The organism is Klebsiella sp. 141153 (assembly GCF_032601995.1).
Lineage (GTDB): Bacteria > Pseudomonadota > Gammaproteobacteria > Enterobacterales > Enterobacteriaceae > Klebsiella > Klebsiella aerogenes.
In genome coordinates this window covers 459,742-515,707 of the sequence record NZ_JAQIRJ010000002.1, presented here as the reverse complement: position 1 = coordinate 515,707, position 55,966 = coordinate 459,742, and the positions used below count along the sequence as shown (strand labels likewise).

The following is a 55,966-nucleotide window of genomic DNA, read 5'->3' as shown; positions in this document are numbered from 1 at the left end:
TGGTCGCTGCCGGTGCAGACGCTGGTGCTGTTGACCTCGCTGACCTTCCTGCCGGCGATGCTGCTGATGATGACCAGTTTTACCCGCATTATCATCGTACTGGGTCTGCTGCGTAACGCGCTGGGCACGCCTTCCGCGCCGCCGAACCAGGTGATGCTCGGGCTGGCGCTGTTCCTGACCTTCTTTATCATGTCGCCGGTGTTCGACAAGGTCTATCAGGAGGCGTACCTGCCCTTTAGTCAGGACAAGATCGGCCTTGATGCGGCGCTGGATAAAGGCGCGCAGCCGCTGCGCGAATTTATGCTGCGCCAGACCCGCGAAAGCGACCTGGCGCTGTACGCTCGTCTGGCCAACCAGCCGCCGCTGGCCGGGCCGGAGGCGGTACCGATGCGTATTCTGCTGCCCGCCTACGTCACCAGCGAACTGAAAACCGCTTTCCAGATTGGTTTTACGGTGTTTATTCCGTTCCTGATTATCGATCTAGTGGTCGCCAGCGTGCTGATGGCGCTAGGGATGATGATGGTGCCGCCGGCGACGATCTCGCTGCCGTTTAAGCTAATGCTGTTTGTGCTGGTGGATGGCTGGCAGCTGCTGCTCGGCTCGCTGGCGCAGAGCTTCTATTCCTGAACCGCCGGAGAACAATCATGACGCCAGAATCCGTGATGGCCATTGGCACCGAAGCGATGAAGGTCGCCCTGGCGCTGGCCGCCCCGCTGCTGCTGGCGGCGCTAATCAGCGGGCTGGTGGTCAGCCTGCTGCAGGCCGCCACCCAGATTAACGAGATGACCCTGTCGTTCATCCCCAAAATTCTCGCGGTCGTGGCGACGATTATTATCGCCGGGCCGTGGATGCTGAACCTGCTGCTGGACTATATGCGCACGTTATTCAGCAACCTGCCTAATATTATCGGCTAGCCGTGATCCCCTTTGACAGCGCCCAGCTTAGCGAATGGCTCAGCCAGTATTTCTGGCCGCTGCTGCGTATTCTGGCTCTCATCAGCACCGCGCCGGTACTGAGTGAAAAGCAGATCAGCAAAAAGGTGAAAATCGGCCTCGGCGGCCTGATTGCGATACTGATCGCCCCAACGCTGCCCGCCAACGCGATCCCCATTATCTCTGCTGCCGGTTTATGGCTGGCGATTCAGCAGATCCTGATCGGCGCGGCGCTGGGGCTGACGATGCAGCTGGCTTTCGCCGCGGTACGCCTCGCCGGCGAAGTCATCGGCATGCAGATGGGGCTATCGTTCGCCACCTTCTTCGACCCCAGCGGCGGCCCCAATATGCCGGTGCTGGCACGGCTGCTGAACCTGCTGGCAATGCTGCTGTTTTTAAGCTTTGACGGCCACCTGTGGCTTATCTCGCTGCTGGCCGACAGCTTCCATACCCTGCCGATCCAGAGCCAGCCGCTAAACGGCAACGGTTTCCTGGCGCTCGCCCAACTGGGTTCGTTAATCTTTATCAACGGCATGATGCTGGCGTTACCGCTGATTTGTCTGTTGCTCACGCTCAATATCGCTTTGGGTCTGCTCAACCGCATGACGCCGCAGCTGTCGGTATTCGTGATCGGTTTCCCGGTGACCATGACCTTTGGCATTATGACCCTCGGCATGATGATGCCGATGCTGGCCCCCTTCTGCGAACACCTGTTTGGCGAGATGTTCGATCGCCTGGCGGCCGTTATCGGCGGTATGACGTTTTAACCCTGCCGTTATTTCCCTCTTTTTCGCCGGACAAAATGGCAATAAAAAACGTTTACTGGGATAAAAGCCTGGAAAAACGTTTTTATTGCTACTAAGGTCCGAATGTTCATAGCGGCTTGAATTAAAAAATAGCCACCCTACAATAAAACCTGAATTTGATTGTTAGTGAATTTTATTTTTTAGAAAAATTAAAACCTCGGGAAACGCAGAATATTTTTATGCGTGGGTTTAGTGCATCTTTAATAAAATAAGGAGCGACATCATGATTAAGGCGAAAGGTAACCGTATAGCGCGGCGTGTATTAGGCCTGCCCCACTGGGAAAGTAACCGATTTAAAATCGTGCTGGCCGACACTGCCGCTGGCGGAAAATGGAAAGTGGTGAAGAAAAAGAAATAATCCTGACTGGCAATTGTTCTTTGCGCAACATAATTCCAAATTGCACAGTATCGTAGCCCCGGTAAGCGCTCGCGCCGCCGGGGATTTTGAGGCCACCAACACCGGCAGTTTCAGTTCGCAATGGTACGAGTCGTAGACCGTAGGCCGGATTAGGCGCAGCCGCCATCCGGCGCGAAAGTAGCTCTTTACCCGCGGTTATTGCCCGGCGGCGCTACGCTTGCGCGGGCCTACAGATCACATGCCGTGGTAGATACTGTTATCGGTTTGCAACTTTTTTAATGGTTTTTCCCGGACGCGGCGCGTTGCGCCTTCTCCGGGCTACCAAATCGCAAAGCGCAGTAGCCACCCACCGGGGGATTTTGATGCCACTAACACCGGCAGTTTCAGTTCGCAATGGTACGTTCCGTAGGTCGGGTAAGGCGTTAGCCGCCACCCGACAAAAATATTCCTGTCGGTTTCCATTCTACATTTGACCATAGAAGATATAGATATTGCCTGGTTCGGAAAAACAAAAGAATTAATAAAACAGTCAAGGAGAAATAACTCCTCTTTACTCTATGATTACTTTCTTTAAACGAATACGCTCACACAGCATGACGCAGCGCCCGTATTCCCTTTCCAGTCTGACGGCGCAGCAACGCCCGCAGCGTTGACACTTCTGAATAACCCACGTCAGCGGTAATCGTCTCAATATCTTTCCCCTCGGCAAGCAGCTGCTTTACTCGTTCGACCCGCAATTGCTGGAAAAAAGCCAACGGTGATTTCCCCAGCGCGGCCTCCATTCTGCGCTGTAAGGTGCGTGGATGCACGTTAAGCGCGCCGGCAGCCGCCTGCAGGGAAAATCCCTGCGCCAGATGCGCTCGCGACCAGTGCGCAAAGCGGTTGATCAGGTCATCGGCATGCTGAGGATAACCTGCCGGCAGGCGTGAAACCTGAGGATGGCGGATATCAGCCGCCATCGCTTTTGCCAGCAAATCGGCAAGCGGCGGGCTGCTCTGGCGAATCAGCCACAGCGCCAGCTCCACATGGCCCATCATTGCGCCGGGAAGGATCGGCGCAGCCGCATTGAGCCATGACGCAGCGGCGGTCTGCTCATTGAGCAAACGGCTATCCGCCAGGATGAAGGTATTTAAACAGGCGGCGGCAATTTTAACGCCGCGCTTCGCCATGTTTTGCAAAAACCGCTTAGCGTCAGCAATATCGTGCCAGCCATCCGGTGGCGATTGTCGTGCGTGAACGTTGATCGCCGGCACCACAATCCAGTCGGGATAATCCAAACCCGATGCCTGATGAGCAGGAATACTCAACCCATGGGCTGATTTAACCTGCCCGGTCACGGCAATCATTTGCACCTCAAAGCGAGAAATATTCATGCTCTGGCGTCGCGCCATATCATTGGCCGCGGCGAACGTATCCAGCAACGTCGCTAAGCCGGTGTCGAAAACGCCATCCAGAGTCAGAATATTTATCTTCATGTCGTTAATGGTATTGAAATTGTCATTTTTGCATATGGTTCTATTTTAACCTTAGCCATAGACTTTCCTCTATCGTTATTAATTACCAGACTCAATTGCCATGAAAAATAATCCTGAACTGATTATCCTTGCGTTAATTTGTCTGCTAACGGTTATGATGTGGATCCCCTATATTATTGCCAGAGCCACGCGCGTTAACGTCGCGCCCGCGGCGGGAAACGGCCATTCGCCATCAACCGGGCTGGCGCCCTGGGCGCAGCGTGCGCAAAAGGCGCATGCCAACGCGGTAGAAAACCTCGTTATTTTTGCCCCACTGGTTGTGGTCGCCGCGTTACTTAACGTCAATAACGCCATAACGTTAATTGCGGCTAAAGTTTATTTGCTCGCGCGCATTGTCCATTATATTGCGCATACCGCCGGGATCCCCGTTATCCGAACGCTCGCCTTTCAGGCCGGTTTTGTCGCGACGGTTACCATAGCGATAGTTATTTTAAGTTCGGTTTTTTGAGGTTAAAAACTCCCGGCATTCTCTGCCAACGCCAGGCTTTGTAGCGCCGTCTTAAGCCATTTGGTTGCTCCTCGCTGCCCGCCGCGTTTATGGGAATAGATCTTCACGGTGAACGGGCTTATGGCGAACGGCAAAGGAAAAATCGCGATCGGGGCGGCATGAAGGAACTTCTCTGCGGCATAACGAGGAATCGCCATTAACAGATCGCTTTGCGCCACAATAAACGGCGCGCTGAGCATCGAGGGGGTTCTGAGCGCTATCTGCCGCGTATAGCCTAATTCCTGCAGGCGTAAATCCAACACTCCCTGCTTTTCATTCCACGGCGTGACCACCAGATGCCGCGCGGCGAGATAATCCGCCAGCGTCAGCGCCGTGCGACGGGTATTGCTGATAACCACGTACTCATCCTCAAACCAGTCAATTTCCTCCAGTTCATGATGACGGATATCTTCAGCGGTGCTGAAGCCCAGCGCCAGATCCACCTCTCCCGCCAGCAGCTCCGTCAGCGCCGGGCTATGCGGCAAATAACGGAGTTCAAAACGCAGTCCCGGCGCTTCACTCTGCAGCTTTTGCATCAGCGCAGGGAAAATGCATAACGCGGTGAAATCGGTAATAGCTATCTGGATCCGCTCGGTGCTGTCGGCGGCAATAAACTCTGGCTGTCGCGTGAGTTCCTGATTAAGCAATTTCAATACTGAAGCGATGGAGGGCGCGAGCTGAGTGGCATAGACGCTCGGGCACATCCGATGTCCTTCGCGAAAAAACAACGGATCGTTCAGCCCCACGCGCAGCCGCGACAGCGCGTGGCTCAACGCGGAGGTACTCATCGCCAGCTCATCTGCGGCAAGACGAACGGAACAGTGGCGATAGATGGCATCAAAAACGAGCAGCAGATTGAGATCGAGGCGTCTGAGCGCCGGATGCATAATATTCATCATTGGGTGATTTCATTGCACTTAATTCTTCTGACAATACCCCCTATGCTTAGCGTCATCAATATCGTTAACGTGTGAAAACGACAGGAAAAATTATGGGTATTACGATTAGACAGGCCCGTGCGGATGACGCTTCCGCCATCTACAACATGATTTATGAACTGGCGGTGTACGAAAAAGCCCCGCAGGAAGTGGTCACCACCCCCGAAGAGATCCGCGAAACCCTGTTTGGCGACGACAGTAAAACCGAAGCGCTGATCTGCGAAATTGACGGTAAAACGGCGGGCTATGCCGTGTTCTTCACCAGCTATTCAACCTGGCTCGGACGCAACGGTATTTATATGGAAGATTTGTATATCTCACCGGACTATCGCGGCCAGGGCGCGGGTCGAGCGCTGCTAAAAACCATTGCCCGGTATGCGGTTGCGCGCCGCTGCGGACGCCTTGAGTGGAGCGTGCTGGACTGGAACCAGCCGGCCATTGATTTTTACCTCAGTATTGGCGCCGCGGCGCAAAGCGAATGGGTCCGCTATCGCCTCGATGGCGAAGCGCTGGTTAATTTTGCGGAGCAATAACATTGCTCACAGCATCACTCATCTTGCTCTTTGCAAAAAGCACAGCAGCCCCGAAAGAGCGGAGCTGCTGAAAGACAAGTTAGTACGCTGTTTCAGTCTGCGATGAATCCTGCACTACCTGTAGAATATTGGCCGCGGCGGCGGTACCCATTTTGACGTAAGAGGCGTCGCTTACGCCGCCAACGTGCGGAGATAGAATGACATTTTCGACCCGCTCCCAGATGTGCGGCGCGGTGAGTGGTTCGCTGTTAAAGCTATCGAGCGCCGCCCAGCGCAACGCCCCTCCTTTTAGTGCCGCTGCCAGCGCTGCATCGTCGATTAATCCGCCCCGCGCGGTATTGACCAGGATGGCGCCGGGTTTACACTGTGCCAGGGTAACGGCATTTATCATTCCCCGATTTTGCTGCGTTAAGGGACAATGAAGGGAGACAACATCAGCCTGCGTGAGAAGGTCTTTGAGTACATCAACACGTTCGCATCCGGGAGGAACCGTGGCGGCATACGGATCGTAAGCCAGCACCTTCATACCGAAGGCGCCGGCAATTTTCGCCACGCGGCTGCCAATCGCGCCCAGACCAATCAGCCCCAGCGTTTTGCCCTCCAGTTCGAGCGATCTATGCGTCGATTTATCCCAGTGCCCTTCGCGCAGGCGGCGGTCAAGCGGAATGATTGACTTGGCGCAGGCCAGAATTAATGCCCAGGCGTGTTCTGAAACCGCCGCGGCGTTAGCGCCTGTCGCCGCGCGAACCATAATGCCGCGCGCCGCCGCCGCTTCGACGTCAATGACATCAATGCCGCTGCCATGCTTGGAAATGACCTTCAACGCCGGAGCGGCATCCATCACAGATGCCGTAATCTTGCCATAGCGCACTAATATGGCGACCGGATTATGCTGCTGACATAATGCTATCAATTGGTTTTCTGTTGGTTGGCGGCCAGCAAATACGAGTTCATAATCTTCCAGCATGCCGAACGCGGCTTCAGCCAAATCGCTGCCGGTTACCAGTACGACTTTTTTATCGCTCATGGCAATGCCTCCCCTTCGCTCAGCATACCCGCCTGACGCAACGCGTTCTCCAGCCAGTGCGGGCGAAGATCGCCGTCGTGGATGGCCGACAGACGTTTGACTTCCCCTTCCAGTTTACCTTTCGCCAACTCAATGATGGCGCGTACTTCATCGCGGGGGATAACCACCACGCCGTCAATATCCCCTACCACCAGGTCACCCGCCTGCACCGCGGCGCCCGCGACCGAGATAGCATGATTGACCCGGCCGGGAATGAACTTGGTGGGACCACACGGATTAAGACCGGCAGCGAAAACAGGAAAGTTTTGTTTACTTAAGGTTTCAGCATCGCGAACTGCGCCGTCAATGATGATACCTGCGATGCCGCTGGCCTGCGCCTGTGTGGCCATGATCTCACCGAGTAAAGCGCAGGAGAGATCGCCTTTGCCGTCTATCACCAGCACATCGCCAGGTTTAGCGACGGCCATCGCAGCGTGAATCGCCAGGTTATCTCCCGGGCGGACCTCTACGGTAATCGCCGGGCCGGCCACAGCCATATGTGGCGCCAGTGGCTTGATACGGCCATGTAATGTGCCGCGGCGTCCGGCCACGTCAGCGAGAATCGCCGCCTGATATTCAGCGGCCTGACGGACCTCCTCCGCGCTAACGCGCTCAATATCCACATTTATTAATTTCTGTTGTGATGCAGGCATGGTTAGTCTCCATTTGTTTTACTATATACAACACAGATGTACTATATAAAACAACTATACGAGCATTGCTTCTCTTTTCGCCAGCGCTGAGAGCGTGTTTGTGATGTAAACACGATGTTAATCACAAAATTCAGGTACAATTTTGTTCGGCCAAAAGGAGAAAATGATGGGGAATGAAGGCGTAATTGCCGTTGAAAAGGCGCTCGCTTTACTGGATTGCTTCCGTCCGGGTAATGACAGCCTGACGTTAACTGAGCTGGCCCAGCTTTCGGGATACCACAAAACCACCGTTTATCGCTTAATGAATTCGCTTGAGCGTATGAGCTACATTATCCGGCATGACGATGGCACCTATACGCTCGGCCACCGTCTGCTCTATCTCGGCAAGCTTTATGAGCAATCATTTCAGCTTGCGAGAATTGTACAGCCGGAATTGCAGGCGCTGTCTCAGGCCTCCAGTGAGAGCGCGAGCTGGTATGTGATAGAGGGCGGCCAACGACTGTGTCTGTTCCGCGCCGAAGCTTCAGAGGGATTACGCCATAGCAACCTGCCCGGCAGCCAGTTCCCACTGGATGGTTCCGCGATCAGCAAAGTTTTACGTCATTGGGGACTGGGTGAGGCGCTGCCGGAAGACGAAGAAACGCTGCCGTTCTATACCTCTGGCGCGCGCGATCCGCACACCTCCGCCTTCGCGATGCCGGTTTTTGGCGTCCACGATAACCCCATCGCGGCACTGGCGCTGACAGGACCGTCATCGCGTCTGACTGCGGACCGTAAAGAGAGCGGTCTCAGCCAGCTAATGCGCGAGACGGCCAACCGCCTGTCGATCAAGTTAGGGGCCAGTAAATCCTTCTGCGAAACGTTTTACGGTATACAAGAATAACGTATGTTGAAAAGGCGGGAAAAATCCCGCCTGTGCTTATTAATGGGTGACCGGTTTTTCCTGACCGGCAGGCTGCGAGTAACGGCGTCCCATGATCAGCACCGCGATGCCGCCTGCCAGGCACAATCCAGCCAGTGGTAGCATCGCCAGCGTATGGCTTCCTGTCTGTTCGCTAATCACACCATAGGCATTCACCATCACCACTCCGCCAATCAGGTTGGCTATCGCGCCGATTGCCGCCAGCCCCGCAGCGGCTGACGTGCTGCTCATCCAGCCTGAGGCCAGCGCCCAGAATGGCCCCTTCGCCGAATAAGCGCCAATTAATATGGTACTGAGAATAACAATGGTAATCGGCAGCGACAGATTGATGAACGCCGCGAACACGCCAGCCGCAATCATAAAGAGGGTGAGAGCCGTGTGCCAGCGGCGTTCATTGGTGCGATCCGAACTCCGCCCCCAGACAATCATCAGCACCGAGGCCAGACCATAGGGGATGGCATTGAGCAGCCCGGTAGTCAGGTTATCAAGATGGAAAGACTTCAGTAGCTGTGGAGACCAGACGCTAAGCGTGGTGCCAGCAGACGACGCGCCCGCGTATATCAGCGCCATCAGCCAGATTTGGCGATGCTTTAACAGTTGCCATGTGCTGATGTGACCGATCTGTTTCTGCTGTTGGCGCTCTGCCTGAAGCGTGTTTTCCAGCCACGCTTTCTGCCGCTCGTTCAACCAGCCAGCCTGATGTGGGCGGTCACGCAGGAGAAAAAATGCGGCTATCCCCAGCAGCACCGCAGGCAGCCCCTCAATGATGAATAACAGATGCCAGCCGCGTAACCCGAACCAGCCATCCAGCGTCAGGATCAACCCTGAAAGCGGTGAACCGATAAAGTTAGCCAGCGGAATGGCCACCATAAAAGAGGCAATAATGCGCGCACGGTAACGCGAAGGGATCCACCAGGTAAGATAGAGCACCACGCCCGGGAAAAAGCCCGCTTCCGCCGCTCCCAGCAGAAAACGCACGATATAAAGGGAGGTTGTATTTTGCACCAGCGCCATGCACATCGATACCACGCCCCAACTGATCATTATCCGCGGGAGCCACAATCGCGCGCCCACCTTCTGCATCGCCAGGTTGCTGGGAACTTCAAATATAAAGTAGGCGACAAAATACAAGCTGCTGGCGAAGCCAAAAGCCGCCTTGCTCAAGCCCAGATCCTCATTCATCTGTAGCGCCGCCATACCAATATTGCCCCGGTCAATAATCGAGACCAGGTAGCTGACAATCAAAAAGGGCAGGATGCGCCAGATAACCCGCCGCATGGTCTCTTTTTCCAGCGCGTCGTTGTCGATAGCGCTATTCGGTAATTGATCGGTCATTGTTTCCTCGCAGGGTTTCATTATGTTTATCAGGAAAACGATGTAGAGATGAAATACGTTACTTCAGCTTGATGCCCCTGGTTTCCGGCGCTCGCCACACCACCAGCATCGCCGCAAGGAAGGCGACCACGGTCGTCGCCAGTCCCGCGGTGAAACCGCCGGCGTTGGCGACGGCGCCAATCAGTAGCGGCGCGATAAATCCGCCCAGCCGGCCGCCATTGTAGGCAAGCCCCATCAGGAAACCGCGCGATGACGTGTCTCCAATGATTTCTGCAAGGAAGGGTCCCGAGCCCGCAAAAATACCATTAACACCAAAACCGGCCATGAAAATCGCCACCATCAGAATGAAGGGTTGAGTGGTCACAAGGTAAAGCGCGACGGCAATGGCGCCCGTTAACAGATAAATCAGGAACATCGGACGGCGTCCCCATTTATCTGCCAGCACCGAAAACACCAGAAAACCCGCGATGGCCCCAGCCTGCAGCGCAAGTACAAATTTCAGACTGTGCAGAAAATCCAGGTGTTTTACTTCTCGCAGATAGGTGGGTGTCCAGGTAAATACGCCCCAGAACAGATACTGAATAAAAAAGATAAAGACAAAGGCCAGCAGCAGACCTTTCAGATTGTGTTTACCCAGCTTCGCGACAGGTTGACTACTCGTCGCCTTCGCCTGTTGACGAGCAAGCCAAACCTGCGATTCCGGCGTGAACCGGGCCACCACGCTCATAATGAACACCGGCAGCGCGCCGATCATAAACAGATAGCGCCATGCGCCCTGCTCCAGGCCGCCATTAACCGAGCTCACGATTGCCGTCAGGCTGATGGCCAGAATCGCGCCAACGGGCAACCCCATTTGCATCAGCGCCCCGCCGCGCGCGCGCCGCTCTGGCCGCCAGGTTTCCGCAATCAGCGCCGCGCCCGATGTCCACATTCCGCCCATACCCAGCGCGCCGCAAAAACGTAAAAGCGCGAAATGTTGTTGATCGTGCGTAAAGGCTAACAGGCCGGAAAAGAGTGAATAGATGGCGATACAGGTCAGCGCCGTTTTTACACGGCCAATTTTGTCGGCGATAAAACCAAACAGGATCCCGCCAATAATCTGCCCCCCGGCCGTGACGCTGATAAACAGCCCAAGCTCGGTTTTATTAATACCGAACACCACGCCCAGTACCGGCAATAGCAGCGAAAGCAGGAAGGAGTCGTAGCTTTCAAATGTCCAGCCAAGGCCGCCCAACGCCAGCGTCCGCCTCTCAGCAACGCGTTGTGGCAATGTGTCAGGCGTCGATTTAGTCGCAGTAAATTGATTCAGCTCGCTTTTACTGGTCATTGATATTCTCCACAGAGGTTAACCGATAACAGGTTGCGGCAGTGCGCCAGAACAACTGCGCCTGTTCGCCAGGGGACATCTGTTGCGCCAAGCGTTTGCAGGCGTTCCAGAAAACGCCGTAGCTGAACATGCCTTTATCGACCGGAAAGTTGCTGGCGAACATGCAGCGTTCCGCACCGAAAAGCGAAACAATGGTCTCAAACCACGGTTGCCAGGCCTGTGCCAGCATTTGCGAATCCGGCGGTGTTTCTGCCGCTGCGAAGGGAAATCCCCTGACCGTCATACCAAATCCGCTAATTTTTACGCATACGTTCGGTAGTTCCGCCAGATGTCGCATACTGTTTCGCCACTGCTGAAACATGTCTGGATCCCTTTCTGAATAGGGTCCAACGCCGACTGGCCCGCCACAGTGATCGAGCACAATCTGAAGCGTTGGTATGTGCCGCGCCAGCTCGGCAATTTCATCCAGTTGCGTGTGGTAAACCCACACATCAAGCGACAATCCATTTTTCGCAAGGCAGAGAGCGCCCCGACGGAACGGGTCGCTCAGCGCCAGTCCTGCTGGTGGCGTAACCGGGCTGGACGTGACCCGCGGATCCGGATGCCAGGCCAGTGGATTACGCATTCCGCGCAACCGCCCGCCTGATAAAGCCAGCGCGCTCTCGATGGCAGGCTGCATCGCATCGCCCGCCAGCAAGCTAAGGCCGCCGATGATGGCTTCACATCCGAGAGCGTTTGCATAATGTCCGCTGGCGAACATCGCGGCTATCCCGCTGGCAAACTCGATTTCACCAAGCGGTTTCAACGTTTCCGGCCCGTGGCGGCGCAGCATAGAGCGGCACTGCACGTAGACCGATGAGTAAACGCGATGCCCTGAGGTCTGGATATCGTCGCTGAACTCATGGGTGAGATAGCGTCCGGTTTGCCTATCCCAGAGATGATGATGCGCATCAATGATGGGCAGCTCGGGTTGTAGTGGCGCCTCACGATGTAACGCAAGCCACTCGTTTCTGACCGCAAGATGCGGTGCGGTAACGATCTCCATGAACACCTCGCCTTTGTTGTACTATGTACAACCGTGTTTTATTTTACAAAACTACTATAACGAGGCTGTCGCGTTTTTATCCAGTTAACGATTGGTTTAAATGATGTAAATAAGAGGTGAATCACAGATGTTTAAAGTCGGTAAAGAAGGAGAACGTTGAGAAAAAACAAAAATAAATTAAATTTCAATAATTTATAAAATAACGCCACCCGTCGCAGCCAGATATCTGGCAAACCTTACGTCTGCCAGACCCGCTCACGTTGTCCATTTACCGATGACTATTCGATGAGTAAAGCGTTATATCGCTCTTGGGCTTTTCAGCTTCCAGACCAGCGCCATGCCGCAGATCATCGCCACCGCCGCCAGTAATGCCAGTGACGAAAGACCAAACCTTGCCGATACCAGGCCGCCGACAAGCGCGCCAGTGCCGATGGCAGCATTGAAAATAGCGACATATAAGGCGGATGCGGGCTGCGTCGCCTCCCCTGCGCTTTGTAGCAGCCAGGTTTGCAAGCCAACGAACACGATAGCCATGCCCGCGCCCCATATGCCGAGCAATACCGCGGTGAACCAAAGAGGAAGCGAGGACAGGCTCTTCATCCCCAGCATCCCCAGCGCGCCTGCGCTGAGCAGCAGTGATGTCATAATCAGCAACCTGATATGTCGATCGATGAGTTTGCCGGCGATGATATTTCCCAGCAGCCCGGAAAGTCCTGACATCAGCAGCAGCGCGGAAATCGCCGATGTCGGTATACCTCGGGTTTGCGTGAGCAACGGCTCAAGATAGGTGAAGGCTGCAAAATGCGCGGAAATAACGCAGGCTGTAGCGCCGAACAATGAAAGCAGTAGCGGATTCTTAACTATCCCAACGTAAACCTTCAGCCTCAACGGCTGCGGAGCCGCCAGCGTGGGAAGCGTCCAGAGCAAAGCCACGGCGGTGGCTAGTGAGAGCAGTGAAATCGCGCTGAATGCCTGTCGCCAGCCGACCATGTCGGCAATAAAGCTCGATAGCGGCACGCCCAACACGCTGGCCGCCGAAACACCGGCGAAAATCACCGAGGTGGCCAGCCCCAGTTTATCAACCGGTACCAGTTGTACCGCCACGGTGCCTATTAGCGCCCAGAATGCGCCATGCGCCAGCGCCCCTGTCATCCGCGCCGTCATAAATGTCTGCATAGTGTGCGACTGGGTCGCCGCCAGACAAGAAAATGCGAGGATTAACATCAACACAATCAACAACGCCTTACGTGAAATCCTGGCGGGGATCGCGCCGGCCAGTAAAGCGGCCAGCGCGGCTACCCAGCCATAAGCGGTGACGGCAAGACCCGCTCCCGCCTGCGACTGATGCAAATCGTTCGCCAGCGCGCTGAGCATACCGACCGGCGCCAGCTCGCTGGTCACAATCGAAAATGCGCTGACGCCCAGCGCAGCTACGGCGAACCATGCGCGCATTGGCGTTGGGTTAGCCTGTAAAACAAGGTCGTTCATGTCTTCTGTATCCCGGTGAAAATGGCTGAAAAGGAGTTGGCTTGCCTGATACGCTAGAGTTTCCGCGTCGTTGCTTATTGCCTTCTCTTGAGGTGCAGTGCAGTATCATTCCAGGAGAAGTGATAAAATAGCCATGAAAACGGAGAGCCGTTTTCCAAAAATGGAAAATAATGAAAGCAGATTTTAACTGGGACGATACGCGGATTTTTCTGGCTGTGGCCCGCTCAGGTACGCTAAGCGGCGCGGCAGAAACTATGGATATGGGCATCGCAACCCTGTCAAGAAGACTCGACCGGCTGGAAAAATCATTGGCCGTCCCCCTTTTCAGCCGGCATCAAAGCGGCTACCGGCTAACGGATGATGGCGAGGCGCTGCTGGCGCGAGCAGAGGCGCTCGAGCATGCAGGGCTCGCTTTTGGCGAGACGGCGAGGCTGCAGGGGAATGTTGCCGGGCTGGTCCGGCTGGCTACCTCGGACAATCTGGCGGCGCATTTTATTCTGCCTTCACTCAACGGCTTGATGGAAAAATATCCCGACCTGCGGGTCGAGGTGCTCAGCGGCGTGCAATCCGTCAACCTGCATCGACGGGATGCCGATTTAGCCATTCGAATGGTCAAACCGGAAAGCGGCAACCTGACGCTGAAGCGTCTCGGGAAGGTGGGGTTTGGTCTGTACAGCGCCGATACCGGACAAGCAGGCTCTACCGACGTCGCGTTCAATCACGCTCACTACATAGGCTGGCCAGAATCACACCAGCATCTGCCCGCCGCGCGCTGGATAACTCGGACGCTTCGCGGCAGGCCGTGCCGGGTGGAAGCCAACACGCTGCTGGCGCAGCTGTCGGCGGTTTCAGCCGGCCTGGGGTTGGGCGTGTTGCCACACTTTATGGCGCGGAAAAATGGCCTGCAGTGCGTGAATGCGGATATCGGCGTCGACCAAACCCTATGGCTGGTGATGCATTCCGATTTAGCCCACTCGCGGCGCGTCAGAGTGGTGGCCGATCATTTAATTGCCCTGTTTGATGAGATTAAAGATCAGCTGACATCGCCATAACTCTGTAAGCGCTCGCCGCCAGATACAGCCCGATGCCGTAGGCCAGGTGCGCCACCAGGCTCAGCGAACGCGCCAGCCACGGTCGGGGAGTCCGTGAGGCCGCGACGCCAAAACCAAATGCGGGCTGCAGGATCAAGAACGGCGCGAATAAGGTTACGACCCCTGACAACAGCGCTGTCGCCAGAGTGGGGGCATAAAACCAATCGGCGCCGCTCAACACAAGCGGCACCGCCGCAAAAGCGATACCGATCAGATAATGGCATAACCAGCCGATAAAACGCTCACCCTCTAGCGGAGGGGTTGCGGCGATGGTGTTATGCCGCACTTTCCCCCGCGAAAGCCATAACGCCCAGCGACCGACCAGCGCATAGTTCAGCGGCGCAATCTTGAGTATATGCTTCTGAAAGAGCGACCATAAATCCATGACTAACGTGGCGCCGAGGCCCGTCAGCAAAATTTGCACAGCAACAATCATCTTCAATTTATTCTTCCTTTTTATGAGCCAATGCTACTCTGTTGACCAGTGTGCAACTTAAAGTGAGGTTTAAGTCAATCATGAAAGAACTGGATATCCGCGAGGTCGCGACGCTGTCCGGCATTACGCCTTCAGCGCTGCGTTTTTATGAAAAGAAAGGTTTGATCAAACCGATTGGTCGTCATGGTCTGCGAAGGCAGTACCATGAAAATGTGCTGAACAAGCTGGAACTGATCGTGCTGGGACAGGCCGCCGGCTTTTCGCTTTCTGAAATAGCCGGGATATTTAACGCTGACGGCAAGATAGCCATTGATAACCAACGGCTTGAGCAGCGCGCGCAGGAAATTGATAACACCATTCGTCGGTTACAGCTGTTAAGCCAGGGGCTAAAACACGCTGCCCGCTGTACTGCGCCGGAACATATGCAATGCCCTGAATTTAAAAAAATTATGGCGAAGGGCATTAGACTGTTTAAATGAACATCCCTGTATTGGGGCTTGCTGAGGAAGAATTAGCGCATTGAGGCGCGAGTCTTTATCCCCACGCTTTATTCTGGAGCACCACCCTGTAGCCATCTGGATCAACGAACGTTTGGCCATTGACATCCCAGTAAGGGTTAAAAGAATTCGTCAAGGTAAAGCCCGCTTCGCGCATTCTGGCGCAAGCATCCGACCACTCCTTCTTATCCGGGTAATACAGCACGAGTAAATCTTCCTCCGTCTGCAAGGGTTGCACGGGATGATACTGGCACCAGGTAAATTCTATATGCCAGCCGAGCCCCTGTCGCCCTAACATTATTCCATTAAAACCATCGTGATCGTTGAATTCAGCAATTTTGTGTAAGCCCAGTCCCTGGCAGTACATCAAACAGGACCGTGCAAGATCGGTGACGGGTTTGGCGATACGCATATGAGTAAACATCCTGGATTCTCCTGAAGAGGATACGGTGTGAAGGTTGGGATCCGGTTTGAGTTTACACGCTACGATGTGGTGAGTTTGTCGCTGAGAGCCCACCCGCTCTCTTCTCTAATCAGGCCCCCGAAAAAAAGGGCACCTCACCCCGCGTACACAGAGAGAACGGGATGTGGTGCCAAGGTGCTAAATGAAAAAGTGGTTATTCGTGATTAGCGATTCATCTGAAACAGCGACATGCCCTGCATATCGCTGAAGGTTTTATAAGATGCCTGCAGCGCCGCCTGCTGCATAAAATAAGAAGAGATAGATTCCGCCAGGTCAGCATCGGTCAGGGCGCTCATCTGCAGCTGGTTGGTCATATCACGCTCTTTGCCGATGCTATCGAGCTGATCCATCTCCTGTAGCTGATTGCCCAGCTCAGCGCGCACGCTTAATACCTTGTTGTAGGAGTTATCGAGGCCGCGGTTGGCCTTCGCCAGCGCATCGTTCACCTGCTGTTTGGTGGCGTCATCGGCCCCCTGCAGCGGCGTTTTCAACGCCTCCAGCGCAATATCGATACTGGCGAACACATCGGCGACCGGCGCACTGCCGTCCGGCTCCGGCTTCGGATTGCTGGTCAGCGCCATAAATACTGAATTACCGGTATGGCCGATGGTCATCGTACGGTTGGCGTCAACCTTCTGTTCCACGGTTTTATTGCCGCCCTGATAGCTAATCTTGCCGTTAGTATCGACAAACGGCGGCTTATCATTCTCATAGCCGCCAAACAGGTAGCGTCCGTTGCCATCGGTACTGTTGGCCTGGTTGAGCAGTTGATCCTTCAGCCCCTGTAGCTGGGTCGCCAGCGAATCGCGGTCGTTATCGCTCTCGGTGCCGCCGGCGTTAACGATCAGCGCCTTGATATCAGATATCGTCGAGGTGGCTCCGGAAAGCACGGTCTCTTCCATTGATACGCTCTGGCGGGCGAATGTGCGCGCCAGAGTGTACTGATTGTTCTCGGCCTGCGATTGCGACAGCATCACCGCCCGCGATGCCGCCAGCGGATCGTCGGAGGGATTAATCACCTTCTTGCCGGTTGAAAGCTGCTCGGCGGCCTTCATAAACAGCGACTGATTGCCGGTGATGCCGGTCATGTTCTGTTGGTACATCATGCTGGTGCTCATGCGCATGCTGTCAGTTCCTCAATACAATCAACGAATATTCAGCAGCGCGTCGAACAGCGAGCTGGCGGTCTGGATCACCTGGGCGTTCGCCATGTAGTACTGCTGGAAACGCAGGAGCTCGCCATACTCTTCGTCGAGGTTTACCCCGGAGAGCGACTGCTGTTGACGGGCCAGTTGGGTGACGATACTGGACTGCGATTCGCTGCTCACCTTCGCGGCGGCGGTCTGGTTGCCCACGCCGCTGACGATCCCGGCGTAGGCGCCGCTGAGCGTCGCTTTGCCATCCACCAGGTTTTTGGTCTGCAGGTCGAGCAGTTTTTTAGCGTTATCGTTATCGCCGCGGCCGCTGTCATCTTTACCGGCGGCGGCGATTTTCGCTGAATCGGTAATCGCCACTTTCAGGTTGCCCGCCACGTCGCTGACCGGCTTCACCGTAAAGCTATCTTTCTGCTGCGGGTTGCCATCAATGCTGACTTCGAGACCATCAAAGCTCAGCGTCGGGTTACCGTCTGCATCTTTACCGGCGGTGGCGTTGACTTTGACGTTGTCCGGCAGACGGCTGACCTGCCAGTTGGCGCCGTCATACTCCACGCGGTAGTCGTTGGCTTTTACCTTGCTGGTATCGGTATAGGAGACCGACAGCGAGGCATCGCCGGTATTGCGCGTGTTATCAACCACCCGCGCGCCGCTGAAGCTGAAGAAATCGCCCCCCTGCTCACCGTTGAGATCGAAGCCCTCGCGGTGCTGCTGGTTAAAGCTATCGGCCATCGCCAGCGCCAGTTGCCCGAGCTGATTGCGCACGCCGTCCAGCGTCTCGCTGCGAAAACGCAGCACGCCGCTCAGGCTGCCGCTGGTGATCTGCCCTTCCGGCACTTCGCTGGCGCCGCTGCCGCGGTTATAGCCGAGAGTCAGGCGCGAAGGGTCGCTGCTGGAAGGGATCGCTTCCACCTGATAGCTGTTGTTGCCCTGCACCAGGGTCAGGCCGTTGGCGAAGGAGACGGTATAAGCGTCGCCGTCCTGCTGGGTTACCTGAACGCCCACCAGTTGGTTGAGTTCGCTAACCAGCTGATCGCGCTGATCGAGCAGCGCGTTCGGTTCGCCGCTGGCGCTGCCGCGCAGGCGGGTAATCTCATCGTTAAGACGGGCAATCTGCTGGCTATAGCTGTTAATCTGCTGGGCGGTGTCGTTAATTTGCTGATTAACGCCGCTGTCCATGTCGCGCAGATATTTATCGGTATTATTAAACTGGTTGACCAGGCCGTTAGCCTTACCCAGCACCGTCTGGCGCGCCGCGTCGTCGCCGGCGTTGCTCACCAGGTTCTGCAAATTGGTGAAAAAATCCTGCAGGCTCCCCGACAGGGTATTAGTTTTGCTGGCCAGCAGATTATCGATCTGCGAAATCTTTTCGTAGTAGGCGTTCTGCGAACCGGCCGCGCTCTGCGCGCCGCGCAGCTGATTAGTGATGAACTGGTTATATTCGCGGTTGACGCTGGTCACGGTCACGCCGTTACCGATAAAACCGTTCATAGTGGCCAGGCCGCCGTTTTGGGCCAGAATCGCCGTCTGCCGGTTATAACCCGCCACGTTGTAGTTAGAGATATTGTTGCTGACGGTACTGAGCGCCACCTGCGCCGCATTCAGTCCGCTCATCGCCGTATTGATTAAGCTATTGGACATCAGGGTTCCTTATGCTGCCAAGTCAATTCGCTCAGCTTGCCCTTGTTATCGGTCAGAGAAGTAAAAACTTGAGTAAATCTGCCTGCAAAATTCCGCAGCCGCTTTTATGCCGGATGGCGCTACCGCTTACCGGGCTACAGCACTGTGCGATGTGGTAGCCCGGACAAGGCGCAATGCGCCGCCTCCGGGAAAACATATCGCAGCAGAATTAACCGGGAGCGCGAGCCGGGAGAAGGCGCGACCTTCGAACCTAGAACAGATCGTTAATATCCGCGGCATAGGCTTTCACCGCCTGCGCCCCGGCGTGCTTCATCTGCTGAATCACGCTGACCAGCTTGCTGGCGTACTGCGGGTCGGTGGCGTAGCCCGCGCGCTGCAGCTCGTGCGCCGCCTGCTCCGGAGTGGACGCTTCGGCAACCGAGGCATAACGCGGGTTGTTGGTCAGCAGCTTGACGTAATCAGCGATCGCCGAGAAATACGAATCGTAGACGCGGAATTTGGCCTTCACCTTCTTCGCCACCCCCTGTTCAAATTCGGTGGTGGTGATCTCGGTAACCGGCCCCTTCCAGTTGCCCCCGGCCTTAATACCAAACAGGTTGTAGCTCGGGGTACCGTCAGCGGTCGGGATTTCGCGCTGCCCCCAGCCGGATTCCAGCGCCGCCTGGGCGACTATCAGCTGATGCGGGATCCCGCTGCGCTCACTGGCGGCACGCGCCGGCATTGACAGACGGGCAACGAAGTTGCCGTTGTTGAGCGATAGCGGCGCGGCGGCTGGCGGCGCTTTCGGCAGCGCCCGGCGGATCATCTGCTCCAGCGCCTGATTCGGCAGCGTCTGCAGCACCTCATTATCCAGCGCCATCGGCGCGGTGCCCGCCGTTTCGCTGGGGACCGCGTTGGCATTGCTCATCTGCTTGACCATCATGTCGGCCAGCCCTAATCCCTTTTGCGACATCTGCTGGGCAATCTGCTGATCGTACATCGAGGTATAGAGCCGGGTCTGGTCGCTGCTGAGTACGCCATCCTGCGGTAGCGCGGCGCGCATGCTCTTTAGCATCATCTGTACAAACATGCCTTCGACCTGCTGCGCCACCTGCTTGAGGTTGCCCTGCGGATCGGCGGCGGCATCGCGCTTCAGGCCGTTCAGCGCCTGGGCGTCATAGGCGGCGCCCGACATCGCCATAACATCGCTGGCCATTAGATAATTTCCAGTTTGGCGCGCAGGCAGCCGGCGCTTTGCATGGCTTGCAGAATCGACATCAGGTCGATTGGCGTCGCCCCCAGCGCGTTCAGCGCGCGCACCACGTTGTTGAGGTTGGCGCTGGCGTTGATTTTCTGCAGCGAACCGCCCTGCTGCTGCATTGAAATCTGGGTATTCGGCGTGACCACCGTCTGGCCGCCGCCGAACGGCGTCGTCGGCTGGCTGACGCTGGTTTGTCGGTCGACCACCACCGACAGGTTACCCTGAGCCACCGCGCAGGAATCAAGAATCACCTCGCGATTCATCACCACCGAACCGGTACGCGAGTTGATAATCACTTTGGCATCCATGGCGCCAACGTTAACGTTGATATTCTGGATCTCGGCGAGGAATCGCACCTGCGAGCTATTGCCCTGCGGCACCAGTACCTGAATGGTACGCGCATCGAGCGGCGATGCGGTGCCGCCGCCGCGCTGGCGGTTAATCGCATCGCTAATCTGCTGCGCGAGGGTGAAATCTTCATCATTGAGCTGCAGGTTGAGCACCCCGCCGCTGCCGAAAGTAGTCGGCAGTTCGCGCTCGATGGTGGCGCCGTTGCTGATGCGTCCGCCAGCCAACTGATTGACCTGTACGCTGCTGCCGCCCGCCGCCGCGCCGGCGCCGCCCACCAGCACGTTGCCCTGGGCCAGCGCATAAACCTGGTTATCCACCCCTTTGAGCGGCGTCATCAGCAAGGTCCCGCCGCGCAGGCTTTTAGCGTTGCCCATTGATGAGACCACCACATCGATATTCTGCCCCGCGCGCGCGAAGGGCGGCAGCTTCGCCGTGACCATCACCGCGGCGACGTTTTTTAGCTGCATGTTGGTGCCGGGCGGCACGGTAATGCCGAGCTGCGATAGCATGTTGCTCAGGCTTTGGGTGGTAAACGGCGTTTGCATGGTCTGGTCGCCGGAGCCGTCGAGCCCCACCACCAGGCCGTAGCCGATTAAGGCGTTATCGCGCACGCCCTGTACCGTCACCAGATCGCGAATACGCTCCGCCGTCGCCGGTAAGCTGGCCGCGCCGATTAATAGCGCAATGATGAGTTTTTTAACCATGTGAATCTCTTTTCAGTAACACCGCAAATGGCCCGCCCATTAGTACGGGGAGACGTTGAGGAAGAACCGCTGCAGCCAGCCCATCGTCTGCGCTTCATTGATGTAGCCGTTGCCGACATACTCGATGCGCGCGTCCGCCACCTGCGTTGAGGTGACCGAGTTGCTACCGCTGATGGTGCGCGGGTTAACCACCCCGGAGAAGCGAATGAATTCGGTGCCCTGGTTAATGGCGATCTGTTTTTCCCCCACCACGTGCAGGTTGCCGTTGCTCAGTACCTGATTAACGGTGACGGTAATGGTGCCGTTGAAGGTGTTATTGGCATTCGCCCCACCTTTGCCGCCGAAACTGTTATCGCCGGAAATATCCATATCGGCGCGGGCGTTGCCCAGCAGGCCGTCTAAGTAGCGCGGCGCGGTGGCGACGCCAAACTTGCTGGAACCGTTACGGCTGGCATTGGCGGAAGAACTTTTGCTGGCGCTGACGTTTTCCTGCAGCACGATGGTTAGCGTGTCGCCAACGTTGCGCGGGCGGCGGTCTTCAAACAGCGGCTGATAGCCGTAGTTCATCGGCTGCGCGGCCTGAAAAATAGAGCCGTTCGGTACCGGCGCGGTCGGCGGCGCGGGCTGCGCCGAGGTCGAGCCATCGACCAACGGTTTATGCGGAATGTACGCGCAGCCGCTCAGCGTCAGCATCACCATGCCCGCCAGCAAGCGTTGTCCCTGGCGCGGCAGGGTGGCCATCGAATGTGTGGTTACCACGGGGTATCGCCTTTGTTACACCAAAAAAGCGACGGGCGCGGCAGGCGACGCCCGTCATCAAAGATTACAGCTGGGTCAGCTTCTGCAGCATCTGATCCGACGTCGAAACCGCTTTGCTGTTGATTTCATAGGCGCGCTGGGTCTGGATCATGTTGACCAACTCTTCCGCCACGTTGACGTTAGAGGTCTCGACATAACCCTGGTAGAGCATGCCGGCGCCGTTCAGGCCCGGCGTGCTCTCATTCGGCGCGCCGGAGCTCTCCGTTTCCTGGTACAGGTTCTCGCCCACGCTTTCGAGGCCGCTGTCGTTAATAAAGGTGGTTAACGTCAGTTGCCCGACCTGCTGGGCGGCGGTCTGACCTTGCTGGGTGACGCTCACGATGCCATCGCGGGCGATGGTAATGGTCAACGCGTTGGCCGGAATAGTGATCGCCGGCTGCACCTGGAAACCGCTGGCGGTCACCAGTTGGCCGTTCTGATCGATCTGGAACGAGCCGTCGCGGGTGTAGGCCTGGCTGCCGTCCGGCAGCAGCACCTGGAAGAAGCCCTGGCCTTTAATCGCCACGTCTTTGCTGTTGTTGGTCTGCGACAGGTTACCCTGGCTATGCAGACGTTCGGTGGCGACCGGGCGCACGCCGGTACCGATCTGCAGGCCGGAAGGCAGCGTGGTCTGTTCGGAGGACTGCGCCCCCGGCTGACGCATGGTCTGATACAGCAGGTCTTCAAACACCGCGCGCTGGCGTTTAAAACCGTTGGTGCTGACGTTCGCCAGGTTGTTGGCGATCACGTCCATATTGGTCTGCTGCGCATCAAGACCGGTTTTCGCAATCCATAAAGAGGGAATCATTGGTTATTTCCTTTGGCCGCGGGCCGACTGGCTATCAGCTTACTGACAGCAGAGAATTCGCCCGCTGTTCGTTCTCATCCACGCTGTGGATGACCTTCATTTGCATTTCAAAGCGACGGGCGTTGGCGATCATATCGACCATGGTCTCCATCGGCTTGACGTTACTGCCCTCCAGCACGCCCGGCATGACCCGCACCTGCGGGTCGTTGGCCAACTGGTTGCCGCGGCGCTGCTGGGTTTCCGGGGTCAGGCGGAACAGGCCGTCATCGCCGCGCATCACTTCGCGCGCATCGGCTTTCACCAGCTTCAGGCGGCCAATCTGCGCGATGGTGTTCGGCGGATCGCCGGGATTCAGCGCCGAAATGGTGCCGTCGGCGGCGATAGTGATTTCCGCCGACGGCGGCACCTCAATCGGCCCGCCGTCGCCCTGCAGCGGCATCCCCTGCACCGTTAGTTGACCGTTGGCCGAAACCTGAATGCTACCGTTGCGGGTATAGGCTTCGCCGCCGCCCGGCAGGCTGAGCGCCAGAAAACCGTCCTGCTGCAGCGCCACGTCCAGCGGGCGCCCGGTGTAGTTCAGCGCCCCCTGGCTCATATCGGCGCCCGGCGTCGAGGCCGCCACCAGCGTGCGGGTGGCGAGGCTCGGCCCGTCTACCGGCACCGCGCGCAGCGCGGCGAGCTGGGCGCGAAAGCCCGGCGTCGAGGCGTTGGCGAGATTGTTGGCGGTAATCGACTGCTGCTCCAGCGTCTGGCGCGCGGCGCCCATCGCGGTATAAATCGCGTGATCCATAACTCAGTTCCGTTAGCGCAGGCTGACCAGCGTCTGCAGGATCGAATCCTGCGTCTTGATGGTCTGGGCGTTGGACTGATAGTTACGCTGGGCGACGATCATGTTCACCAGCTCCTGGCTCAGGTCGACGTTGGACGACTCCAGCGCGCCGCTGGTCAGCTTGCCAAAACCGCCGCCGCCGGAGAGTCCTACGCGTGGCTGGCCGGACGCGCCGGTCTCCTGCCAGACGTTATCGCCCTGCGACGCCAGCCCTTCCGGGTTGGAGAAGTTGGCCATCACAATCTGCCCCAGGACCTGGGTCTGCTGGTTGGAGTAGATACCGACGACGGTACCGTCATCGTTAATCTGGAAGTTGGTGTATTCGCCGGCGGCATAACCATCCTGCGCCACTTTACTCACCGAATCGCTACCGACGTTCTGCTGCATACTACCGGCGAAGCTGAGCGTGAAGTTCTGCGCCGGTGCGCCGTCTTTGGCGCTCATCGGAATGGTCATGCTGAACTCGCCCGCCTGACCGTTAACGCTCACCAGGTTGCCGCTGGTATTGAACTCCATGGTGCCCGCGCTGACCGCAGCCGCGCTGCCGTCCTGGGTATAGACCTGCCATTTGTTATCGTCGGTTTTCACGAAATAGGCGTTGATGTTGTGGGCGTTACCCAGCGAATCGTAGGCGGTGATGGTGTTGACGTAGTTGTAGCTGTCCTGCTTCGCCGGGTCGAAGGTCTTGTTCTCCGGCACTTTATGCGTCGACTTGAGGTTGGCGACCATTTCGCCGGAAGTCGATGCTTTGGCGTTCATCATCCCTTCGGGAATGCTCAGCGGTACCGGGTTGGCGCCCTGCTGAATGGTCGGCGGCGTGCCGGCGGCCGGATAGCCGGTCAGCTGCAGCCCCTGCATATTGGTCAAATTACGGTTTTCGTCCAGCTTAAACTGGCCGTTGCGGGTATAGAAAATACCGCCGTCTTTATCCTGCATGCGGAAGAAACCGTTGCCGTTAATCGCCACATCCAGCGCGCGGCTGGTGCCGGTAGTGGTGCCGCCTTTAAAGTTCTGGGTGATTCCGGAGACTTTAACCCCCAGTCCGACCTGCGAACCGGCGAACATATCGGCGAACGACACGCTGCCGGATTTGAAACCCGCGGTAGCGGAGTTAGCGATATTGTTGCCAATCACGTCGAGATTGGTGGCCGCCGCATTTAAGCCGCTGACTGCCTGAGAAAAGGCCATGTTACTCTCCAAATATTGAGGATATCGATAAAATCAGGTGCGAATTACAGGATCTGCCGCACTTCTTCGAGACTGGCGTTACCGGCAAGGCCGAGATCCAGCTTCGCGCCGTTGCTGTCGTTAATCACGCCGTTAACCATGCCGAAGTGCAGGCTGCGCGCCACCAGCTGCTCGCCGTTGCCCTTGGCGTTAATCGCCACTTTATAGGCGCCGTCCGGCGCGGCGGTACCATCATCCAGCGAGCCGTCCCAGGTAAAGGCGTGCACCCCGGCGGTGAGGCCGCCAATCTCAATGGTCCGCACCACCTGGCCGTTGGCGTTGGTAATGGTTGCCGTGACCTGATCGGCGGCGCGCTCCAGTTCGACGCCAAACGGCGTGGTGCTGACCTGGCCTTCTTTGCTGCCGACCAGAATGTTATTACCCGGTACCATCACGCCGTGGCCGATCAGCGCGCTGGCCTGCAGCGACTGGTTGCTGTTGATCTGCCCGGAGATCGCGCCAAGGGTGGTGTTGAGTTTTTCGATGCCCTGTACGGTATTAATCTGCGCCAGCTGCGAGGTCAGCTCGTTGTTCTGCATCGGGTTGGTCGGGTCTTGATTTTTCAACTGCGCCACCAGCAGCGTCAGGAAGCTGTTATGCAAATCCTGGCTGGTGCTGCTTTTGCTGGCGGAATCAAGAACCGCGTTATTGGTCGATTCATTGGTGGTTGCGGCGATAGCCATCGGGATCTCCGGTTACTGACCCAGCGTCAGGGTTTTCATCATCATCGACTTAGTGGTGTTGAGCACTTCGACGTTGGCCTGATAGCTGCGGGAGGCGGAGATGGTGTTAACCATTTCGCTCACCACATCGACATTCGGCATCCGCACGTAGCCCTTAGCATCGGCCAGCGGATTACCCGGTTGATAAACCATCCGCGCGGGCGCCGGATCGTCAACCACCTGTGAGACGCGCACGCCGCCGGTCTGCTGCCCCGGCGCCGCGGCCACTTCGAACACCACCTGCTTCGCGCGATAGGGTTCGCCATCCGGGCCGGTGACGCTATCGGCGTTGGCCATATTGCTGGCGCTGACGTTCATCCGCTGCGACTGGGCCGAGAGCGCCGAGCCGGAGATATCAAAAATATTGAGTAAAGACATTCGCCTTATCCTTGTTGCAGCACCGACATCATCCCTTTGATCTGACCGTTGAGCAGCGTCAGGTCGGTCTGATATTTCAGGCTGTTGTCAGCGAAGTTGGTGCGTTCGCGATCCATGTCCACGGTGTTGCCGTCCATCGACGGCTGGTCCGGCACCCGAAACAGCAGATCCAGCTCAGGCGGCTGCATGGTTTGCGCCGGAATATGACGCGCCGCCGTCAGGTTCAGCGCCATGCCGTTGCCGTTTACCCGCCCCTGTTGCAGGACTTTATTCAGTTGGCTGGCGAAATCGATATCCCGCGCCTGATAGCCCGGCGTGTCTGCGTTGGCGATATTGGCGGCCAGTATTTCCTGGCGCTGGGCGCGCAGGTTCAGCGCCTCCTGGCCAAAACGCAGAGCAGCGTCCAGTTTGTCGAGCATGCTCCCTCCGCAAGGTTAGAATTTGGAGCCGACAGCATAAACGCCCCCTGCGCCAACCTATCGCGGGAATAGGGGCAAAATGGAGTGCTATTTATCTGTTTAGTCCCTCAGGGCAGCCGTTACACTTAACCCCTTTCCGGGTGGCGTGAGGGGAACGCGATGAAAAGTAAAATCCTGCTGGTCGGCCTGCTGTGCAGCCTGAGCGCCCGCGCCGACACGCTGGCGACGCAAATCGAAAGCTTCATTAAAAGTAAATTCAACGATAATGCCGTGCAGGTGAAAGTGCTGGTGCGCACGCCGCCCGCCCAGTGGCCGCCGTGTGAATTACCGCAGCTGTCGCTGGCGCCCAATGCGCGAATCGGCGGCAATATCAGCGTCTCCGCCCGCTGCGGACAGGAGCGGCGGTTTATTCAGACCCAGGTACAGGTATTTGGCCGTTATCTGACGGCGGCGCGCGGTATTAGCGGCGGAACGCCGCTGACCCCGGCGGATGTGGTGCTAAAATCAGGCAGGCTCGATACCCTGCCGCCGCGTACGCTGACCGACAGCAAGAAAGCGCTGGGCGCGGTGACGCTGCGGAATATCAGCCCAGGGCAACCGCTGACGCTGTCGATGCTGCGTCGCGCTTGGGTGATCAAAGCCGGTCAGCCGGTGCAGGTCATGGCCGAGGGCGACGGCTTTAGCATCAGCGGTGCCGGTAAGGCGATGAATAACGCGGCGGCCGAAGATAGCGTGCGCGTGCGCATGGTTTCCGGCAAAATCGTCAGCGGTATCGCCGGGGAGGATGGATCCATCCGTATTACGTTATAAAAAAGTAAAGGTTTGCCAGCCCCTGCCGATAACCCCATTAGAAACCCATTTTGGAGATGGACCATGAGTATCGATCGCACCCAGCGGTTACAGCCGGTTTCCACGGTGCAGCCGCGTGAAACCACGGCCGACAACCCGCTTCAGCCGCGTAAGGCCGCCGTGGCGGAAACCGCCGTTAGCGCCACCAAAGTGAAACTGAGCGATGCGCAGGCGCGGCTGATGCAGCCAGGCACCCAGGATATTGATATGAACCGGGTTGAGGCCATCAAACAGGCGATTCGCAGCGGCGAACTGAAAATGGACGCGGGCAAAATCGCCGACGCCCTGCTGCAGGATGCGCACAACGATATCCAGCGCCTTGCCGGTATCAAAACAGATAAGGCCTGATGATGGACAGATTACGCACTCTGCTGGATAAACTGGCGGAAACCCTGCGGACGCTGGATGACGTGCTGGCGCAAGAGCAACAGTTGCTGTGTGCGGATGAGCTGCCCGGCGTGGCGCTGCAGCGCATCACCGATAGCAAGAGCCAGCTGCTGGCGACGGTGGCCTGGCTTGAGCAACAGCGGCCGGCGCTGGAAGCCAACCTTGCGCTACACGCGCCTTACCCCAAACATGAAAGCTTCGGCGAAAGCTGGCGGCAGATCCAGCAGTTAAGCCAGAGCCTGCGTGAAAAGAATCAGCATAACGGCCTGTTGCTCAATCAACAGATCGCCCATAACCAGCAGGCGCTGGCAATTCTTAGCCAGAATAATAAATCGCTGTACGGGCCGGATGGCCAGTCGCGCGCCGCGAGTCTGCTGGGCCGTAAAATCGGCGTCTGAACGCCTTTCTCTGTATTTTCCCCGCTGGTGACGATTACCCGTAGCGCCGTTTTTTGTCAGGTGGCGCTACGCTTACCTGACCTACGCCGGCATGTGATCTGTAGGCCCGCGCAAGCGTAGCGCCGCCGGGCAATAACCGCGGGTAACGAGCCATTTTCGCGCCGGATGGCGGCTACGCCTTATCCGGCCTACGGTCCGTGCTATTGTGAGCTTAAGATCTCTATCTTGTCCCCATGGCTACTGAAACTGCCGGTGTTGGTGGCCTCAAAATCGCTGAGACGTTCCCGGAAGGCCGGGGCAGCCCGCATGGATGCGGGCTGAGGGCCGTGTTTTGCAAGGACGCTGCCTCGGCCCGTCCCGAAGCCTGACGGGATAAGTCGAAGGTACCACGAAGTGGCGATTTTGGCGGCCAGAGCCCGGGGGTACAGGGGGCGGCGGCGATTGGCCGCCCCCTGTGCGCTCCCTGCGCCAGGAGAGACATAACGCGGAAGACATTTCGGGAGCGCAATGTGCTCTGTATTAATACAAAACTTTTCCCCGCAACTACTGATAATTAACGATAACCTGATTGGCAATCGCCCGCAGCGGCGGGTTTAACGGCCCGCGGGTCTGTACGGAATAGACAAAACGCAGCGGCCCTTCTGCCGCCTCGCCGGCCAACGCGTGGCTGGTGCCGCTGGCGCTGGTCAGCGGAATACAGCGATTCAGGCTACACAAATGCACCTGCAGCCCCGCCGGCTCCGCTGACAGCAGACGATAGCGCCAGCTAACGGTCTCGATGCGCGCATTGCCGCCAGGCAGCGTATTGGGCGGCAGCAGCGCGGCGGAAGAATCACTCATCCCGCCCTGTTCAAGAGTGACGCCGGGCCCTTCGGCAATCCATGAGCCCGACGCCGCGCCGGCGGCAACCGGCAATAAAAGGCACAATAAAGGAAGATAGCGCGTCATCAGGCCGCTCCAATGGTTGAGGACATGCGAATCTGGCGATCGTCGTTGATCTCCAGGTTGGAAAGCACCGCCATCTGCGGCAGACTACGACGCAGGAAACGCGCCAGCAGCGGGCGCAGCGCGTGGTTAACCAACAGCACCGGCGGCGCGCTAAGCATCTCCTGGCGCTGCAGCGCCTGCCGCGCCTGCTCCAGCAGGCGGTCGGCAAGGCCCGGTTCGAGACCGCCGCCTCCCTGCAGCGCCTGTAGCAGCAGTCGTTCCAGTTGGGTATCCAGACCGATAACCTGAATTTCGCCATTGCCGGGGAACCACTGCTGGGCAATCGCCCGCCCCAGCGCCACGCGCACGACGGTGGTCAGCTCGTAGGGATCGCTTTGCGTCGGCGCATGCTCCGCCAGCGTCTCGATAATGGTACGCATATCGCGGATCGATACCCGCTCGGCCAGCAGATTCTGCAACACCTTATGCAGCGTGGTCAGCGACACCACGCCCGGTACGAAATCTTCGGTCAGCTTCGGCATCTCCTGCGACACGCGATCGAGCAGTTGCTGCGTCTCCTGGCGGCCAAACAGCTCGCTGGCGAACTGGCCGATGAGATGGTTGAGATGGGTCGCCACCACCGTACTGGCCTCAACAACCGTATAGCCCTGGATTTGCGCCTGCTCGCGCAACGCGCTATCGATCCACACCGCCTCCAGACCGAAGGCCGGATCGATGGTTTTATCCCCCGCCAGCTCGCCGATGGCGTTGCCGGGGTTAATCGCCAGCCAGCGCCCCGGCTGCGCTTCGCCGCTGCCGATTTCCACTCCTTTCATCAGAATGCGGTAGCGGGCGGGCGCCAGTTCAAGGTTATCGCGAATATGTACCACCGGCGGCAGATAGCCCATCTCCTGGGCGAATTTCTTGCGGATCCCGCGGATACGCCCCAACAGCTCGCCATTTTGCTGAAAATCGACCATCGGGATCAGCCGGTAACCCACTTCCATGCCCAGCGGATCTTCCAACTGGACATCAGCCCAGCTGGCTTCCGCGGCCTGAGTATTCTCCTGCACGATGGGTTCGTCGGCGGCTTTCGGCGCCTGTTTTTCACGGCCGCGCAGCCACCAGGCCAGCCCGAGCAGCGCGGCGGTAAACAGCAGGAAAACCAGGTTCGGCATCCCCGGCACCAGCCCCAGCAGCCCAAGTACCGCGGCACACAGCAGCATGACCTTTGGGTTATTGAATAGCTGGCCGACCATCTGTTCGCCGACGTCCTGATCGGTCGCCACCCGGGTAACGATGACCCCGGCGGCGGTAGAGATCACCAGCGCCGGGATTTGCGCCACCAGCCCGTCGCCGATGGTCAGCAAGGTGTAGCTTTCCGCCGCCGCGCCCAGCTCCATACCGTGCTGCACCACGCCGACCAGCAGTCCGCCGACCACGTTAATCACCATAATCATTAGCCCGGCGATGGCATCACCGCGGACAAACTTGCTGGCGCCGTCCATCGAACCGTAGAAATCGGCTTCCTGCGTGACTTCAGCGCGACGTTTTTTCGCCTCGTCTTCGCCGATAAGCCCGGCGTTCATGTCGGCATCGATCGCCATTTGCTTACCCGGCATGCCGTCGAGCACGAAACGCGCCCCCACTTCGGCGATACGCCCGGCGCCTTTGGTGATAACCATGAAGTTGATCAACACGAGGATAATAAACACCACGATACCGATGGCGAAATTACCGCCGACCAGGAAGTGGCCGAAGGCCTCCACGACCCGTCCCGCGGCGGCGGCCCCGGTGTGCCCTTCCATCAAAATGATGCGCGTCGAGGCGACGTTGAGCGACAGGCGCAGCAGCGTCGAGAACAGTAGAATGGTTGGAAACGCGGCGAAGTCCAGCGTGCGCTGGGTAAACATCGCCACCAGCAGCACCATGATCGACAATGCGATATTGAAAGTAAAAAGCAGGTCGAGGATAAACGCCGGCAGCGGCAGCACCATCATCGACAAAATCAGCAGGATCAAGATTGGGCCTGCCAGCACCTGCCATTGCGTATCTTTAACATTCCCCGGCAAACGCAGCAGGGAGGCCAAATTAGCCATCAGAGTCACTCTCTTTTGCAAAATCCAGTGCTTCCGGCACCGGTAAACGTTGAGGTTTTTTCGGGATCAGGCCGCCCTCGCGCCGCCAGCGGCGCAGCTGATAAACCCAGGCCAGCACTTCGGCGACCGCGGCATAGAGGGTGGCGGGAATATGCTGGCCAATCTCGCTATGGCGATAGAGCGCGCGGGCCAGCGGCGGCGCTTCAAGCATCGGAATACGGTGTTGCGCTCCCAGTTCGCGAATGCGCAGCGCAATCTCCCCCGCCCCTTTAGCCAGCACCTTCGGCGCGCTCATTTTTTTATCGTTGTACTGCAACGCCACGGCATAGTGGGTCGGGTTAGTGACTATCACATCCGCTTTCGGCACATCGGCCATCATCCGCCGCTGGGCAATCGCCCGCTGCTGTTGACGGATCCGCCCTTTAACATGCGGGTCGCCTTCCTGATCTTTGAATTCGTCGCGGATATCCTGTTTGGTCATCTTCAGCTTTTTGAAGTGGCTCCACAGCTGATAAAAAACGTCAAACGCCACCATCGGCGTCAATCCGAGCACCACCAGAAATCCGCAATAGAGGATCATCTGCAGCGCATTGGCCAACGCGTCGAGCGGCTGTTGGGTCATCAGATGCAGCATCGCCGCCCAGTTGTGCCACAGGTACAGCCCGGTTACCCAACCGACCAGCGTGGCTTTGAGGATCCCTTTTAACAGCTCCGCCAGCACCTGGGTGGAGAACATACGTTTTAGGCCGGAAAGCGGATTCAGCCGTTTAAGATCGAATTTGAGCGACTTGGTGCTGAATAAAATGCCGCCAAGCAGCATCGGGGCGGCCAGCGCCACCAGCACCAGCCCGGCCATTACCGGCAGCAATGCCAGTACCGCCTGACGCAGCAGCATTCCCAGCTGGCGCAGCATTTGTTTGTCATTGCTGACCATTCCGTGGTCAAAGTGCAGGCCCTGCGTCAGCATCTCCGCCAGTTGGCGAGTGATATTGCTGCCGGACATCAGGATAATGGCGAGCCCGGCCACCAGCATCAGCACCGAGGTCAGCTCGCGCGATCGCGGGATCTGGCCCTCTTCACGCGCCTTCTCCAACCGGTGGGCGGTGGGGGCCTCGCTTTTTTCCAGATCGCTGTCTTCCGCCAAGCCTGCAGTTCCTGTGTCGGGAGGGTAAAGAATGGCGGTCAGCATGCCAAAAAATTGGCGAAGTCATTGGCGGAACAACGGCGAAAAAGAGGGGTTATTTCACGGATGAGGGAAAGGCGGCAGGGGCGCAGCAACTGCGCCCCGTCATATTCAGAAACCGAGACTATCGAGCAGATCGTCAACCTGCGCCTGGTTGGCGATAACGCCGACGCCGTTCTGATCAAGCTGCGGGCCGTTAAGCAGGCTGTCGTTGGCCCGTTTCTCTTTCACCGGCGGTTCCGGCATGTTTTCCATCAGCACCATCAGCAGCTGCTTTTCAATTTCCTGCACCACATCCATCATGCGCTTGATAACCTGACCGGTCAGGTCCTGGAAATCCTGCGCCATCATGATTTCCATCAGTTGGGCGTTGGTAAAGGATGTATGGCCCGGCACCTGATCCAGATACTCACGGGTGTCGGTCACCAGCGCGCGCGCGTCATCCAGTTCGATCGGATTGGCGAACCACTCATCCCAGCGCGATTTTAGCGCGCTGGCGCCGGACTCCAGTTCGGCCTGGCGCGGCTGCGCCGCCTCCACGCAGCTCAACGCCCGTTCCGCCGCCTGCGCCGTCATGGTGACAACGTAATCAAGGCGGTCGCGGGCATCCGGGATCGCCTCGGCCGCCTGGGCAATCGCCTGATCGAGCCCCAGCTCGCGCATGCTGTCGCGCAGCATGCGGGTGAGCTGGCCGATACGGGAGATTATCTCTCCCGCGGTCGCTGCATCGCTGGCAGGCATTGGAATCTCTCTCATCGCCCTCTCCTTACATGCCCAATTTTTCGAAAATCTTGTTGAGCTTTTCTTCCAGCGTCGCCGCCGTAAAAGGTTTCACCACATAACCGCTGGCGCCTGCCTGCGCGGCGGCAATAATATTTTCTTTTTTCGCTTCCGCCGTCACCATTAGTACCGGCATCGCCGCCAGCGCGGCATCGGCACGAATGGTCTGCAGCAGCTCCAGACCGTCGACGTTGGGCATGTTCCAGTCGGAGACCACGAAATCAAAGCTGCTGGCCCGCAGCTTATTTAGCGCGTCCGCGCCATCTTCCGCCTCTTCAACGTTGTTAAAGCCGAGCTCTTTAAGCAAATTTCTGATGATACGACGCATGGTGGAAAAGTCGTCGACGACCAGAAAACGGAGATTCTTATCTGCCATTACTACCCCTGAACAGTGTCATTTTTAACTCACTTCACACCACGCCGCCGGGACTCCTGGCGGCGTGAATTTAAATTCGCAGCGCCTGGCCGCCGGCTATCTGCGCCAGCATGCGTTGGCTCATGCGCTCCAGTTCAACCACTTCGCTGACCCCGCCGCTGGCGATGGCCTCGCGCGGCATGCCGAACACCACGCAGCTCGCTTCGCTCTGCGCCAGGGTATAGGCCCCGGCGCGATGCATCTCCAGCATCCCCTGCGCGCCGTCGTTGCCCATGCCGGTGAGGATCACCCCCACCGCATTGCGCCCGGCGTGGCGGGCCACCGAGCGAAACAGCACATCCACCGAGGGACGATGGCGATTCACCGCCGGGCCGTCGTGCAGCTTGACCTGATAGTTAGCGCCGCTACGCGCCAGCTCCAGATGGCGATCCCCAGGCGCGATATAGGCGTGTCCCGGCAGCACGCGTTCGCCCTCTTCCGCCTCTTTCACCGTGATTTGGCACAGCTTATTCAGCCGTTCGGCGAACGAGCGGGTAAATCCCGGCGGCATATGCTGGGTGATCAGCAGCGCCGGGCTGGTGGCCGGCAACGGTTGAAGCACCTGACGAATCGCTTCGGTGCCGCCGGTGGAAGCGCCAATGGCGATCAGCTTCTCGCTGCTCAGCAGCGGTCCGTGGCTTAAAATCGCCGGCGGCTGGCCATTGGCACGCTGCGGCAGCCGCGCCCGCGCGGCGGTGCGGATCTTTTCGCCTATCAGTTCGCTGTAGGCCAGCATGCCTTCGCGGATCCCGAGCTGCGGTTTGGTGACGAAATCCACCGCCCCCAGCTCCAGCGCGCGCAGGGTAATTTCCGAACCTTTACCGGTCAGCGACGAAACCATCACCACCGGCATCGGCCGCAGGCGCATCAGCTTTTCGAGGAAATCGAGGCCGTCCATGCGCGGCATTTCGACGTCCAGCGTCAGCACCTGTGGGTTAAATTTTTTGATCAGATCGCGTGCGACCAGCGGGTCCGGGGCCACCGCCACCATCTCCATATCGGCGTGGCCGCTGACGATCTCGGTCATCAGCTGGCGCATCAGGGCCGAATCATCAACACATAACACTCTGATTTTACTCATCACTTCTCCTTGGTCAGCCCATATACGGTCTGTCCACGCAGGTAGAAATCCCGGCTGATCTGGCTGAAATTCTCGGAGTGACCGGCAAACAGCAGCCCCCCCGGTTTAAGCAAGGGGACAAAGCGGCGCAGGATGCGCTCCTGCGTCGGTTTATCGAAATAGATCATCACGTTGCGGCAAAAAATCGCGTCGAACGGCCCCGGCAGCGCCCACTCTGGCGCCAGCAGATTCAGCGGCTGGAAGTTGACCCGCGCCGCCAGTTCCTGACGCACGCGCACCAGCCCCTGATGCGGCCCGGTGCCACGCAGAAAATAACGCTGCATCTGCCCGGCCGTCAGGGTACGCAGATCTTCATGGCGATAAATCCCCGCTTCGGCTTTCTCCAGCACCTGGGTATCAATGTCGCTGGCCCAGACCTGGCAACCGCTGGCGCGCTCCCCCAGCGCATCGCCGAGGGTGATGGCGATGGAGTAAGGTTCTTCGCCGGTCGAAGCGGCGGTACTCCACACGCTATAGCCGCCCGGACGCGAGCGCGCATGCTCCGCCAGAATCGGAAAGTGGTGCGCCTCGCGAAAAAAGGCCGTCAGGTTGGTGGTCAGCGCATTGATAAACGCCTGCCACTCGGCGCTGTGCGGGTCGCTTTCCAGCAGCGCCAGGTAGTCGCCGAAATCATGTATGCCCAGCAGCCGTAAGCGGCGCACCAGCCGGTTGTACACCATCTCGCGCTTATGCGCCGCCAGCACGATCCCGGCACGCTGATAGATAAGCTGGCTGATGCGGCGAAAATGCGCGTCGGAGAGCGGCAGACGCTGGGCCATCTGCGCCAGCGCCGAGCCGCTTTCGCGCGGCGCGGTTGATGTTGTCTGCTTCATGCCGGCTCACCGGCAAAAAACGAGCGGTTTATGCGGTTTGACAATCCAGGGTCTCCTTTACCGTGGATGAGGTTTCCGGCGCGACGAAGTTGTCATCCGCCAGACGGAATACCGCCACTGCATCGGCGAGGGTAATCGCCTGCTCTTCCAGCGCAGCGGCGGCGGAAGCGGATTCCACCACCAGGGCGGCGTTCTGTTGCGTCACCTGATCCATCTGGGTTACCGCCTGCGTAACCTGCTCAATGCCGCGGCTTTGCTCATCGGAGGCGGAGGCGATTTCGCCCATGATGTCGGTGACCCGGGTTACCGAGCGCACGATGTCCTGCATAGTGGCGCCGGAATTTTCCACCAGCACCGAGCCGTGTTTGACGCGGCTGACGGACTCGTCGATCAGCAGCTTAATTTCTTTTGCCGCCTGGGCGCTGCGGCTGGCCAGGTTGCGCACTTCTCCGGCCACCACCGCAAAGCCGCGCCCCTGCTCACCGGCGCGCGCCGCCTCCACCGCCGCGTTGAGCGCCAGAATATTGGTCTGGAAGGCGATGCCGTCGATGACGCTGGTAATCGCGCCGATTTTTTGCGAACTGTTGGCGATGTCGTGCATCGTGGTGACCACATCATCCGCCAGCTCGCCGCCTTTGGCGGCGGTTGAAGAAGCATCACGCGCCAGCTGCGATGCCTGGCGGGCGTTATCGGCATTCTGTTTTACCGTCGCCGTTAGCTGCTCCATACTGGCGGCGGTTTCTTCCAGCGAAGCCGCCTGCTGTTCGGTGCGCGAGGAGAGATCGTTGTTACCTTCTGAAATCTCCTGCAGGCCGATAAGAATCGACTCCGCACCGTCGCGCACCGCGCCGACGGTACCAATCAGCGACTGTTGCATGCGCTGCAGGCTGGCAAATAGCTGGCTGATTTCGTTGCGCCCATAGACCGCAATCGGTGCGGAAAGATCGCCGCTGGCGATACGTTCAAAGTGGCCGCGAATAATATTCAGCGGCTGCACCAGCATGGTTCGCAGCCACCACATCGCGCTGAGGGTGACCACCAAGAGCATCAGCACCGCCCCGGCAACCAACCAGATTGACCAGCCATAGGCCCGCTGGCTGGAGGCGCTGGCTTCATCGGTCGTCGCCTTCGCCAGCTGCAGATATTGCACAAAGTCGGCCTCGAAGCGGTCCTGTATTTTCTGCGTCGGCTGGTCCATAAAGGCCTGCAGGTTGCGATTTTCGAGGAACACGATCAGCTCGCGCAGCGCGCCGCGCAGTTTTTCGTAGCTGTCGCGCGTGGCATCGGCCAACTGCTGCTCCTGCTCATCCGCGCGAGGCGTGTCGAGGAACTGGTTAAAGTAGAGATCGGCTTTTTGCAGCGAGCTGCGGGCGCCGCCCATCAGCGCATCCACCTGCTCCTGCGGCACCTTCAGCGCCGCGCGGGTACCGGCGCGGTTAAGGGTATTTCGCGCCTGCAGCAGCGATACCCAGCTCAGGCTAAGCGCATCGCGCTGCTGGCTACTGACGGTAATACGTTCAAGATTGTGGTTGTCGGCGCGCAGCGCGACGTAAGAGAGCCCGGTGCTGATCAATTGCATGATGCAAAAGGAGATCAGCAGCAGGAAAAGACTGGTAGAGATACGGATTCGGTTAAACATAGCAATCTCCTTGGTAGCCGGTCTTGGCCGGCTTACAACGCAAGAGAGGCCGCCGCGTGTAGGGATGCGGCGGCCGGTACCCGTTAGAACGTCTCCCAGTTATCCTGGTAGTCGCTGGCGCTGGTTTTTTTATGCGTAGCGATGGCGGCAGGCGCGGTTTTATTGCTGACCGGCGCTTTATACTCTTCCTGCCCTTCCGACTTCAGACGGAAGACGGCAACCGACTGCGTCAGCAGGCTGGCCTGCTCTTCCAGCGCGGCGGCGGCGGAGGCCGACTCTTCCACCAGCGAGGCGTTCTGCTGGGTGACGCGATCCATTTCCGCTACCGCCTGGCCGACCTGGTCGATGCCGCGGCTCTGCTCATCGGAAGCAGAGGCGATTTCGCCCATGATGTCGGTCACGCGGGTGACCGCATTGACGATATCGCCCATGGTGTCGCCGGCGCTTTCCACCAGCACCGAGCCCATATCCACGCGGTTGACCGAGTCCTCGATCAGCGCTTTGATCTCTTTGGCCGCCTGGGCGCTGCGCTGCGCCAGGTTGCGGACTTCGCCCGCCACGACCGCGAAGCCGCGGCCCTGTTCACCAGCGCGCGCCGCTTCTACCGCGGCGTTAAGCGCCAGGATGTTGGTCTGGAAGGCGATGCCGTCGATAACGCCGGTGATATCGGCAATTTTCTGCGAGCTGCTGGCGATGTCGTGCATGGTTTCCACCACGTTGGCCACCACTTTGCCGCCCTTCTGCGCGGTTTCGGAGGCGCTCAGCGCCAGCTGGCTGGCCTGACGCGCGTTTTCGGCGTTCTGTTTCACCGTCGCCGTCAGCTGTTCCATACTGGCGGCGGTCTCTTCCAGCGATGCCGCCTGCTGTTCGGTGCGCGATGAGAGATCGTTATTCCCGGCGGCGATTTCCGACGCGCCGCTATAGATGGCATCCGCCCCCTGACGCACACCGCTCACCGTTTCGATAAGCTCGTTCTGCATGTGCTTGAGGCTGGCGGCCAGCACGCCGATTTCATTACGGCTGGTCACCGGGATAGGCTGGGTCAGGTCGCCGGAGGCAATACGTTTGATGTGTTCAATCATGCGGTTCAGCGGGCGCACCAGGATATGGTGGATGCCCATCCACACGCCGACGATCGCCGCCAGCACCACGATGATGACCACAATTAAGGTCCAGATCGCCGAGCTATAAGAGCTGTTGCTACCGTCAACGGCGATTTGGTACAGCTTGCCGTTTTGCTGCAGATAGGCGTTATAAGTCTGCTCGAAATCGTCCTGGTATTTTTGCGTCGGCTGGTCGAAGAAGGCGTTGATTTTACCCTCGCCCAGCAGTTGGATAAGCTCCGACAGCGCGCCGTACAGGATGCCATACTGCTGCTTAAGCTTTTCCGTCGCCTGCGGATCCTGACGCGGGTCCTGCGGGATTTTTTCATAGGCGGCATAGTTGCGCTCGGCGCGGGCCAGCTCTTCTTTCGCTTTCGCCAGCAGCTCGTCGATAGTCGCGCCGCTGCCGATTTTGTTGGTATCCATCATGTAGCGGATCCCTGCGCGGTTCAGGGAGTTACGCGCCTGCAGCAGATCGACCCGGCTTTCACTTAGCAGCAACTGCTGCTGACGGATGGTTTGCAGGACGGTGAAGTTCTCTTTATCGCTTTTCAGCGACGAAAAAAACAGACCGCCCGAAATCAGCTGCAATGCGCCAAATAGCACCAGCACTAACAAGAGACTGGTGACGACCTTAATACGATTAAACATGTTTCCCCTTCCTGGAAGCCTGAACGGCCAGGCTTTACGTATGTGACTGAAAGGGTTATCGGCGCGCGGGAGGGGAACTTTATGCCAGGCGGGGACTATTTTTACCGGGCGCGACCGAGCGCGCCCCGTTGCTTAGTGGCTTTTGGCGACGTTATCGACCAGCGCCATCTCTTCGCTGCTGAGCAGCTTTTCGATATCGACGAGAATCAACATGCGTTCGCCGAGCGCGCCAAGACCGGTGAGATACTCGGTCGCCAGCGTTACCGCGAATTCCGGCGCCGGGCGGATCTGTTCAGCGGTGAGCGACAGCACGTCGGAGACGCCGTCGACCACGATCCCCACCACCCGCTGGCCGAAGTTAAGCACGATAACCACCGTGTTTTCATCATAAGAGACGCCCTGCTGGGCGAATTTTACCCGCAGGTCGATAATCGGCACGATCACCCCGCGCAGATTGGTGACGCCTTTGATGAAATCCGGGGTGTTGGCGATACGCGTCACCTGGTCATAGCCGCGGATCTCCTGCACCTTGAGAATATCGATGCCGTATTCTTCATTGCCGAGGGTAAAAATTAAAAACTCCTGACCTACCGTTTCGCCAGCCAATTTGCTGACGGTTGCTAATCCTGCCATGGTCTGCACCTGTTAATTTTATGAGATGAGTCGTTACGCGGCCGCTGCGCTCAGCAGCTTTTCCCGGTTGAGCATTTGCAGCGCCGACACGTCGACGATCAGCGCCACGCTGCCGTCGCCGAGGATCGTCGCCGCGGAAATTCCCGGCACTTTGCGATAATTGCTTTCCAGGTTTTTTACCACTACCTGATGCTGGCCGATCAGCTGATCCACCAGTAGCGCATAGCGGCGGCCGGCGCTTTGCAGAATCACCACAATGCCCTGGGTGGCCTCGGTTTTCGCCCCGGCGACATCAAACACACGGTAGAGCTCCACCAGCGGCAGATACTCGCCGCGGACCTGCAGCATCCGCTCGCCGCCGGCCATCGGATGCAGGTCTTCAGCCTGCGGCTGCAGCGATTCCATGACCGCATTGAGCGGCAGAATAAAGACCTCTTCATTGACCTTGACCGACATGCCGTCGAGGATGGCGAGCGTCAGCGGCAGCAAAATACGAATCGAGGTCCCTTTGCCCGCCCGGGAATGGATTTCAACGTGACCGCCCATCTCCTGGATATTCCGTTTCACGACGTCCATGCCGACGCCGCGGCCAGAGACGTCGGTCACCTGTTCCGCGGTCGAAAAGCCCGGCGCGAAAATGAGCATTCCGACCTCTTCATCACTCATGCTGTCGCTGACCGCCAGCCCCTGCGCCGCCGCTTTGGCGAGTATTTTTTCACGATTAAGCCCGGCGCCGTCATCGATCACTTCGATGCAGATATTGCCGCCCTGATGTTCAGCGGAAAGAATCAGATTGCCCACCTCAGACTTACCTGCCGCCAGACGGGTTTGCGGATCTTCAATACCGTGGTCGAGGCTATTACGCACCAGGTGGGTCAACGGGTCGATAATGCGCTCGATCAGGCTCTTATCAAGTTCGGTAGAGCTGCCCTGTAGCGTCAGTTCCACCTGCTTATTGAGCTTGCCGGCCAGGTCGCGTACCAGCCGCGGGTAGCGGCTGAATACATATTCCATCGGCATCATGCGAATCGACATCACCGATTCCTGCAGGTCGCGGGCATTACGTTCCAGCTGGCTCATGCTGTTGAGCAGATCGCCATGGGTTACCGGATCCAGATTGCCAGAGCGCTGCGCCAGCATTGACTGGGTGATCACCAGTTCGCCGACGAGGTTAATCAACTGGTCAACTTTCTCTACCGCCACGCGAATGCTGGTCGATTCGCTGGCCTTCGCTCTCGGCGCTTTGGGCGGCTCGACGGCAGCAGGCTGCGGCTGGGCGACAGGCGGCGGCACAACTTCGGCCGACGCCAATGACTTAGCGGCAGTCGTTGGCGGCGTGGTAAAGCTGATTTGTTCCGGCTCAAGGACAAAACAGAGCACCGCGCAGATGTCTTCTTCGCTGGCGGTGGTCAGCAGGGTCACCTCAAGGCTATTGTCAGTTTGCAGCGGATCCTGTACCTCGCCGAGATTGCCAAGCTCTTCCAGCATCAGCGGAATTTCATTGGCTTTTAGCCCGGTTAAGCTTACGCGCATACCGCCGGCGACGGCCGTCGGCGCAGGCTGGGCCACGACGGGCGGCGCGGCTGGCGCGTCCTGCTGCTGTGCTTCCAGCGCCAGCTGCCGCAGCGCCTGGCAGATATAGTCAAAGCTCTCAGCGTCAGGCTGCTGCGAGGTTTTATAGGCGTCCAGTTGCTCCTGCATAATATCTTTGGTTTCCAGAAACAGATTGATAATTTCGGTGCTCAAGCGCATCTCTTCGCGCCGGGCGCCGTCGAGCAGGTTCTCCAGCAGATGGGTGGTTTCCTGCAATACGGAAAAGCCAAACGTCGCCGCGCCGCCTTTGATCGAGTGCGCCGCGCGAAAAATCGCGTTCAGCGGTTCGATATCGGGGGCCTGCGGATCCAGCTCCAGCAGGTGTTGCTCCATGTCTGCCAGCAGCTCGTCTGCTTCATCAAAAAAAGTCTGATAAAAAGCGCTAATATCCATGCTCATGGGGTCACCTCTGGGTGTGAATCACGGTTAACCGGCGCGGGCGCGACCAGCTTTGGCAGCGCATCCGGCTGGCTAATCTCCAGCGCATTGCTTTCGCCATTTTCATGCTCAATGCTCTGCTGGGTCTCTTTGTTAAGCACCAGTACGGTAATGCGGCGGTTGATGGCATCATCAGCGCCGTGCTGTTTCAGACTCATGGTCGCCGCCATACCGACCACCCGCAGCACCTTCCCTTCCGCCAGGCCGCCGGCAATCAGTTCGCGGCGCGAGGCGTTGGCGCGATCCGCCGACAGTTCCCAGTTACTGTAACCGCGTTCGCCGCTGGCATAGGGGATGTCATCGGTGTGGCCGGAGAGGCTTATCTTGTTCGGCAAATCATTGAGGATTGGCGCTATCGCCCGCAGGATATCGCGCATATAGCTTTCCACCTGGGCGCTACCGGTTTTAAACATCGGGCGATTCTGGCTATCGATAATCTGAATGCGCAGTCCTTCGTCCATCATGTTGATCAGCAGATGCGGACGTAGCGCCTTCAGACGCGGGTCTGACTCAATCAACTGATCGAGCTTGTCACGCAGTTTGTTAAGCCGTAGCTCTTCGGCGCGTTTATCCGCGGTATTGATCTGTTTGCTGACCAGCCCGACTTCACGGGTCGGGTCTTCGCCGCCGCCGGGGATCGGGCTGCTTTCCGAGCTGCTTTTATCTCCGCTGGTCAGCGCCACTTTCAGCGGCGTGCGAAAATATTCGGCAATCTGCGTCAGCTCCTGCGGGCTGGCGATCGCCAGCAGCCACATGACCAGGAAGAAAGCCATCATCGCCGTCATAAAATCGGCATAGGCAATCTTCCATGAACCGCCGTGATGGGCGGGCTGGTGCGATTTGCGTTTTCTGACCAGTACCACCGGGTGATTATGTTTCATGCTTCTTCGCTTTCCGTCGCCTGCGCGGCGGGCGCTTTCACCTGGCGCACGTGCTCTTCGAGCTCAACAAACGACGGGCGCTCGGTGGTATACAGCGTTTTGCGGCCGAATTCGACGGCGATTTGTGGCGCGTAGCCGTTGAGGCTGGAGAGCAATGTCACCTTGATGCACTGCATCATCTTGACCGTCTCGGCGCTTTTTTGCCGCAGCAGCGTCGACAGCGGCGAGATAAATCCATAGGCCAGCAGAATGCCGAGGAAAGTCCCCACCATCGCGTTGGCGATAAGCGCCCCGAGCTCTGCCGCCGGACGGTCCGCCGAGGCCAGCGCGTGCACCACCCCCATTACCGCCGCGACAATACCAAATGCCGGCAGAGAGTCGCCGACCATCGCCAGGCTGCCGGCGGGCACTTCGCTCTCCTGTTCGAAGGTTTCGATCTCTTCGTCCATCAGCGCTTCAATTTCAAAAGCATTCATGTTGCCGCTCACCATCAGGCGTAAATAATCGGTTATGAACTCCACCAGATGGTTATCGGCAAGGATGCGCGGATAATTAGCGAAAATTTCACTTTCCTGAGGATTATCGATATCGAATTCAAGCGACAGCATCCCCTGTTGACGGGATTTAGCGAGCAGCAGGAACAGCAGCGCCATTAGATCCATATACAGCGCCTTGCTGTATTTGGAGCGACGTACCATTTTGGGCAACGCCCGCAGCGTGGATTTGATGGCCTTTCCGTTGTTGCCGACGATAAACGCGCCGATGCCGGCGCCGCCGATAATCAGGAATTCAGCCGGTTGGTACAACGCGCCCAGGTGGCCGCCCACCAGTAAATAGCCGCCAAATACCGCTCCCAGGACCACGAGATAACCCAATATCACTAGCACACGCATACCTCAAATTAACAATGTGGATGGCGGGCGAGGCAAACGCGCCCTGGCGTAAACCAGGCGGGGAATGGGGGGCGGCATGCCGCCCCTGCGTATTACACGTCGAAAATGGATTGCCGTAAGTCGTCGGAACGGCGACTTACATGACGCGTTTAGCCTGCTCGTCCAGCAGTTGAGAGGTTATATCGGCCAGTTGCGGAGAAAGTTTACGTCTTTTTACGGCGCGTGACGGCGGTTGGCATAACGTGCAGACGAAATCGTGCTGCGGATGGTGCGCGTGGGTGATGAATGAGCCGCCGCAGCTATTGCAGGCGGAGAGCTGCAGCATACCGCTATCAACAAAGCGCACCAGCGTCCAGGCGCGGGTCAACGCCAGTAGCGGCGCTTCGCCCGCCTCTTGAGGACACTGTTCGAGGTACAGGCGATAGGCTTTGATCACCGCTTCCACTCCGCTGCATTTGCCGCTCTTCAGCAGGAACAAATAGGCGTTGTAGAACATCGACGAATGAATATTCTGCTCCCAGGTCATAAACCAATCGGTCGAGAACGGCAGCATCCCTTTCGGCGGCGGGCTTCCGCGCAGCTCTTTGTAGAGTTTAATTAAGCGCCCGCGGCTGAGCTGAGTTTCACTCTCCAGCATCTGCAGACGCGCGCCGAGAGATATCAGCTCCATGGCGAGCTGAATATCCTTCGCTTCCTGAACAATACTTTTCTCAGCCATTATCAAACACTTTTCTTCGCCGCAGCGCCTTCTTTGGCGCGGAGCTCTTGCAGCAGGTGACTGGAAAGCAGGATACCGGTATGGATCTGCTGGAGGTCATCAACGCGCGACTCTTTGGTCAATTGCTCGATAGTCTGATGGTCGCTGAAGCGCAGATTACACACCAGCTGATTAGTTTCAGCCAGTTTCACCATCTGCGGTAACGTCAGCTGCGCCAGGGTATCAACCATGGTTTCGTCAATTCCCAAACGAAACATTGCGGATACTTTTTCATCGTTGATCAGCCGCTGTGCTAAAAATAAATACGACAGGTTGAAGTCATAAATATGCTTAAGTAATTCGGAGGTACCCATAATCCCTATCCCGATAAGCCATGTTAGAAAACATACACGGGGCGTGATACTTAATCGCCCGTGACCTCAGTTATTTCCCCAAGACGGCAATTAAAACGCTCACTCGCGATAGCTAAAAATTCAGCTAATCATCAAATTCGCCCCACTGTTAATAGTTTGTTACAGGTGCAAACTGGAGTGGAGGATGTAAAGAATTTGCTTCGAGAGAGTTGAATTGCCATGAAACTATTTTTAGAAATTCTATAAGAATATTCTTAAGGCGGCGCAACTCTACTCCCGAATCATTAGCACACACAATTAAGTATGGGGAAATTTTGAATATAATGAGATATAGATCACAAAAACAAAAAATAATACCGGTAACAACACCCCATTTCGATCACTTTATAGCCAACATTCGATCATTTAACGATCACAAGTAAATGAATTATCTTAAAAAAAGTGTTATCAACCATTGCAATTAGTTTTTTCTGGCACATTTAGAACAAAAAAATAACATTATAAAAATTGAAGAATAAAAATCTGAACAAGCGTTAAATTCAACGTAAATCATTAGTTTTCACCGCAAAAAATAACCATGGTGTAATACAAGGATATTAGATCTAATACTCGGATGGCAGTGACGGAAGGAGTATAAAAATTGAACAAAAACGACTTTGGTTAGCCTGTTTTTTCAGCTCAACCAATTGAGCAAGATGCGTTCAATTCACCCTATATCGCGACGCCTGACGCTATTTTTCCGCCCCTACTCGTGGCTGAATGCCTCCAGATATGGATAAATTTTTTATAACATTTACGGCCTGACGTATTACCCTAAATGGGTATTTTCCCCGGGTTATTTTTCTAACATTATTTTAACGAAACGGGCTTTTTATCACGTGGTAATAATAAAAAATGAGAAGTAATTAACGGTGTCAAACCCTGGCATAAAGCCATCAGGAATATATTTTTTAGCCGCACCCTGACAGCAAGTTAATATTAATAAATAGATATATGAGGGTTTTTCATCCGACAATAAGCGCTCTATCGACCAGACTTCCCTCCCCCTTATTATTGGTAGGGAAAATGACAGTTCATTTGCCTATTTGTAGTAAAGGAAAAATAGCTAGCGCTAAGCGCGCAATATCGCGACTGGATCACATTTTATCGTAGCCGATCGCATTTTCATCACTTCCGCGTTCCGTTGGGTTAGGGGTTATGTTTAAATTAGCTAAACCGGTTTAACAAAGTTTAGCAAGAAGGAATTTCAGTATGACAAGTAAAGTATGGGTACTCGGCGATGCGGTCGTCGACCTACTGCCTGAGGGTGATGGCCGCTTATTACAATGTCCGGGCGGCGCACCGGCTAACGTCGCGGTCGGCGTCGCGCGGCTTGGCGGCAATAGCGGGTTCATCGGTCGGGTCGGCGATGACCCTTTTGGCCGCTTTATGCGCCAGACGCTACGACAAGAGAACGTGGATATCCGCCACCTTTCTTTAGACCCCACCCAACGCACCTCAACCGTCGTGGTCGCGTTGGATGAACACGGCGAACGCACCTTTACCTTTATGGTCCGTCCGAGCGCCGATCTTTTTCTACAACCAGACGATCTCCCCCCTTTCGCGGCCGGCCAGTGGCTGCACGTCTGCTCTATCGCCCTCAGCGCCGAGCCCAGCCGCAGCAGCGCCTTTATGGCAATGGAACAGATTAAACGCGCCGGCGGTAGCGTCAGCTTCGACCCGAATATCCGCAGCGATCTGTGGCAGGATCCCCTGTTGTTACGGCGTTGTCTCGAACAGGCGCTGGCATTAGCTGACGTAGTGAAACTATCGGAAGAGGAACTGGCCTTTATTAGCGGTGGCGACGATATCGCCAGCGGTATTGCGCGATTCCGCGAGCGCTTTCAGCCAAAACTGCTGTTGGTCACGCAAGGAAAAGCCGGGGTGCAAGCGCTGTTCCAGCAACAGCATATTCACTTCCCGGCCCGTCCGGTGGTCAGCGTTGATACCACCGGAGCCGGTGATGCCTTTGTTGCCGGGCTACTCGCCAGCCTCGCCGCTCACGGCTTCCCTGACGATGTCGCCGCGCTGGAGCCGATCGTCGCGCTGGCGCAAACCTGCGGCGCGCTGGCGACCACCGCCAAAGGCGCGATGACCGCCTTACCGTACCAGGCCGATGTGAACCGCCAGTTTTAACGATGCAGGCAGGCAAAATAATTAAAACGTTTTAGCAAAATTAGCAAAGCGGCGGTTCGGGGATTCGGACATCCCCAATTGCCCATGATGATGACAGACTTTGTAGAGGGTACTATGGATTTTCAACAGATTTCTCGCACGCTGCTGCCGCTGCTTGGCGGCAAAGAAAATATCGCCAGCGCCGCGCACTGCGCCACCCGCTTGCGTCTGGTACTGGTCGATGACGCGCTCGCCGACCAGCAGGCCATCGGCAAAATTGAGGGGGTAAAAGGCTGCTTTCGCAACGCCGGCCAGATGCAAATCATCTTCGGTACCGGCGTGGTCAATAAAGTGTATGCCGCCTTTATTCAGGCAGCCGGTATTAGCGAGTCGAGCAAATCCGAAGCCGCAGATCTGGCGGCGAAAAAACTGAATCCGTTCCAGCGGATCGCCCGCCTGCTATCGAACATCTTTGTGCCCATTATCCCGGCTATCGTCGCCTCCGGCCTGCTGATGGGATTGTTGGGGATGGTGAAAACCTACGGCTGGGTCGACCCGGGCAACGCCATCTACCTGATCCTCGATATGTGTAGTTCGGCCGCTTTTATTATTCTGCCAATCCTGATCGGGTTTACCGCCGCGCGTGAATTCGGCGGCAACCCTTATCTTGGCGCAACCCTCGGCGGTATTCTTACCCACCCGGCGCTGACCAACGCCTGGGGAGTGGCTTCGGGCTTCCACACCATGAATTTCTTCGGCCTCGAGGTGGCGATGATCGGTTATCAGGGGACGGTGTTCCCGGTGCTGTTGGCGGTGTGGTTTATGAGCCTGCTTGAGAAGCAACTGCGACGCCTGATTCCCGACGCGCTGGATCTGATCCTCACCCCGTTCCTGACGGTTATTATCTCCGGTTTTATCGCCCTGTTGATAATCGGTCCGGCCGGTCGTGCCCTCGGCGACGGCATCTCCTTTATTCTCAGCACGCTCATTGCCCACGCCGGTTGGCTGGCGGGACTCCTGTTTGGCGGGCTGTATTCGGTGATTGTTATTACCGGTATTCACCACAGCTTCCATGCCATCGAAGCCGGGCTGCTCGGCAACCCGTCGATCGGCGTCAATTTCCTGCTGCCTATCTGGGCGATGGCTAATATTGCCCAGGGCGGCGCCTGTCTGGCAGTGTGGTTTAAAACCAAAGATGTAAAAGTGAAAGCCATTGCCCTCCCCTCAGCCTTTTCGGCGATGCTTGGCATCACCGAAGCGGCGATATTCGGCATCAACCTGCGCTTCGTTAAGCCATTTATCGCCGCATTGATTGGCGGCGCGGCGGGTGGCGCCTGGGTGGTCTCCATGCACGTCTATATGACCGCCGTCGGCCTGACGGCCATCCCCGGCATGGCTATCGTGCAGGCCAGTTCCCTGCTTAACTACATCATCGGGCTGGCTATTGCATTTGTGGTCGCCTTTATCGTTTCGCTGACGCTCAAATACAAAACGGATGCTGAATAATGACGCAGCCTTCTTTGTTACCGGCGGTCCTGCAGGCCGTCATGAACCACCAGCCGCGCGCGCGGCGGGATGACCACTATCCGCAGTGGCATCTGGCGCCGGTATGTGGGCTACTGAACGATCCAAACGGCTTTATCCACTTCAATGGCCGTTATCATCTGTTTTATCAGTGGAATCCCCTCGCCTGCGATCATCGTTATAAAGGCTGGGGACACTGGAGTTCACCGGATCTACTGCACTGGCGGCACGAACCGATTGCCCTGCTGCCAGACGAGGAGTACGACCGTAACGGCTGTTACTCCGGCAGTGCGGTAGATAACAACGGCGTCCTGACGCTGTGCTACACCGGTAATGTGAAATTTAACGATGGCAGCCGTACCGCCTGGCAGTGTCTGGCGACGCAAAATCCCGACGGTACTTTTCGCAAGCAGGGCCCCGTGCTGGCGCTGCCAGCCGGCTATAGCGGACACGTGCGCGACCCCAAAGTCTGGCGCGATGGCGATCGCTGGTTGATGGTGCTGGGCGCGCGCGATCTGGCCGACCGCGGTAAGGTACTGCTATTCAGTTCCGCTGATTTGATGCAGTGGAGCAGCCATGGCGAAATAGCAGGTAGCGGGCTTAACGGCCTGAACGATGGCGGTTATATGTGGGAATGCCCGGATCTGTTCCCGCTCGGCGACCAGCATATTTTACTCAGTTGCCCACAGGGGCTACCGCGAGAAGCCCAGCGCTTCCTGAACACCTATCCGGCGGTCTGGATGCACGGGCATTTCGACAATGCTGACGCGACTTTTAGCCACGGCGCGCTCGAAGAGCTGGATAGCGGCTTCGAATTCTATGCGCCGCAAACCACCCTGGCGGAAGATGGTCGGCGCCTATTGGTTGGCTGGATGGGCGTTCCCGACGGAGAAGAGATGCAGCAACCTACGCGGGCCCACGGCTGGATCCATCAGATGAGCTGCCTGCGGGAACTCAGCTGGTGCCACGGCACGCTATATCAAAATCCCGTACGCGAACTGGCGGCGCTGCGCGGCAAGGCGCAAGGCTGGCAGACCGAACCGCTGGCGCTGCAGCCGATGGAACTGGCCTTCGAGGTCATGCCAGGCGATGCGCTGAGGCTGGATTTCGCGGGTGCGCTGCAGCTTTCGCTGGACAGTCGCGGCGTACGCCTGGCCCGTCGAAGCCTGGTAGCTGATACTGTCGATTACCGTTACTGGCGCGGCTCGGCGCATAAACTGCAGATCCTCATCGATCGTTCCAGCGTCGAAATTTTTATTAATGATGGCGCCGGGGTGATGAGCAGCCGCTTCTTTGCGGATTATCCAGGAGAACTGGTATTCAGCGGCGCGACGCCAGGGGCATTCTGCTGCTGGCCGCTGCGGCCATGCATGGTAGAATAAGCGTTTTGCTTTCAGGCGCCTGGCTCGTGATGAAACCCAAACGCATTACCATAAAAGATATCGCCGAACTGGCTGGCGTCTCCAAAGCCACCGCCAGTCTGGTCTTGAACGGTCGCGGCAAAGAGCTGCGCGTGGCGCAGGAGACGCGCGAACGGGTGCTGGCTATCGCCCGCGAGCAGCACTACCAGCCGAGCATTCACGCCCGTTCACTGCGCGATAGCCGCAGCCATACCATTGGTCTGGTGGTACCCGAGATCACTAACTATGGTTTTGCCGTTTTTTCTCACGAGCTGGAAACTCTGTGCCGCGAAGCCGGCGTACAGCTCCTTATCTCTTGCACCGATGAGAATCCCGGTCAGGAGAGCATGGTGGTCAATAATATGATTGCCCGTCAGGTCGATGGCCTGATTGTCGCCTCTTGTATGCACAGCGACGCCGACTATCTGAAGCTCAGCGAACAGCTGCCGGTGGTGCTGTTCGATCGCAATCCAAACGATAGCGCCCTGCCGTTAGTGATGACCGATTCACTGGCGCCGACGGCGGAACTTATCGCCCGTATCGCCGGGCAACACCCGGATGAGTTCTGGTTTCTCGGCGGGCAGCCGCGGCTCTCGCCTTCGCGCGATCGGCTGGCCGGATTTAGTCAGGGATTAGCCCAGGCAGGCGTTGAGTTGCGCCCGGAGTGGATTATCAACGGCAACTATCACCCAAGCTCAGGCTATGAGATGTTTGCCGCGCTGTGCGCCCGCCTCGGGCGGCCGCCTAAGGCGCTGTTTACCGCCGCCTGCGGCTTGCTGGAAGGGGTACTACGCTATATGAGCCAGCATAACCTGCTGGATTCCGGGATCCATTTAGCCAGCTTCGATGACCACTATCTGTATGATTCGCTGTCGCTGCGCATCGACACCATCCAGCAGGACAACCGCCAGTTGGCCTGGCACTGCTACGATCTCATCAGTCAGCTGATCGATGGTAAAACGCCACAGCCGCTGCAGCGTTATCTGCCCGCCACATTGCAAATGCGTTATCAGCCCGCCAGATAATAACGGGCCCGGATCGTGGTTCAGGCCCGTGCCGTTAACGGTTAATTGTCATCAGAAAGGTTTCGTTGGCAGATATTTTCCATCGAACGTGATCACCGCGCGATGTCCGCCTTCCGGATCGCTGACCTTTTTCACATCCAGCTTAAAATTAATCGCGCTGATGATCCCGTCGCCGAATTTTTCATGAATGAGCGCTTTCAGGGTGGTGTCGTAGACCTGCAGCATTTCATAGAAGCGATACATCGTCGGGTCCGTTGGTACGCGGTCTTCAATAGAACCTCTGACCGGGATGGTTTGCAGCAGCAAAATGTCATCGTCGCTGAGCTCCAGTTTTGCGCCTACCATTTTCGCGACTTCGGCAGGCAGCGGATGCTGGCCCAATAGCGCGGCCGTCACGAAGGCTTCTGATAAACCGGTGCCTTCAACAAGCTGTGCAAAGGAGAGATCCTTTTTGGCTTTAATCAGCAATATTTTGTTCGCTAACTCCAGACGAACTTCGCGGCTAACTTGTGACTGAATCATGGTGTTACCTCGTTATATCGTAGTGAAATGAAATGACTGACCGTAAACCGGCACCGCTCGGGTATCCGGATGACCGGCCAGCGAAATAAAAGCTCTGGCATTGCCGTCATAGGCGGCAATCTCTCCCGTTTCAATGTCATACACCCAGCCGTGTAGCGCCAGACGTCCTTCCTCAAGCGCCAGACGCACCGCCGGATGGGTTTGAATATTCGCCAACTGGGCAATCACGTTTTCATGCACCATCGCCGCGGTTTTGGCCTGCGGGTCGCGATGCTCGCGGGCATCGTTCACCACTTTTGCCGAATCCGCATATTGCAACCAGTGCTTAACGGCGGGGACATGATCCAGACAGCTACACTGCGCAATCGCCGTCATCGCCCCGCAATCGGAGTGACCGCAAATCACAATATCCGTGACCTTCAGGACGGCAACGGCATATTCCACCGATGCCGACACGCCGCCGGGCTCCGGACCGTAAGAAGGGACGATATTGCCGGCATTACGAATGACAAACAGATCGCCGGGTTCTCGCTGGGTAACCAACTCAGGAACCATCCGGCTATCGGAGCATGAAATAAACAGCGTACGGGGACTCTGCCGGGAGGCTAAACTTTTAAACAGTTCAGCGCGTTCAGGAAATGCATCACGTTGAAATTTAAGAAAACCATCAATGATTTCTTTCATGATAATGTCTACCTCGCTGTGGAATGTCAGGGAGGTTACGCGCCGCGTGGCATAAAATAAAAGTCTTGTTTATAATCAAATTCATTCAAAAAACTTATGAGTGAACGTGTGAATATTCGCTATGTCAGATATTTCCTCGCCGTCGCCGAACATCAGGGCTTTACCCGCGCGGCGGAAGCCCTGCACATTTCGCAGCCTGCGCTCTCACAGCAAATCAGGATGTTAGAAGAGAGCCTGGATGCGCAGCTTTTTGACCGCAGCGGCCGGCATATTCACCTGACAGATGCAGGTGAGGTGTTTTTGCAGTACGCCCGTCAGGCATTTCAGCTGCTGGATGAGGGCCAACGCGCCATTCATGATGTCGAAGACCTCAGTCGCGGTTCTCTACGCATTGCCGTGACGCCCACCTTTACTTCCTATTTCGTCGTCCCATTAGTGGCGGAATTTCATGCGCGTTATCCGCATATCACGCTGGATATACAGGAGATGTCGCAGGAGAAAATGGAAGGCATGCTGCTGGAAAATGAGCTGGATATTGGTATTGCCTTTGCTGGCGGAAGTGCGCCGGACATCGTTTCCACCCCATTGCTACAGGAGGTGCTGGCGCTAGTTGTCGCGGACCATCACCCGCTGGCCCGCGAAGACTCCCTTTCGTTGAGCCTGCTGGCCGCGGAGGAGTTTATTCTGCTTAATCATCATTTCGCCACCCGGTTGCAAATTGACCACTGCTTACAGCAAGCCGGTTTCCACCCGCAGGTGACCATTGAAATGCATTCGATCAACGCCATCCTCGATATCATCCAGCGAACCCAATTAGTCTCCATTCTGCCGCTGAATGTCGCCACCCAGCGTACCGGCCTGACGACCCGATTGCTTAAAGAAGCCGCGCTTGAGAGAACCGCGGTGTTAATGCAGCGCAAAGGCGCCCGGCCAAAAGCTGCAGCGCGGATTTTCGCCGAAATGGCCCAGCAGCTGGCTGCCCGAATAGAAAGTTAAGCGTACGATGGCGCGGCCAGCATCTGGCCCGCCTCCTCCCTTCTGCAACAATCTTACCGTAGCCAGTATGAACATTTGCGCAAAACAGATTTCCCGCGATTGGCATACTGAAATTGTTAACAATATGTATAATTTTATCTGCTAAGCGGTATTCATTATTCCGGCTTGAACGTCAGCATTATTTTCATCCTACCTTATTCCCCCTGACAAGGAATTGACAATGAGTGAACGCTCTCATGACCGAGGTAATAGCCTTGCGATGGTCATATATAATCTCCTCAATCCGGTGCCTTACGGCTTTTTTATCGCCGGTCTCATCTTCGATATTATTTATCTCTACAGTACGAACGTGATGTGGGGAAAAAGTGCCAGCTGGCTTATTGCCCTTGGCCTTATTTTTGCCATCATTCCGCGATTGATTAATCTGGCGCAGGTGTGGTTTTTTACTCCTCGACGCCCGGCGGCAAAAATTGATTTCTGGCTAAACCTTATCGCTATTATTGCCGCGTTGGTAAACTGTTTTGTTCATAGCCGCGACGCCTGGGCGATTGCGCCGCAGAACGTAATCTATTCATCGATTACCGTTATCTGCCTGCTGGTCGCCAATATTATCAGCTCCACTTGCCTGGCTAATAATAAGGGGATTCGCCATGAATAAATTACTACTGCCCCTGCCCGTTATGCTCGCCACGGCCCTTGCCCTGTCCGGATGCGATGAGAAAGCGAAACTTAGCCCGGATCAGCAGGTAGGGCCCGATCCCGTAATGCCGAAGGCCCAGGATTTCCTGATGCCGCCGATGCAGGTTCCCCGCGGCGTGGGCTGGAACACAGATGGACAACCGGCGGTTGCCCAGGGGCTGAAAATAGAAAAAATAGCCGATGGATTCCTGCATCCCAGAATGGTCTATGTCCTGCCAAACGACGATGTACTGGTCGTTGAAAGCAACGGTCCTGGCGAGGAGCCGCTGACTACGCCGAAGCAGCTGATTGCCGGGATAGTGAAAAATCAGTCAGGCAAAGGTGGAAAAGGCGGGAATCGCATTACGCTATTGCGTAAAAACGCCAGCGGCTGGGAAAAACATATTTTCCTTGAACACCTGCACTCGCCTTTCGGTGTCCAGCTGATTGGCGATAATCTATACGTCGCCAATACCGGCAATATCATGCGTTATCACTACCAGCCGGGGGCGACACATATCAGCGATGCGGGGAGCGAGCTGGCTGACCTGCCCAGCACCGTCAATCACCACTGGACCAAAGCGTTACTGGCAAGCCCGGATGGTAAGAAGCTGTATGTGGGCGTCGGCTCGAACAGTAATATCACCGAGAATGGGCTGGATATCGAATATCGTCGCGCCACCGTTCTGGAGGTTGATACGGCAACCGGCGCAAGCCGTATCTTCGCCAGCGGTATCAGGAATCCTACCGGACTCGGCTGGGAACCGCAGACGGGCAAGCTTTGGGCCATTGCCAATGAGCGCGATGAGATCGGCGCCGACCTGGTGCCTGATTATTTAACTTCGGTGCAGGATGGCGGATTTTATGGCTGGCCGTGGAGCTATTTCGGACAGCATGTGGATCGCCGCGTACAGCCGCCGCGCCCGGACATGGTCGCCAAAGCGATCAAACCGGATTATGCCCTGAGCTCCCACGTTGCGCCGCTGGGAATGCTGTTTTATACCGGAAAAATGTTGCCGCAGACCTATCAGGGCGGCGTGTTTATCAGCGAACATGGCAGCTGGGACCGTTCGCCGCTGAATGGCTACAAAGTCAGCTTTGTCGCCTTTAAAGACGGCAAGCCGGTCGGTAAACCTGAGAGCGTGGTCACCGGCTTTGTCTCCCGCGATGAGAAAGAACTGTACGGCGCGCCGGTCGGACTCGCGCAGGATAACGAAGGAGCGTTAATCATTGCCGACGATGTCGGTAATACCGTCTGGCGCGTCAGCGCAAAATAAAATATCACTATCAATTATCCGGCTTCCCGCAGTCAGGGAAGCCTTTTTTATATCCTGAGAATCATTATCCATAGATATTGCCGGGAATAATTCGAGAAACAAAGTGATAAGCTGTGACATCAGGACCGCTATTGTAGTCGGCTACACCAGAACAGGTTGCTGAGAAACATTCATCATCAATGAGACGTAAAACAGATGAACCATTTATCCGCAATCAGAACCTTCGTCAGCGCCGCTGATCATCAAAGTTTCAGTGCCGCCGCCAAATTCTTAAATATCGAAGTATCCACCGTCTCTCGCCATATTTCCGAGCTGGAAGCGTATTTACAGGTGACGTTGTTTAACCGCTCTACCCGCGGATTAGCACTAACCGAAACCGGAGCATTTTTTTACTCGCACGCCCAACAACTGTTATTACAATGGGAGGAAACCCGCCAGTTAACTTCCGCACTGGATAAACAACCTTCCGGCCTGCTGCGGTTAAGCGTACCCAGTACCTTTGGCCGTCTGCACGTTATGCCTTTTGTTGATGAATTTCTTCGCCTGCACCCCAACATTTCGCTGGATATCAGTTTTAACGATGAAGTGCAGGACCTGATTGAAGCGCGCATCGACCTGAGTATTCGCATTGGCATTTTGCCTGACTCCTCGATTCATGCCCGTAAACTGGCTTCGCAGACGCGCTCAGCCTGGGCCAGCCCGCAGTGGATTGCGGAAAACCGCCCTTCTGCCACGCCGGGCGCCGACCAGCAGCAGATCAATATCGTGATGTTTTCTCGTCTGCATGGCGCCGGTTGGTATACACGTAAGACGGGTTCAGAAGATGAATGGCAGCGCATCCCGATTAACTACCGACTGAGCGTTAGCGATAGCGCCGCCATGCTTTATGCCTGCGTCAATCACACCGGGATTGCGATTTTACCGAACTGGCTATCGCAGCAGGCTGAAGAACAAGGGCTTATTCAACGGGTATTCCCGGAATGGGAATTCAGTATGTTCCCCAGCGAAACCGCCATCTGGATGCTGTACCCACAAAACAGGAGAGTGCCGCATAAAGTCCGAGCCTTTATCGACTTTATGGTTGAAAAGATTGGGTTGCCGCCATACTGGGAGAAGGCGGATAATTAAAACAAAGAGAGCCGGAATTCCAGCGGGGAGCGTAAACCGCTCACTACGGAATATGTATAATTGGCCTCATCGAGGCCAATCTCACCATTAAAACAATATTCGTCATCATAAAACAGGTATGGTCGCAATCAACATTCATGGCTAATAATTCCCCCCCCCTCCTCAAACTATTTACTGCAAATAAAGACGCATAATACGCTCAAGCTAAATTTTTATGTTAAATATTGAGATATTTCTCGAGAAACGTCTCATTTTAACTTTCGCATAACGACATTATACTCCCCTGTGTTTTAAACCTAACCAGGAGAAATTTAATGTTGCTTTTCAAAGAAAAAATAAAACCATTGCTTGTCGCTATCCCCCTGATAATGTGTTTGCCGCAAAGCGCAGTAGCCAGAGACCTCGCCGGATGTAGTATCAAGAAACAGAAAATTCAAACACAAATCCGTTATGCCAAAGAGCATCATAATAATTACCGGGTTGCTGGCCTGGAGAGAGCACT

59 protein-coding genes (2 of these 59 running past the window's edge) are annotated in these 55,966 nt (G+C 56.9%); 21 read left to right on the top strand and 38 right to left on the bottom strand.

Translation table 11 applies throughout. The features are described 5' to 3' along the window. The 4 genes from fliP to sra all read left to right on the top strand — a co-directional run. Positions 1 to 627 carry the 3' portion of a flagellar type III secretion system pore protein FliP gene (gene fliP / locus PGS10_RS05455; protein ID WP_045397378.1) on the top strand. The gene continues 135 nt to the left of window position 1, outside the view, so the window shows 627 of its 762 coding nt (coding positions 136-762); its start codon lies off the left edge, out of view; it ends in the stop codon at positions 625 to 627. A 17-nt stretch (positions 628 to 644) separates the two neighbouring features. Then, positions 645 to 914: a flagellar biosynthesis protein FliQ gene (gene fliQ, locus PGS10_RS05450; protein WP_015367302.1), complete on the top strand. Its 270-nt coding sequence runs from the start codon at positions 645 to 647 to the stop codon at positions 912 to 914. 2 nt (positions 915 to 916) lie between these two features. Next, positions 917 to 1,699 carry a flagellar biosynthetic protein FliR gene (gene fliR, locus PGS10_RS05445; RefSeq protein WP_047043654.1) on the top strand — a complete coding sequence of 261 codons (783 nt, stop codon included), beginning with the start codon at positions 917 to 919 and terminating at the stop codon, positions 1,697 to 1,699. A gap of 262 nt (positions 1,700 to 1,961) precedes the next feature. Beyond that, complete coding sequence (gene sra / locus PGS10_RS05440; RefSeq protein WP_072251507.1) at positions 1,962 to 2,096, top strand: stationary-phase-induced ribosome-associated protein; 135 nt, start codon at positions 1,962 to 1,964, stop codon at positions 2,094 to 2,096. A gap of 584 nt (positions 2,097 to 2,680) precedes the next feature. Here the strand turns inward: sra and PGS10_RS05435 are convergent. Next, a complete protein-coding gene (locus tag PGS10_RS05435; RefSeq protein WP_316422535.1) occupies positions 2,681 to 3,571 on the bottom strand; it encodes a helix-turn-helix domain-containing protein in 891 nt (296 codons plus the stop codon). A gap of 100 nt (positions 3,572 to 3,671) precedes the next feature. Between PGS10_RS05435 and PGS10_RS05430 the strand changes: the two genes are divergently transcribed. Next, positions 3,672 to 4,079 (top strand): MAPEG family protein, encoded by a 408-nt coding sequence (locus tag PGS10_RS05430; RefSeq protein ID WP_316422534.1) that lies wholly within the window; start codon positions 3,672 to 3,674, stop codon positions 4,077 to 4,079. 2 nt (positions 4,080 to 4,081) lie between these two features. Here the strand turns inward: PGS10_RS05430 and PGS10_RS05425 are convergent, their stop codons facing one another. Next, on the bottom strand, positions 4,082 to 5,017 hold the full coding sequence (locus tag PGS10_RS05425) for a LysR family transcriptional regulator (RefSeq protein WP_316422533.1): 936 nt from the start codon (positions 5,015 to 5,017) through the stop codon (positions 4,082 to 4,084). Between the two features lie 92 nt (positions 5,018 to 5,109). Between PGS10_RS05425 and PGS10_RS05420 the strand changes: the two genes are divergently transcribed. Next, the gene (locus PGS10_RS05420; RefSeq protein WP_316422532.1) at positions 5,110 to 5,589 is read left to right on the top strand and encodes a GNAT family N-acetyltransferase; all 480 of its coding nucleotides are present in this window, start codon (positions 5,110 to 5,112) and stop codon (positions 5,587 to 5,589) included. A 79-nt stretch (positions 5,590 to 5,668) separates the two neighbouring features. On the opposite strand, the gene PGS10_RS05415 is transcribed toward PGS10_RS05420, so the two are convergent. Together PGS10_RS05415 and PGS10_RS05410 are read right to left on the bottom strand one after the other, a co-directional pair. After that, complete coding sequence (locus PGS10_RS05415) at positions 5,669 to 6,616, bottom strand: hydroxyacid dehydrogenase (RefSeq protein WP_316422531.1); 948 nt, start codon at positions 6,614 to 6,616, stop codon at positions 5,669 to 5,671. After that, positions 6,613 to 7,308: a diguanylate cyclase gene (locus tag PGS10_RS05410; protein WP_047043665.1), complete on the bottom strand. Its 696-nt coding sequence runs from the start codon at positions 7,306 to 7,308 to the stop codon at positions 6,613 to 6,615. Before PGS10_RS05410 ends, PGS10_RS05415 begins: the two co-directional genes overlap by 4 nt. A 166-nt stretch (positions 7,309 to 7,474) precedes the next feature. On the opposite strand from PGS10_RS05410, the gene PGS10_RS05405 reads away from it, so the two are divergent. Next, a complete protein-coding gene (locus tag PGS10_RS05405) occupies positions 7,475 to 8,191 on the top strand; it encodes an IclR family transcriptional regulator (protein WP_045397874.1) in 717 nt (238 codons plus the stop codon). A gap of 39 nt (positions 8,192 to 8,230) precedes the next feature. On the opposite strand, the gene PGS10_RS05400 is transcribed toward PGS10_RS05405, so the two are convergent. From PGS10_RS05400 to PGS10_RS05385, 4 genes are all read right to left on the bottom strand, one after another. Beyond that, positions 8,231 to 9,565, bottom strand: a complete 1,335-nt coding sequence (locus PGS10_RS05400; protein ID WP_063414546.1) for an MFS transporter — start codon at positions 9,563 to 9,565, stop codon at positions 8,231 to 8,233. Positions 9,566 to 9,623: 58 nt separating this feature from the next. After that, positions 9,624 to 10,892 carry an MFS transporter gene (locus PGS10_RS05395; protein WP_316422530.1) on the bottom strand — a complete coding sequence of 423 codons (1,269 nt, stop codon included), beginning with the start codon at positions 10,890 to 10,892 and terminating at the stop codon, positions 9,624 to 9,626. Then, positions 10,882 to 11,937 (bottom strand): amidohydrolase family protein, encoded by a 1,056-nt coding sequence (locus PGS10_RS05390; RefSeq protein ID WP_045397865.1) that lies wholly within the window; start codon positions 11,935 to 11,937, stop codon positions 10,882 to 10,884. The genes PGS10_RS05395 and PGS10_RS05390 overlap by 11 nt, the downstream gene beginning before the upstream one ends. Before the next feature lie 297 nt (positions 11,938 to 12,234). After that, entirely contained in the window at positions 12,235 to 13,425 is a 1,191-nt protein-coding gene (locus PGS10_RS05385) for an MFS transporter (protein ID WP_316422529.1), read from the bottom strand. Between the two features lie 170 nt (positions 13,426 to 13,595). Between PGS10_RS05385 and PGS10_RS05380 the strand changes: the two genes are divergently transcribed. Next, positions 13,596 to 14,477, top strand: coding sequence for a LysR family transcriptional regulator (locus PGS10_RS05380; RefSeq protein WP_045397858.1), 882 nt, complete (start codon positions 13,596 to 13,598; stop codon positions 14,475 to 14,477). On the opposite strand, the gene PGS10_RS05375 is transcribed toward PGS10_RS05380, so the two are convergent. Continuing rightward, a complete protein-coding gene (locus PGS10_RS05375; RefSeq protein ID WP_047043677.1) occupies positions 14,452 to 14,952 on the bottom strand; it encodes a DUF2938 domain-containing protein in 501 nt (166 codons plus the stop codon). The genes PGS10_RS05380 and PGS10_RS05375 overlap by 26 nt on opposite strands. Positions 14,953 to 15,032: 80 nt before the next feature. Here PGS10_RS05375 and PGS10_RS05370 point away from each other — a divergent pair, with 80 nt between their 5' ends. Continuing rightward, on the top strand, positions 15,033 to 15,431 hold the full coding sequence (locus PGS10_RS05370; RefSeq protein WP_410477086.1) for a helix-turn-helix domain-containing protein: 399 nt from the start codon (positions 15,033 to 15,035) through the stop codon (positions 15,429 to 15,431). A gap of 55 nt (positions 15,432 to 15,486) precedes the next feature. On the opposite strand, the gene PGS10_RS05365 is transcribed toward PGS10_RS05370, so the two are convergent. The 12 genes from PGS10_RS05365 to flgB form a co-directional block, all read right to left on the bottom strand. After that, positions 15,487 to 15,873 (bottom strand): VOC family protein, encoded by a 387-nt coding sequence (locus tag PGS10_RS05365; protein WP_045397852.1) that lies wholly within the window; start codon positions 15,871 to 15,873, stop codon positions 15,487 to 15,489. 203 nt (positions 15,874 to 16,076) lie between these two features. After that, positions 16,077 to 17,036, bottom strand: a complete 960-nt coding sequence (gene flgL / locus PGS10_RS05360) for a flagellar hook-associated protein FlgL (RefSeq protein WP_015704938.1) — start codon at positions 17,034 to 17,036, stop codon at positions 16,077 to 16,079. 21 nt (positions 17,037 to 17,057) lie between these two features. Continuing rightward, positions 17,058 to 18,707, bottom strand: a complete 1,650-nt coding sequence (flgK, locus tag PGS10_RS05355) for a flagellar hook-associated protein FlgK (RefSeq protein WP_015704937.1) — start codon at positions 18,705 to 18,707, stop codon at positions 17,058 to 17,060. Between the two features lie 250 nt (positions 18,708 to 18,957). After that, positions 18,958 to 19,902, bottom strand: a complete 945-nt coding sequence (flgJ, locus tag PGS10_RS05350) for a flagellar assembly peptidoglycan hydrolase FlgJ (protein WP_045397847.1) — start codon at positions 19,900 to 19,902, stop codon at positions 18,958 to 18,960. Beyond that, a complete protein-coding gene (locus tag PGS10_RS05345; protein ID WP_015367323.1) occupies positions 19,902 to 21,002 on the bottom strand; it encodes a flagellar basal body P-ring protein FlgI in 1,101 nt (366 codons plus the stop codon). Before PGS10_RS05345 ends, flgJ begins: the two co-directional genes overlap by 1 nt. Before the next feature lie 39 nt (positions 21,003 to 21,041). After that, positions 21,042 to 21,743 (bottom strand): flagellar basal body L-ring protein FlgH, encoded by a 702-nt coding sequence (gene flgH / locus PGS10_RS05340; RefSeq protein WP_015367324.1) that lies wholly within the window; start codon positions 21,741 to 21,743, stop codon positions 21,042 to 21,044. Positions 21,744 to 21,825: 82 nt separating this feature from the next. Further along, complete coding sequence (flgG, locus tag PGS10_RS05335) at positions 21,826 to 22,608, bottom strand: flagellar basal-body rod protein FlgG (protein WP_015367325.1); 783 nt, start codon at positions 22,606 to 22,608, stop codon at positions 21,826 to 21,828. A 34-nt stretch (positions 22,609 to 22,642) separates the two neighbouring features. After that, positions 22,643 to 23,398, bottom strand: coding sequence for a flagellar basal body rod protein FlgF (locus tag PGS10_RS05330; RefSeq protein ID WP_047043683.1), 756 nt, complete (start codon positions 23,396 to 23,398; stop codon positions 22,643 to 22,645). Positions 23,399 to 23,410: 12 nt separating this feature from the next. Next, a complete protein-coding gene (flgE, locus tag PGS10_RS05325; protein WP_015367327.1) occupies positions 23,411 to 24,625 on the bottom strand; it encodes a flagellar hook protein FlgE in 1,215 nt (404 codons plus the stop codon). A gap of 44 nt (positions 24,626 to 24,669) precedes the next feature. Then, positions 24,670 to 25,347, bottom strand: a complete 678-nt coding sequence (flgD, locus tag PGS10_RS05320) for a flagellar hook assembly protein FlgD (RefSeq protein ID WP_015367328.1) — start codon at positions 25,345 to 25,347, stop codon at positions 24,670 to 24,672. A gap of 12 nt (positions 25,348 to 25,359) precedes the next feature. After that, on the bottom strand, positions 25,360 to 25,764 hold the full coding sequence (flgC, locus tag PGS10_RS05315; RefSeq protein ID WP_015367329.1) for a flagellar basal body rod protein FlgC: 405 nt from the start codon (positions 25,762 to 25,764) through the stop codon (positions 25,360 to 25,362). 5 nt (positions 25,765 to 25,769) lie between these two features. After that, on the bottom strand, positions 25,770 to 26,183 hold the full coding sequence (gene flgB, locus PGS10_RS05310; protein WP_015367330.1) for a flagellar basal body rod protein FlgB: 414 nt from the start codon (positions 26,181 to 26,183) through the stop codon (positions 25,770 to 25,772). A gap of 159 nt (positions 26,184 to 26,342) precedes the next feature. On the opposite strand from flgB, the gene flgA reads away from it, so the two are divergent. The 3 genes from flgA (at position 26,343) to PGS10_RS05295 (ending at position 27,817) form a co-directional block, all read left to right on the top strand. Then, positions 26,343 to 26,993, top strand: coding sequence for a flagellar basal body P-ring formation chaperone FlgA (gene flgA, locus PGS10_RS05305; protein ID WP_045412147.1), 651 nt, complete (start codon positions 26,343 to 26,345; stop codon positions 26,991 to 26,993). 63 nt (positions 26,994 to 27,056) lie between these two features. Further along, positions 27,057 to 27,380, top strand: coding sequence for a flagellar biosynthesis anti-sigma factor FlgM (gene flgM / locus PGS10_RS05300; protein WP_047077841.1), 324 nt, complete (start codon positions 27,057 to 27,059; stop codon positions 27,378 to 27,380). 2 nt (positions 27,381 to 27,382) lie between these two features. Next, complete coding sequence (locus PGS10_RS05295) at positions 27,383 to 27,817, top strand: flagella synthesis protein FlgN (protein WP_213797540.1); 435 nt, start codon at positions 27,383 to 27,385, stop codon at positions 27,815 to 27,817. Positions 27,818 to 28,360: 543 nt separating this feature from the next. Here PGS10_RS05295 and PGS10_RS05290 read toward each other — a convergent pair. The 15 genes from PGS10_RS05290 to flhD form a co-directional block, all read right to left on the bottom strand. Further along, a complete protein-coding gene (locus tag PGS10_RS05290) occupies positions 28,361 to 28,765 on the bottom strand; it encodes a flagellar protein FlhE (protein WP_047065474.1) in 405 nt (134 codons plus the stop codon). Further along, a complete protein-coding gene (flhA, locus tag PGS10_RS05285; protein WP_316422527.1) occupies positions 28,765 to 30,843 on the bottom strand; it encodes a flagellar biosynthesis protein FlhA in 2,079 nt (692 codons plus the stop codon). The genes PGS10_RS05290 and flhA overlap by 1 nt, the downstream gene beginning before the upstream one ends. Beyond that, positions 30,836 to 31,987 carry a flagellar biosynthesis protein FlhB gene (gene flhB / locus PGS10_RS05280; RefSeq protein ID WP_015367336.1) on the bottom strand — a complete coding sequence of 384 codons (1,152 nt, stop codon included), beginning with the start codon at positions 31,985 to 31,987 and terminating at the stop codon, positions 30,836 to 30,838. The genes flhA and flhB overlap by 8 nt, the downstream gene beginning before the upstream one ends. Positions 31,988 to 32,137: 150 nt before the next feature. Beyond that, on the bottom strand, positions 32,138 to 32,782 hold the full coding sequence (cheZ, locus tag PGS10_RS05275) for a protein phosphatase CheZ (protein WP_015367337.1): 645 nt from the start codon (positions 32,780 to 32,782) through the stop codon (positions 32,138 to 32,140). Positions 32,783 to 32,792: 10 nt separating this feature from the next. Next, complete coding sequence (cheY, locus tag PGS10_RS05270) at positions 32,793 to 33,182, bottom strand: chemotaxis response regulator CheY (RefSeq protein WP_015367338.1); 390 nt, start codon at positions 33,180 to 33,182, stop codon at positions 32,793 to 32,795. 70 nt (positions 33,183 to 33,252) lie between these two features. Continuing rightward, positions 33,253 to 34,302 carry a protein-glutamate methylesterase/protein-glutamine glutaminase gene (locus PGS10_RS05265; protein WP_316422526.1) on the bottom strand — a complete coding sequence of 350 codons (1,050 nt, stop codon included), beginning with the start codon at positions 34,300 to 34,302 and terminating at the stop codon, positions 33,253 to 33,255. After that, positions 34,302 to 35,174 (bottom strand): protein-glutamate O-methyltransferase CheR, encoded by an 873-nt coding sequence (gene cheR, locus PGS10_RS05260; protein ID WP_047043697.1) that lies wholly within the window; start codon positions 35,172 to 35,174, stop codon positions 34,302 to 34,304. Before cheR ends, PGS10_RS05265 begins: the two co-directional genes overlap by 1 nt. Positions 35,175 to 35,202: 28 nt before the next feature. Then, on the bottom strand, positions 35,203 to 36,813 hold the full coding sequence (locus PGS10_RS05255) for a methyl-accepting chemotaxis protein (protein WP_047043699.1): 1,611 nt from the start codon (positions 36,811 to 36,813) through the stop codon (positions 35,203 to 35,205). Between the two features lie 83 nt (positions 36,814 to 36,896). Then, positions 36,897 to 38,567 (bottom strand): methyl-accepting chemotaxis protein, encoded by a 1,671-nt coding sequence (locus PGS10_RS05250; protein WP_047065481.1) that lies wholly within the window; start codon positions 38,565 to 38,567, stop codon positions 36,897 to 36,899. A 132-nt stretch (positions 38,568 to 38,699) separates the two neighbouring features. Continuing rightward, positions 38,700 to 39,200 (bottom strand): chemotaxis protein CheW, encoded by a 501-nt coding sequence (cheW, locus tag PGS10_RS05245; RefSeq protein WP_015367343.1) that lies wholly within the window; start codon positions 39,198 to 39,200, stop codon positions 38,700 to 38,702. 33 nt (positions 39,201 to 39,233) lie between these two features. After that, positions 39,234 to 41,192: a chemotaxis protein CheA gene (gene cheA, locus PGS10_RS05240; protein ID WP_316422525.1), complete on the bottom strand. Its 1,959-nt coding sequence runs from the start codon at positions 41,190 to 41,192 to the stop codon at positions 39,234 to 39,236. Then, positions 41,189 to 42,112, bottom strand: coding sequence for a flagellar motor protein MotB (gene motB / locus PGS10_RS05235; protein ID WP_042892855.1), 924 nt, complete (start codon positions 42,110 to 42,112; stop codon positions 41,189 to 41,191). The genes cheA and motB overlap by 4 nt, the downstream gene beginning before the upstream one ends. Next, positions 42,109 to 42,999, bottom strand: coding sequence for a flagellar motor stator protein MotA (motA, locus tag PGS10_RS05230; RefSeq protein WP_015704927.1), 891 nt, complete (start codon positions 42,997 to 42,999; stop codon positions 42,109 to 42,111). Before motA ends, motB begins: the two co-directional genes overlap by 4 nt. Positions 43,000 to 43,141: 142 nt before the next feature. Then, positions 43,142 to 43,723, bottom strand: a complete 582-nt coding sequence (flhC, locus tag PGS10_RS05225) for a flagellar transcriptional regulator FlhC (RefSeq protein ID WP_045397765.1) — start codon at positions 43,721 to 43,723, stop codon at positions 43,142 to 43,144. A 2-nt stretch (positions 43,724 to 43,725) separates the two neighbouring features. Continuing rightward, a complete protein-coding gene (flhD, locus tag PGS10_RS05220) occupies positions 43,726 to 44,076 on the bottom strand; it encodes a flagellar transcriptional regulator FlhD (RefSeq protein WP_015367348.1) in 351 nt (116 codons plus the stop codon). Positions 44,077 to 45,327: 1,251 nt separating this feature from the next. On the opposite strand from flhD, the gene PGS10_RS05215 reads away from it, so the two are divergent. From PGS10_RS05215 to PGS10_RS05200, 4 genes are all read left to right on the top strand, one after another. Continuing rightward, positions 45,328 to 46,251 carry an aminoimidazole riboside kinase gene (locus PGS10_RS05215; protein WP_045397763.1) on the top strand — a complete coding sequence of 308 codons (924 nt, stop codon included), beginning with the start codon at positions 45,328 to 45,330 and terminating at the stop codon, positions 46,249 to 46,251. Between the two features lie 114 nt (positions 46,252 to 46,365). Continuing rightward, entirely contained in the window at positions 46,366 to 47,736 is a 1,371-nt protein-coding gene (locus PGS10_RS05210; RefSeq protein ID WP_045397759.1) for a sucrose-specific PTS transporter subunit IIBC, read from the top strand. Then, entirely contained in the window at positions 47,736 to 49,136 is a 1,401-nt protein-coding gene (locus PGS10_RS05205; RefSeq protein WP_316422524.1) for a sucrose-6-phosphate hydrolase, read from the top strand. The genes PGS10_RS05210 and PGS10_RS05205 overlap by 1 nt, the downstream gene beginning before the upstream one ends. A 29-nt stretch (positions 49,137 to 49,165) precedes the next feature. Continuing rightward, a complete protein-coding gene (locus PGS10_RS05200) occupies positions 49,166 to 50,179 on the top strand; it encodes a LacI family DNA-binding transcriptional regulator (RefSeq protein WP_045397754.1) in 1,014 nt (337 codons plus the stop codon). A 51-nt stretch (positions 50,180 to 50,230) separates the two neighbouring features. On the opposite strand, the gene cynS is transcribed toward PGS10_RS05200, so the two are convergent. After that, the gene (gene cynS, locus PGS10_RS05195; RefSeq protein ID WP_045397751.1) at positions 50,231 to 50,701 is read right to left on the bottom strand and encodes a cyanase; all 471 of its coding nucleotides are present in this window, start codon (positions 50,699 to 50,701) and stop codon (positions 50,231 to 50,233) included. A 12-nt stretch (positions 50,702 to 50,713) separates the two neighbouring features. Beyond that, positions 50,714 to 51,385: a carbonic anhydrase gene (locus PGS10_RS05190; RefSeq protein ID WP_063414351.1), complete on the bottom strand. Its 672-nt coding sequence runs from the start codon at positions 51,383 to 51,385 to the stop codon at positions 50,714 to 50,716. 96 nt (positions 51,386 to 51,481) lie between these two features. On the opposite strand from PGS10_RS05190, the gene cynR reads away from it, so the two are divergent. From cynR to PGS10_RS05165, 5 genes are all read left to right on the top strand, one after another. Then, complete coding sequence (cynR, locus tag PGS10_RS05185) at positions 51,482 to 52,381, top strand: transcriptional regulator CynR (RefSeq protein ID WP_410477085.1); 900 nt, start codon at positions 51,482 to 51,484, stop codon at positions 52,379 to 52,381. 220 nt (positions 52,382 to 52,601) lie between these two features. Beyond that, a complete protein-coding gene (locus tag PGS10_RS05180) occupies positions 52,602 to 53,039 on the top strand; it encodes a DUF2231 domain-containing protein (protein ID WP_045397745.1) in 438 nt (145 codons plus the stop codon). Continuing rightward, entirely contained in the window at positions 53,032 to 54,336 is a 1,305-nt protein-coding gene (locus PGS10_RS05175; protein ID WP_316422523.1) for a PQQ-dependent sugar dehydrogenase, read from the top strand. The genes PGS10_RS05180 and PGS10_RS05175 overlap by 8 nt, the downstream gene beginning before the upstream one ends. A gap of 195 nt (positions 54,337 to 54,531) precedes the next feature. Next, positions 54,532 to 55,464 (top strand): LysR family transcriptional regulator, encoded by a 933-nt coding sequence (locus tag PGS10_RS05170; protein WP_316422522.1) that lies wholly within the window; start codon positions 54,532 to 54,534, stop codon positions 55,462 to 55,464. 314 nt (positions 55,465 to 55,778) lie between these two features. Further along, a protein-coding gene (locus tag PGS10_RS05165) for a DUF1090 domain-containing protein (RefSeq protein WP_064590745.1) crosses the window boundary here: on the top strand, positions 55,779 to 55,966 show its beginning. It continues 211 nt past the right edge of the window; the window shows 188 of its 399 coding nt (coding positions 1-188); it begins with the start codon at positions 55,779 to 55,781; the stop codon falls past the right edge of the window.

Coding starts and splice junctions, on each gene's coding strand:
- fliQ (WP_015367302.1), top strand. CDS start 645: ATGACGCCAGAATCCGTGATGGCCATTGGCACCGAAGCGATGAAGGTC.
- sra (WP_072251507.1), top strand. CDS start 1,962: ATGATTAAGGCGAAAGGTAACCGTATAGCGCGGCGTGTATTAGGCCTG.
- PGS10_RS05435 (WP_316422535.1), bottom strand. CDS start 3,571: ATGAAGATAAATATTCTGACTCTGGATGGCGTTTTCGACACCGGCTTA.
- PGS10_RS05430 (WP_316422534.1), top strand. CDS start 3,672: ATGAAAAATAATCCTGAACTGATTATCCTTGCGTTAATTTGTCTGCTA.
- PGS10_RS05425 (WP_316422533.1), bottom strand. CDS start 5,017: ATGATGAATATTATGCATCCGGCGCTCAGACGCCTCGATCTCAATCTG.
- PGS10_RS05420 (WP_316422532.1), top strand. CDS start 5,110: ATGGGTATTACGATTAGACAGGCCCGTGCGGATGACGCTTCCGCCATC.
- PGS10_RS05415 (WP_316422531.1), bottom strand. CDS start 6,616: ATGAGCGATAAAAAAGTCGTACTGGTAACCGGCAGCGATTTGGCTGAA.
- PGS10_RS05410 (WP_047043665.1), bottom strand. CDS start 7,308: ATGCCTGCATCACAACAGAAATTAATAAATGTGGATATTGAGCGCGTT.
- PGS10_RS05405 (WP_045397874.1), top strand. CDS start 7,475: ATGGGGAATGAAGGCGTAATTGCCGTTGAAAAGGCGCTCGCTTTACTG.
- PGS10_RS05400 (WP_063414546.1), bottom strand. CDS start 9,565: ATGACCGATCAATTACCGAATAGCGCTATCGACAACGACGCGCTGGAA.
- PGS10_RS05395 (WP_316422530.1), bottom strand. CDS start 10,892: ATGACCAGTAAAAGCGAGCTGAATCAATTTACTGCGACTAAATCGACG.
- PGS10_RS05390 (WP_045397865.1), bottom strand. CDS start 11,937: ATGGAGATCGTTACCGCACCGCATCTTGCGGTCAGAAACGAGTGGCTT.
- PGS10_RS05385 (WP_316422529.1), bottom strand. CDS start 13,425: ATGAACGACCTTGTTTTACAGGCTAACCCAACGCCAATGCGCGCATGG.
- PGS10_RS05380 (WP_045397858.1), top strand. CDS start 13,596: ATGAAAGCAGATTTTAACTGGGACGATACGCGGATTTTTCTGGCTGTG.
- PGS10_RS05375 (WP_047043677.1), bottom strand. CDS start 14,952: ATGATTGTTGCTGTGCAAATTTTGCTGACGGGCCTCGGCGCCACGTTA.
- PGS10_RS05370 (WP_410477086.1), top strand. CDS start 15,033: ATGAAAGAACTGGATATCCGCGAGGTCGCGACGCTGTCCGGCATTACG.
- PGS10_RS05365 (WP_045397852.1), bottom strand. CDS start 15,873: ATGTTTACTCATATGCGTATCGCCAAACCCGTCACCGATCTTGCACGG.
- flgL (WP_015704938.1), bottom strand. CDS start 17,036: ATGCGCATGAGCACCAGCATGATGTACCAACAGAACATGACCGGCATC.
- flgK (WP_015704937.1), bottom strand. CDS start 18,707: ATGTCCAATAGCTTAATCAATACGGCGATGAGCGGACTGAATGCGGCG.
- flgJ (WP_045397847.1), bottom strand. CDS start 19,902: ATGGCCAGCGATGTTATGGCGATGTCGGGCGCCGCCTATGACGCCCAG.
- PGS10_RS05345 (WP_015367323.1), bottom strand. CDS start 21,002: ATGGTTAAAAAACTCATCATTGCGCTATTAATCGGCGCGGCCAGCTTA.
- flgH (WP_015367324.1), bottom strand. CDS start 21,743: ATGGCCACCCTGCCGCGCCAGGGACAACGCTTGCTGGCGGGCATGGTG.
- flgG (WP_015367325.1), bottom strand. CDS start 22,608: ATGATTCCCTCTTTATGGATTGCGAAAACCGGTCTTGATGCGCAGCAG.
- PGS10_RS05330 (WP_047043683.1), bottom strand. CDS start 23,398: ATGGATCACGCGATTTATACCGCGATGGGCGCCGCGCGCCAGACGCTG.
- flgE (WP_015367327.1), bottom strand. CDS start 24,625: ATGGCCTTTTCTCAGGCAGTCAGCGGCTTAAATGCGGCGGCCACCAAT.
- flgD (WP_015367328.1), bottom strand. CDS start 25,347: ATGGCTATCGCCGCAACCACCAATGAATCGACCAATAACGCGGTTCTT.
- flgC (WP_015367329.1), bottom strand. CDS start 25,764: ATGTCTTTACTCAATATTTTTGATATCTCCGGCTCGGCGCTCTCGGCC.
- flgB (WP_015367330.1), bottom strand. CDS start 26,183: ATGCTCGACAAACTGGACGCTGCTCTGCGTTTTGGCCAGGAGGCGCTG.
- flgA (WP_045412147.1), top strand. CDS start 26,343: ATGAAAAGTAAAATCCTGCTGGTCGGCCTGCTGTGCAGCCTGAGCGCC.
- flgM (WP_047077841.1), top strand. CDS start 27,057: ATGAGTATCGATCGCACCCAGCGGTTACAGCCGGTTTCCACGGTGCAG.
- PGS10_RS05295 (WP_213797540.1), top strand. CDS start 27,383: ATGGACAGATTACGCACTCTGCTGGATAAACTGGCGGAAACCCTGCGG.
- PGS10_RS05290 (WP_047065474.1), bottom strand. CDS start 28,765: ATGACGCGCTATCTTCCTTTATTGTGCCTTTTATTGCCGGTTGCCGCC.
- flhA (WP_316422527.1), bottom strand. CDS start 30,843: ATGGCTAATTTGGCCTCCCTGCTGCGTTTGCCGGGGAATGTTAAAGAT.
- cheZ (WP_015367337.1), bottom strand. CDS start 32,782: ATGAGAGAGATTCCAATGCCTGCCAGCGATGCAGCGACCGCGGGAGAG.
- cheY (WP_015367338.1), bottom strand. CDS start 33,182: ATGGCAGATAAGAATCTCCGTTTTCTGGTCGTCGACGACTTTTCCACC.
- PGS10_RS05265 (WP_316422526.1), bottom strand. CDS start 34,302: ATGAGTAAAATCAGAGTGTTATGTGTTGATGATTCGGCCCTGATGCGC.
- cheR (WP_047043697.1), bottom strand. CDS start 35,174: ATGAAGCAGACAACATCAACCGCGCCGCGCGAAAGCGGCTCGGCGCTG.
- PGS10_RS05255 (WP_047043699.1), bottom strand. CDS start 36,813: ATGTTTAACCGAATCCGTATCTCTACCAGTCTTTTCCTGCTGCTGATC.
- PGS10_RS05250 (WP_047065481.1), bottom strand. CDS start 38,567: ATGTTTAATCGTATTAAGGTCGTCACCAGTCTCTTGTTAGTGCTGGTG.
- cheW (WP_015367343.1), bottom strand. CDS start 39,200: ATGGCAGGATTAGCAACCGTCAGCAAATTGGCTGGCGAAACGGTAGGT.
- cheA (WP_316422525.1), bottom strand. CDS start 41,192: ATGAGCATGGATATTAGCGCTTTTTATCAGACTTTTTTTGATGAAGCA.
- motB (WP_042892855.1), bottom strand. CDS start 42,112: ATGAAACATAATCACCCGGTGGTACTGGTCAGAAAACGCAAATCGCAC.
- flhC (WP_045397765.1), bottom strand. CDS start 43,723: ATGGCTGAGAAAAGTATTGTTCAGGAAGCGAAGGATATTCAGCTCGCC.
- flhD (WP_015367348.1), bottom strand. CDS start 44,076: ATGGGTACCTCCGAATTACTTAAGCATATTTATGACTTCAACCTGTCG.
- PGS10_RS05215 (WP_045397763.1), top strand. CDS start 45,328: ATGACAAGTAAAGTATGGGTACTCGGCGATGCGGTCGTCGACCTACTG.
- PGS10_RS05210 (WP_045397759.1), top strand. CDS start 46,366: ATGGATTTTCAACAGATTTCTCGCACGCTGCTGCCGCTGCTTGGCGGC.
- PGS10_RS05205 (WP_316422524.1), top strand. CDS start 47,736: ATGACGCAGCCTTCTTTGTTACCGGCGGTCCTGCAGGCCGTCATGAAC.
- PGS10_RS05200 (WP_045397754.1), top strand. CDS start 49,166: ATGAAACCCAAACGCATTACCATAAAAGATATCGCCGAACTGGCTGGC.
- cynS (WP_045397751.1), bottom strand. CDS start 50,701: ATGATTCAGTCACAAGTTAGCCGCGAAGTTCGTCTGGAGTTAGCGAAC.
- PGS10_RS05190 (WP_063414351.1), bottom strand. CDS start 51,385: ATGAAAGAAATCATTGATGGTTTTCTTAAATTTCAACGTGATGCATTT.
- cynR (WP_410477085.1), top strand. CDS start 51,482: ATGAGTGAACGTGTGAATATTCGCTATGTCAGATATTTCCTCGCCGTC.
- PGS10_RS05180 (WP_045397745.1), top strand. CDS start 52,602: ATGAGTGAACGCTCTCATGACCGAGGTAATAGCCTTGCGATGGTCATA.
- PGS10_RS05175 (WP_316422523.1), top strand. CDS start 53,032: ATGAATAAATTACTACTGCCCCTGCCCGTTATGCTCGCCACGGCCCTT.
- PGS10_RS05170 (WP_316422522.1), top strand. CDS start 54,532: ATGAACCATTTATCCGCAATCAGAACCTTCGTCAGCGCCGCTGATCAT.